The sequence below is a fragment of the Pseudomonas helleri genome, assembly GCF_045830615.1.
GTDB classification, from domain to species: Bacteria; Pseudomonadota; Gammaproteobacteria; order Pseudomonadales; family Pseudomonadaceae; genus Aquipseudomonas; species Aquipseudomonas helleri.
In genome coordinates, this window is record NZ_CP174501.1 from 3,316,970 (window position 1) to 3,374,640 (window position 57,671).

The 57,671-nt window shown below is 60.7% G+C and carries 49 protein-coding genes (2 of these 49 running past the window's edge); 33 read left to right on the forward strand and 16 right to left on the reverse strand.

The window, feature by feature from the left end:
• Positions 1 to 698, reverse strand: partial view of a transcriptional regulator GlcC gene (gene glcC / locus ACJJU9_RS14715; protein ID WP_153330772.1) — the 5' portion only. The gene continues 70 nt to the left of window position 1, outside the view; 698 of the gene's 768 nt are visible here — the first part of the coding sequence; it begins with the start codon at positions 696 to 698; its stop codon lies beyond the left edge, outside the window.
• A gap of 234 nt (positions 699 to 932) precedes the next feature.
• Between glcC and glcD the strand changes: the two genes are divergently transcribed.
• The 9 genes from glcD (at position 933) to ACJJU9_RS14760 (ending at position 11,124) form a co-directional block, all read left to right on the forward strand.
• Entirely contained in the window at positions 933 to 2,432 is a 1,500-nt protein-coding gene (gene glcD, locus ACJJU9_RS14720) for a glycolate oxidase subunit GlcD (protein WP_153428570.1), read from the forward strand.
• Positions 2,432 to 3,496, forward strand: coding sequence for a glycolate oxidase subunit GlcE (gene glcE, locus ACJJU9_RS14725; RefSeq protein WP_407728854.1), 1,065 nt, complete (start codon positions 2,432 to 2,434; stop codon positions 3,494 to 3,496). The genes glcD and glcE overlap by 1 nt, the downstream gene beginning before the upstream one ends.
• Positions 3,497 to 3,499: 3 nt before the next feature.
• Entirely contained in the window at positions 3,500 to 4,717 is a 1,218-nt protein-coding gene (gene glcF / locus ACJJU9_RS14730; protein WP_407728855.1) for a glycolate oxidase subunit GlcF, read from the forward strand.
• Positions 4,718 to 4,741: 24 nt separating this feature from the next.
• Entirely contained in the window at positions 4,742 to 5,143 is a 402-nt protein-coding gene (locus tag ACJJU9_RS14735) for a heme-binding protein (RefSeq protein WP_048386971.1), read from the forward strand.
• A gap of 23 nt (positions 5,144 to 5,166) precedes the next feature.
• Positions 5,167 to 7,347 carry a malate synthase G gene (locus tag ACJJU9_RS14740; RefSeq protein WP_407728856.1) on the forward strand — a complete coding sequence of 727 codons (2,181 nt, stop codon included), beginning with the start codon at positions 5,167 to 5,169 and terminating at the stop codon, positions 7,345 to 7,347.
• A 200-nt stretch (positions 7,348 to 7,547) separates the two neighbouring features.
• Positions 7,548 to 7,940 carry a VOC family protein gene (locus ACJJU9_RS14745; protein ID WP_123751484.1) on the forward strand — a complete coding sequence of 131 codons (393 nt, stop codon included), beginning with the start codon at positions 7,548 to 7,550 and terminating at the stop codon, positions 7,938 to 7,940.
• Between the two features lie 129 nt (positions 7,941 to 8,069).
• Positions 8,070 to 8,627 (forward strand): tat (twin-arginine translocation) pathway signal sequence, encoded by a 558-nt coding sequence (locus ACJJU9_RS14750; RefSeq protein WP_407728857.1) that lies wholly within the window; start codon positions 8,070 to 8,072, stop codon positions 8,625 to 8,627.
• A gap of 12 nt (positions 8,628 to 8,639) precedes the next feature.
• Positions 8,640 to 10,205: a GMC family oxidoreductase gene (locus tag ACJJU9_RS14755; RefSeq protein ID WP_407728858.1), complete on the forward strand. Its 1,566-nt coding sequence runs from the start codon at positions 8,640 to 8,642 to the stop codon at positions 10,203 to 10,205.
• A gap of 130 nt (positions 10,206 to 10,335) precedes the next feature.
• On the forward strand, positions 10,336 to 11,124 hold the full coding sequence (locus ACJJU9_RS14760) for an ABC transporter ATP-binding protein (protein ID WP_048369264.1): 789 nt from the start codon (positions 10,336 to 10,338) through the stop codon (positions 11,122 to 11,124).
• A 3-nt stretch (positions 11,125 to 11,127) separates the two neighbouring features.
• On the opposite strand, the gene ACJJU9_RS14765 is transcribed toward ACJJU9_RS14760, so the two are convergent.
• Entirely contained in the window at positions 11,128 to 11,913 is a 786-nt protein-coding gene (locus ACJJU9_RS14765; RefSeq protein WP_088500249.1) for an IclR family transcriptional regulator, read from the reverse strand.
• A gap of 257 nt (positions 11,914 to 12,170) precedes the next feature.
• Here ACJJU9_RS14765 and ACJJU9_RS14770 point away from each other — a divergent pair, with 257 nt between their 5' ends.
• The 12 genes from ACJJU9_RS14770 to ACJJU9_RS14825 all read left to right on the forward strand — a co-directional run bounded on the left by ACJJU9_RS14770 (position 12,171) and on the right by ACJJU9_RS14825 (position 25,937).
• Entirely contained in the window at positions 12,171 to 14,261 is a 2,091-nt protein-coding gene (locus tag ACJJU9_RS14770) for a TonB-dependent receptor (protein ID WP_407728859.1), read from the forward strand.
• A 66-nt stretch (positions 14,262 to 14,327) separates the two neighbouring features.
• Positions 14,328 to 15,647, forward strand: a complete 1,320-nt coding sequence (locus ACJJU9_RS14775; protein ID WP_407728860.1) for an NtaA/DmoA family FMN-dependent monooxygenase — start codon at positions 14,328 to 14,330, stop codon at positions 15,645 to 15,647.
• Positions 15,640 to 16,536 carry a Fe2+-enterobactin ABC transporter substrate-binding protein gene (gene fepB / locus ACJJU9_RS14780; protein WP_407728861.1) on the forward strand — a complete coding sequence of 299 codons (897 nt, stop codon included), beginning with the start codon at positions 15,640 to 15,642 and terminating at the stop codon, positions 16,534 to 16,536. The genes ACJJU9_RS14775 and fepB overlap by 8 nt, the downstream gene beginning before the upstream one ends.
• Before the next feature lie 96 nt (positions 16,537 to 16,632).
• On the forward strand, positions 16,633 to 17,580 hold the full coding sequence (locus tag ACJJU9_RS14785) for a FecCD family ABC transporter permease (RefSeq protein ID WP_407730999.1): 948 nt from the start codon (positions 16,633 to 16,635) through the stop codon (positions 17,578 to 17,580).
• On the forward strand, positions 17,577 to 18,620 hold the full coding sequence (locus ACJJU9_RS14790; protein WP_407728862.1) for a FecCD family ABC transporter permease: 1,044 nt from the start codon (positions 17,577 to 17,579) through the stop codon (positions 18,618 to 18,620). The genes ACJJU9_RS14785 and ACJJU9_RS14790 overlap by 4 nt, the downstream gene beginning before the upstream one ends.
• Before the next feature lie 190 nt (positions 18,621 to 18,810).
• Positions 18,811 to 19,665 carry a MurR/RpiR family transcriptional regulator gene (locus ACJJU9_RS14795; protein ID WP_407728863.1) on the forward strand — a complete coding sequence of 285 codons (855 nt, stop codon included), beginning with the start codon at positions 18,811 to 18,813 and terminating at the stop codon, positions 19,663 to 19,665.
• Positions 19,666 to 19,702: 37 nt separating this feature from the next.
• Entirely contained in the window at positions 19,703 to 20,254 is a 552-nt protein-coding gene (gene ddpX, locus ACJJU9_RS14800) for a D-alanyl-D-alanine dipeptidase (RefSeq protein ID WP_262123637.1), read from the forward strand.
• Between the two features lie 181 nt (positions 20,255 to 20,435).
• Entirely contained in the window at positions 20,436 to 22,007 is a 1,572-nt protein-coding gene (locus ACJJU9_RS14805) for an ABC transporter substrate-binding protein (RefSeq protein WP_048369392.1), read from the forward strand.
• 76 nt (positions 22,008 to 22,083) lie between these two features.
• Positions 22,084 to 23,100 (forward strand): ABC transporter permease, encoded by a 1,017-nt coding sequence (locus ACJJU9_RS14810; protein ID WP_153333999.1) that lies wholly within the window; start codon positions 22,084 to 22,086, stop codon positions 23,098 to 23,100.
• A 1-nt stretch (position 23,101) separates the two neighbouring features.
• A complete protein-coding gene (ddpC, locus tag ACJJU9_RS14815) occupies positions 23,102 to 23,986 on the forward strand; it encodes a D,D-dipeptide ABC transporter permease (RefSeq protein ID WP_407728864.1) in 885 nt (294 codons plus the stop codon).
• A gap of 2 nt (positions 23,987 to 23,988) precedes the next feature.
• Positions 23,989 to 24,978, forward strand: coding sequence for an ABC transporter ATP-binding protein (locus ACJJU9_RS14820; RefSeq protein ID WP_048386941.1), 990 nt, complete (start codon positions 23,989 to 23,991; stop codon positions 24,976 to 24,978).
• A complete protein-coding gene (locus ACJJU9_RS14825; RefSeq protein WP_407728865.1) occupies positions 24,978 to 25,937 on the forward strand; it encodes an oligopeptide/dipeptide ABC transporter ATP-binding protein in 960 nt (319 codons plus the stop codon). Before ACJJU9_RS14820 ends, ACJJU9_RS14825 begins: the two co-directional genes overlap by 1 nt.
• Before the next feature lie 103 nt (positions 25,938 to 26,040).
• Here ACJJU9_RS14825 and lpdA read toward each other — a convergent pair whose 3' ends face one another.
• The 11 genes from lpdA to ACJJU9_RS14880 all read right to left on the reverse strand — a co-directional run bounded on the left by lpdA (position 26,041) and on the right by ACJJU9_RS14880 (position 38,689).
• Entirely contained in the window at positions 26,041 to 27,432 is a 1,392-nt protein-coding gene (gene lpdA, locus ACJJU9_RS14830) for a dihydrolipoyl dehydrogenase (protein WP_407728866.1), read from the reverse strand.
• 10 nt (positions 27,433 to 27,442) lie between these two features.
• Positions 27,443 to 28,657 (reverse strand): pyruvate dehydrogenase complex dihydrolipoamide acetyltransferase, encoded by a 1,215-nt coding sequence (locus tag ACJJU9_RS14835; RefSeq protein ID WP_407728867.1) that lies wholly within the window; start codon positions 28,655 to 28,657, stop codon positions 27,443 to 27,445.
• Positions 28,657 to 29,142, reverse strand: a complete 486-nt coding sequence (locus tag ACJJU9_RS14840) for a VOC family protein (protein WP_153328603.1) — start codon at positions 29,140 to 29,142, stop codon at positions 28,657 to 28,659. Before ACJJU9_RS14840 ends, ACJJU9_RS14835 begins: the two co-directional genes overlap by 1 nt.
• Positions 29,139 to 31,331: a thiamine pyrophosphate-dependent enzyme gene (locus tag ACJJU9_RS14845; RefSeq protein ID WP_407728868.1), complete on the reverse strand. Its 2,193-nt coding sequence runs from the start codon at positions 31,329 to 31,331 to the stop codon at positions 29,139 to 29,141. Before ACJJU9_RS14845 ends, ACJJU9_RS14840 begins: the two co-directional genes overlap by 4 nt.
• A 63-nt stretch (positions 31,332 to 31,394) precedes the next feature.
• Positions 31,395 to 32,207: an SDR family NAD(P)-dependent oxidoreductase gene (locus ACJJU9_RS14850; RefSeq protein WP_153333741.1), complete on the reverse strand. Its 813-nt coding sequence runs from the start codon at positions 32,205 to 32,207 to the stop codon at positions 31,395 to 31,397.
• Positions 32,208 to 32,333: 126 nt separating this feature from the next.
• A complete protein-coding gene (locus ACJJU9_RS14855) occupies positions 32,334 to 33,575 on the reverse strand; it encodes an OprD family porin (RefSeq protein WP_048386926.1) in 1,242 nt (413 codons plus the stop codon).
• A gap of 119 nt (positions 33,576 to 33,694) precedes the next feature.
• The gene (locus ACJJU9_RS14860; RefSeq protein ID WP_048369282.1) at positions 33,695 to 34,417 is read right to left on the reverse strand and encodes an ABC transporter ATP-binding protein; all 723 of its coding nucleotides are present in this window, start codon (positions 34,415 to 34,417) and stop codon (positions 33,695 to 33,697) included.
• Positions 34,414 to 35,169, reverse strand: coding sequence for an ABC transporter ATP-binding protein (locus ACJJU9_RS14865; RefSeq protein WP_278937658.1), 756 nt, complete (start codon positions 35,167 to 35,169; stop codon positions 34,414 to 34,416). Before ACJJU9_RS14865 ends, ACJJU9_RS14860 begins: the two co-directional genes overlap by 4 nt.
• On the reverse strand, positions 35,166 to 36,443 hold the full coding sequence (locus ACJJU9_RS14870; protein WP_407728869.1) for a branched-chain amino acid ABC transporter permease: 1,278 nt from the start codon (positions 36,441 to 36,443) through the stop codon (positions 35,166 to 35,168). Before ACJJU9_RS14870 ends, ACJJU9_RS14865 begins: the two co-directional genes overlap by 4 nt.
• Positions 36,444 to 36,446: 3 nt before the next feature.
• Positions 36,447 to 37,388 carry a branched-chain amino acid ABC transporter permease gene (locus tag ACJJU9_RS14875; RefSeq protein ID WP_048369285.1) on the reverse strand — a complete coding sequence of 314 codons (942 nt, stop codon included), beginning with the start codon at positions 37,386 to 37,388 and terminating at the stop codon, positions 36,447 to 36,449.
• Between the two features lie 59 nt (positions 37,389 to 37,447).
• Positions 37,448 to 38,689, reverse strand: coding sequence for a branched-chain amino acid ABC transporter substrate-binding protein (locus ACJJU9_RS14880; RefSeq protein WP_088500383.1), 1,242 nt, complete (start codon positions 38,687 to 38,689; stop codon positions 37,448 to 37,450).
• Positions 38,690 to 38,968: 279 nt separating this feature from the next.
• On the opposite strand from ACJJU9_RS14880, the gene ACJJU9_RS14885 reads away from it, so the two are divergent.
• From ACJJU9_RS14885 to ACJJU9_RS14900, 4 genes are all read left to right on the forward strand, one after another.
• Complete coding sequence (locus ACJJU9_RS14885; RefSeq protein WP_153333749.1) at positions 38,969 to 39,682, forward strand: FadR/GntR family transcriptional regulator; 714 nt, start codon at positions 38,969 to 38,971, stop codon at positions 39,680 to 39,682.
• Between the two features lie 88 nt (positions 39,683 to 39,770).
• A complete protein-coding gene (locus tag ACJJU9_RS14890) occupies positions 39,771 to 40,598 on the forward strand; it encodes a shikimate dehydrogenase family protein (RefSeq protein WP_407728870.1) in 828 nt (275 codons plus the stop codon).
• A gap of 27 nt (positions 40,599 to 40,625) precedes the next feature.
• The gene (locus tag ACJJU9_RS14895; protein WP_048369288.1) at positions 40,626 to 41,366 is read left to right on the forward strand and encodes an SDR family NAD(P)-dependent oxidoreductase; all 741 of its coding nucleotides are present in this window, start codon (positions 40,626 to 40,628) and stop codon (positions 41,364 to 41,366) included.
• Positions 41,367 to 42,127: 761 nt separating this feature from the next.
• Positions 42,128 to 42,457: a helix-turn-helix domain-containing protein gene (locus tag ACJJU9_RS14900; RefSeq protein ID WP_273222227.1), complete on the forward strand. Its 330-nt coding sequence runs from the start codon at positions 42,128 to 42,130 to the stop codon at positions 42,455 to 42,457.
• Here the strand turns inward: ACJJU9_RS14900 and ACJJU9_RS14905 are convergent.
• From ACJJU9_RS14905 to ACJJU9_RS14915, 3 genes are all read right to left on the reverse strand, one after another.
• Positions 42,454 to 43,236 carry an SDR family oxidoreductase gene (locus ACJJU9_RS14905; protein ID WP_273222225.1) on the reverse strand — a complete coding sequence of 261 codons (783 nt, stop codon included), beginning with the start codon at positions 43,234 to 43,236 and terminating at the stop codon, positions 42,454 to 42,456. The genes ACJJU9_RS14900 and ACJJU9_RS14905 overlap by 4 nt on opposite strands.
• 409 nt (positions 43,237 to 43,645) lie before the next feature.
• Positions 43,646 to 45,004: an amidase gene (locus ACJJU9_RS14910; protein ID WP_407728871.1), complete on the reverse strand. Its 1,359-nt coding sequence runs from the start codon at positions 45,002 to 45,004 to the stop codon at positions 43,646 to 43,648.
• Between the two features lie 13 nt (positions 45,005 to 45,017).
• A complete protein-coding gene (locus ACJJU9_RS14915) occupies positions 45,018 to 46,346 on the reverse strand; it encodes an MFS transporter (RefSeq protein ID WP_153336296.1) in 1,329 nt (442 codons plus the stop codon).
• Between the two features lie 210 nt (positions 46,347 to 46,556).
• On the opposite strand from ACJJU9_RS14915, the gene ACJJU9_RS14920 reads away from it, so the two are divergent.
• The 8 genes from ACJJU9_RS14920 to ACJJU9_RS14955 form a co-directional block, all read left to right on the forward strand.
• On the forward strand, positions 46,557 to 47,594 hold the full coding sequence (locus ACJJU9_RS14920) for a LacI family DNA-binding transcriptional regulator (protein ID WP_407728872.1): 1,038 nt from the start codon (positions 46,557 to 46,559) through the stop codon (positions 47,592 to 47,594).
• A gap of 775 nt (positions 47,595 to 48,369) precedes the next feature.
• Positions 48,370 to 49,257, forward strand: a complete 888-nt coding sequence (locus tag ACJJU9_RS14925; protein WP_048369293.1) for a nitrilase family protein — start codon at positions 48,370 to 48,372, stop codon at positions 49,255 to 49,257.
• A gap of 13 nt (positions 49,258 to 49,270) precedes the next feature.
• A complete protein-coding gene (locus ACJJU9_RS14930; protein WP_407728873.1) occupies positions 49,271 to 50,458 on the forward strand; it encodes a hypothetical protein in 1,188 nt (395 codons plus the stop codon).
• A 237-nt stretch (positions 50,459 to 50,695) separates the two neighbouring features.
• Entirely contained in the window at positions 50,696 to 52,273 is a 1,578-nt protein-coding gene (locus ACJJU9_RS14935; RefSeq protein WP_407728874.1) for a sugar ABC transporter ATP-binding protein, read from the forward strand.
• Between the two features lies 1 nt (position 52,274).
• Positions 52,275 to 53,291 carry an ABC transporter permease gene (locus ACJJU9_RS14940; RefSeq protein WP_407731000.1) on the forward strand — a complete coding sequence of 339 codons (1,017 nt, stop codon included), beginning with the start codon at positions 52,275 to 52,277 and terminating at the stop codon, positions 53,289 to 53,291.
• A gap of 30 nt (positions 53,292 to 53,321) precedes the next feature.
• Positions 53,322 to 54,377 (forward strand): substrate-binding domain-containing protein, encoded by a 1,056-nt coding sequence (locus tag ACJJU9_RS14945; RefSeq protein ID WP_123751509.1) that lies wholly within the window; start codon positions 53,322 to 53,324, stop codon positions 54,375 to 54,377.
• Between the two features lie 120 nt (positions 54,378 to 54,497).
• Positions 54,498 to 56,882 carry a TonB-dependent receptor gene (locus ACJJU9_RS14950; protein ID WP_353231835.1) on the forward strand — a complete coding sequence of 795 codons (2,385 nt, stop codon included), beginning with the start codon at positions 54,498 to 54,500 and terminating at the stop codon, positions 56,880 to 56,882.
• Between the two features lie 107 nt (positions 56,883 to 56,989).
• A protein-coding gene (locus tag ACJJU9_RS14955; RefSeq protein WP_407728875.1) for an APC family permease crosses the window boundary here: on the forward strand, positions 56,990 to 57,671 show its beginning. It continues 689 nt past the right edge of the window; only the first 682 of its 1,371 coding nucleotides appear in the window; it begins with the start codon at positions 56,990 to 56,992; the stop codon falls past the right edge of the window.

A 57,671-nucleotide genomic window follows, 5' to 3' on the forward strand; every position in this document is an offset into this window, starting at 1 on the left:
CTCTCACTGATGCTCTGAATATGGGCGATCGCCGCCTTGCGCGCCTGCTCCGGCAAGCGACCGGTCACGGCGTTGTACAGCCGCGCGTGCTGGCGGTCGATTTGGCGCTTTTGCGGCTCGCGGTGGTAGAGGTTATTGACCGACGCAAACACCGTGTTCAACAACAGATCGGTGAGTGAACGCAGGGTCTGCACCAGCACCGGATTATGCGACGCCTCACAAATGGCCAGGTGAAAGGCATGGTCCAGACGTGCATGGGCAGACGCATCGAGGGAGCGGTTATGCGCATCGAGCAAGGCGTGATAACTGCGGGTGATCAGCACAAAATCGGCGTCAGTACCGCGCAAGGCGGCCAGTCGTGCAGATTCGCCCTCCAGTAAGCTGCGCACTTCAAACAGGTCATACAGCGTGCGCGGTTGCGAGCTGAACAAGTGCATCAGCGGCGACGCACTCGCCTCGCCGGAAAGATCAGCAACGAAAGAACCCTTGCCCTGCTCGGTCTTGATGATGCCGCGAGCGCGCAACAGTTTCAGGCCTTCACGCAGGGCGGTACGGGACACGCCGAGTTTTTCGGTCAGGCGCCGTTCCGAGGGTAGCAACTGCCCGGTCTTGAGGACGCCATCAACGATCAGGCGTTCGATGCGCTCACACACCACGTCGGCAACTTGCGGGTTACGCGGTGATTCCATTCTGTCCATGAACACTCCAACTGGTACGACCAGTTCGGTCGGCACAATCCTGTCGGTTTGCGCACACACCTAACGCATTGTTTTTGAATTTATTTTTATTTGAAACAAACAAGCGACGCTGAAAAAACTGGTTCGACCAGTTCAACAACGTATGGACAGTAAATCGCCTCGGGCCAATGATGCAAGCCAGCACTCTCCGGCAACGGACCTCTAATAAAAATAAACAGGTGTCGCCCACCGACCATGAATATTCTTTACGACGAAGCCGTCGACGGGGTTCTGCCCGACGTCGACAAAAAAGCGCTGCTGCTGGCCCTGCAAACACAGGTGCCCGACCTGAAAATCCTGCATGAGCCTGAGGAACTGAAGCCCTACGAGTGCGACGGTCTGTCGGCCTATCGCACCACGCCGATGCTGGTGGTCCTGCCCCATCACCTTGAGCAGGTGCAGACCGTGCTGCGGCTCTGCCATGAGCACAAGGTGCCGGTGGTCGCACGCGGCGCGGGCACGGGCTTGTCGGGCGGCGCCTTGCCATTGGAAAAAGGCTTGCTGCTGGTGATGGCGCGCTTCAACAACATCCTCCACATCGACCCCGCCGCCCGCACCGCGCGGGTTCAGCCGGGGGTGCGCAACCTGGCGATTTCCCAGGCTGCCGCGCCCTATGGCTTGTACTACGCGCCGGACCCTTCGTCACAAATCGCCTGTTCGATTGGCGGCAATGTGGCCGAAAACGCCGGTGGCGTGCATTGCCTGAAGTACGGCCTGACCGTGCACAACGTGTTGCAGGTCGAGATCCTCACGGTGGACGGCGAACACCTGACCCTCGGCTCGCAAGCACTCGACTCGCCGGGGCTGGACCTGTTGGCGCTGTTTACGGGGTCCGAGGGCATGCTCGGGGTGATCACCGAAGTCACCGTCAAGCTGCTGCCCAAGCCGCAAACCGCCAAGGTGCTGCTGGCCGCGTTCGATTCGGTCGAGAAAGCCGGGCGCGCGGTGGGCGACATTATTGCGGCGGGGATTATTCCGGGCGGTCTGGAAATGATGGACAACCTGGCGATTCGCGCCGCCGAAGACTTTATCCACGCCGGTTACCCGGTCGACGCCGAAGCCATCCTGTTGTGCGAACTCGATGGCGTAGAGGCCGACGTACACGATGACTGCGAGCGCGTGCGCCAGGTGCTGGAACTTGCGGGGGCCACCGAAGTGCGTCAGGCCCAGGATGAGGCCGAGCGCGTGCGGTTCTGGGCCGGACGCAAAAATGCGTTCCCGGCGGTGGGCCGCCTCTCGCCGGACTATTACTGCATGGACGGCACCATTCCACGCCGCGAGCTGCCCGGCGTGTTGCAAGCAATCGCCGCACTGTCAGCCGAATACGACTTGCGCGTGGCCAACGTGTTTCACGCCGGTGACGGCAATATGCACCCGCTGATCCTGTTTGATGCCAACCAGCCCGGCGAGCTGGATCGCGCCGAAGCGCTGGGCGGCAAGATCCTCGAATTGTGCGTGAAAGTCGGCGGCAGCATTACCGGCGAACACGGTGTGGGCCGCGAAAAAATCAACCAGATGTGCGCGCAGTTCAACAGTGATGAGCTGACCCTGTTCCATGCCGTCAAAGCCGCGTTCGACCCCGGCGGGCTGCTCAACCCCGGCAAGAACATCCCCACCCTGCACCGCTGCGCCGAATTTGGCGCGATGCACGTGCACATGGGCCAGTTGCCCTTCCCTGAACTGGAGCGTTTTTGATGCGCAGTGAACATGATGTCGACAACAGCGCCGCCTTGCTGCAACAGGTCAACCAGGCCCTGCACAGCGCCACGCCCTTGCGCATTCAGGGGGCTGACAGCAAAGCGTTTCTGGGCCGTCCTATGACCGGCGAAGTGCTCGACACCCGCTCCCACCGGGGCATCGTCAGCTACGACCCGACCGAGCTTGTGATCACCGCTCGCTGCGGCACACCATTGAGTGAACTGGCCGCTGCCCTGGACGCGGCGCAACAGATGTTGCCATGCGAACCGCCGTCTTTCGGCAGCCACGCAACCGTGGGCGGCATGGTCGCCAGCGGGCTGTCCGGGCCACGTCGCCCGTGGGCCGGATCGGTGCGTGACTACGTGCTGGGTACCCGCGTGATCACCGGGCACGGCAAGCATTTGCGCTTTGGTGGCGAGGTGATGAAAAACGTCGCCGGTTATGACTTGTCGCGCTTGATGGCCGCCAGTTATGGCGCATTGGGGGTGATCACCGAGGTGTCGCTCAAGGTCCTGCCCAAACCGCGTCAGGCCTTGAGCATCAGCCTGGAGATCGACCCTGACCGGGCCCTGCAACGCCTGGCGCAATGGGGCCAGGAGCCGCTGCCGATCAGCGCCGCGTGCCACGACGGGCAGCGCCTGCACCTTCGCCTTGAAGGCGGCGAAGGGTCGGTGGCGGCTGCCCATGACAGACTGGGTGGCGAGTTGCTGGACGCCGCCTATTGGGCGGATTTGAACGAGCAACGCCTGGATTACTTTGCTCAAGGCCAGCCGCTGTGGCGCTTGTCCTTGCCCAACAACACCGCGCCGCTGGCCCTGCCCGGCCAGCAGTTGATCGACTGGGGCGGCGCCCAGCGCTGGCTTAAATCGGATGCCGAGGCGGCCTTTATCCGCCGTGTGGTTGAAGAAGTGGGCGGGCATGCGACCTGCTACACACACGGCCGGACTGACAGCCCGTTCCAACCGTTGCCGGCAGCCCTGATGCGCTACCACCGCAACCTCAAGCAACAACTCGACCCCAAGGGTATTTTCAACCCCGGGCGCCTGTACGCGGAGCTTTGAGCCATGCAAACCACTTTGAGCCAAGAGGCCCGGCAACTGCCCCGTGCCGAAGAAGCCGAACGCATCCTGCGGTCCTGCGTGCACTGCGGTTTCTGCAATGCCACCTGCCCGACGTATCAATTGCTCGGCGATGAACTGGACGGCCCGCGCGGGCGGATTTACCTGATCAAGCAAGTGCTGGAAGGTAACGACGTCACCCGCAAAACCCAGGCGCATCTGGACCGCTGCCTGTCGTGTCGCAATTGCGAAACCACCTGCCCTTCCGGGGTCGATTACCACAACCTGCTGGACATCGGCCGGGCGGTGGTGGACGCGGCGGTGCAGCGGCCGCTTGGCCAGCGCCTGTTGCGCGAGGGGTTACGCGCCGTGGTGCCCAAACCGGGCCTGCTTAAAGGGTTGCTGGGCAGCGGTCAGGTGTTTCGCGCCGTGTTACCCGCGACCTTGCAAAGCAAGCTGCCACACAACGTCGAGCCTGCCAAAGCACGCCCGACCCTCCGTCATGCCCGTCAGGTATTGATGCTCGAAGGCTGCGTGCAACCCGGCTTGTCGCCCAACACCAACGCGGCCACCGCCCGCGTGCTTGACCGGCTGGGCATCAGCATCACGCCAGGCCGTGAGGCCGGTTGTTGCGGCGCCGTGGATTACCACCTCGACGCACAAGCCGCGGGCCTGAACCGGGCCCGGCGCAACATCGACGCCTGGTGGCCAAGCATTGAACAAGGCGCCGAAGCCATCGTGCAAACCGCCAGCGGCTGCGGGGCTTTTATCAAGGAATACGGGCACTTGCTGAGCACCGATCCGGCGTATGCCGACAAGGCCAAAAAGGTCAGCGCCCTGGCCAAGGACCTGGTTGAGGTGTTGCGCAACGAGCCTCTGGAAACCCTTGCCATCAGCAGCAGCCAGCGGGTGGCCTTCCATTGCCCGTGCACCTTGCAGCACGCACAAAAGCTCGGCGGCGCGGTGGAATCCGTCCTCACCCGTTTGGGTTACAACCTCACTGCGGTGCCAGACAGCCATTTGTGCTGCGGCTCGGCAGGCACTTATTCGCTGACCCAACCCGAATTGTCGCGGCAACTGCGCGATAACAAGTTGAACGCGCTGGAAAGCGGCAAACCCGAGGTCATCATCACCGCCAATATCGGCTGCCAGACCCACCTTAACGGTGCCGGACGCACCCCGGTGCGGCACTGGATCGAGCTGGTCGAAGCGGCATTGCCTTAACCCCCAACTCACTTGAGACCTGTCATGAAAAGCAAAGCCGTATTGAGCCAGACCGAAGTCCAGCAGATTCTCAAGGCTGCCCGCAGCGAGGCGCAGAACAACCAATGGGCCGTGAGCATCGCGATTGTCGATGACGGCGGCCACCCACTGGCCCTGGAGCGGCTCGATGAGTGCGCACCGATCAGCGCTTACATCGCCACCGAAAAAGCCCGCACCTCCGCCCTGGGCCGCCGCGAGTCCAAAGGCTACGAAGACATGGTCAATGGCGGCCGCCATGCGTTTTTGTCCGCGCCGTTGCTGACCTCCCTTGAAGGCGGCGTGCCGATCATCGTCGACGGCCAGGTCATCGGAGCCATTGGCGTGTCCGGGGTCACCTCCGTGCAAGACGCGCAAGTCGCCAAAGCTGGCGCGCACAGCCTCAAATAAACCCAACTGAAGGAGAGATAACAGTGAGCGATTTCATTAACTGCCACGGCCTCAAGGTTGCACCCGTGCTGCACCACTTCATTGAACACGACGTGCTGCCTGGCACCGGGCTGGATGCGCAAGCATTCTGGAGCGGTTTCGCCGGGCTAGTGCACGAACTGGCACCGATCAACCGCGCCCTGTTGGCCGAGCGTGATCGCCTGCAAGGCGAGCTGGACACCTGGCACCGCGCGCATCCCGGCCCGATCACCGACATGGCGGCGTACCGCAACTTCCTCAGCGGCATTGGCTACCTGCAGGCGCAACCGGAGCAGGTCAAGGTCAACACGGCCAACGTCGACAGCGAAATCAGCACACAGGCCGGGCCACAGTTGGTGGTGCCTGCCGCCAATGCGCGCTACGCCCTGAATGCGGCCAATGCCCGCTGGGGTTCGCTGTACGACGCGCTCTATGGCACCGATGTGATCGCCAGCGACGGCGGCGCTGAAGCGGGCCGCGCCTACAACCCGCTGCGCGGGGCCAAAGTGATTGCGTTTGCCCGGGTGTTTCTGGATCAGGCGTTCCCGCTGCAAAAGGGCTCGCACGTGGATGCCACGCGCTACCAGATTGAAGGCAGAACCCTGCTGGTCAGCCTCAAAGATGGCAGCCAGAGCGGTTTGGCCAACGCCGCCCAATACCTTGGTTATCAGGGGGCCCCCGCCGAGCCGACGGCCATTGTGCTCAAGCACAATGACCTGCACGTTGAAATCCAGATCGACCGCCACAGCGTCATCGGCCAGTCGGACGCCGCAGGGGTCAAAGACCTGCTGATGGAGGCCGCACTCTCGACCATCATCGATTGTGAAGACTCGGTAGCGGCGGTCGACGCAGACGACAAGGTGCAGGTCTATCGCAACTGGCTGGGCCTGATGAAGGGCGACCTTAAAGAAGACCTGGTCAAAAACGGCAAAACCATCACCCGACGCCTCAACCCCGACCGCGAATACACCGGCACCGACGGCTCGCCGCTGACGCTGCCGGGGCGCTCGTTGCTGTTTATCCGCAACGTCGGGCACCTGATGACCAACCCGGCGATCCTCGATAACCAGGGCCTGGAAATTCCCGAAGGGATTCTCGACGGCGTCATCACCAGCCTGATCGCCGTGCATGACCTGCAACGCCGGGGAAACTCCCGCGCTGGCAGCGTGTACATCGTCAAACCGAAAATGCATGGCCCGGCCGAAGTGGCCTTCGCCGAGCAGTTATTCAGCCGGATCGAAGACCTTCTGCAGCTCCAACGTCACACCCTGAAAATGGGCATCATGGACGAAGAGCGGCGCACCAGCGTCAACCTCAAGGCCTGCATTGGCGCCGCCGCGTCACGGGTGGCGTTCATCAACACCGGCTTTCTCGACCGCACCGGCGACGAAATCCACAGCGCCATGCAAGCCGGGGCGATGCTGCGCAAGGGCGACATGAAAGGCACGCCGTGGATTGCCGCTTACGAGCGCAACAACGTACTGGTGGGGCTTGATTGCAACTTGCGCGGCCGCGCACAGATCGGCAAAGGCATGTGGGCCATGCCGGACCGAATGGCCGACATGCTGCAACAGAAAATCGCCCACCCCCAAGCCGGTGCCACCACCGCCTGGGTGCCCTCACCCACGGCGGCGACCCTGCATGCGCTGCATTACCACCAGGTGTCGGTACACGACGTGCAAACCACCCTCGAACAGACCCGCTACGCCGACGTCAGCGAGTCCCTGCTTGAAGGGCTGCTGACCGTGCCGGTGGTGAGCAAGGCCGAATGGTCAGCGGACACCATCCGCGAAGAAGTCGAAAATAATGCCCAGGGTTTGCTGGGCTACGTGGTGCGCTGGGTTGAGCAAGGCATAGGTTGCTCCAAAGTGCCCGACATTCACGACGTGGGCCTGATGGAAGATCGCGCGACGTTGCGTATTTCCAGCCAGCACATCGCCAACTGGCTGCTGCATGGCGTGATCAGCCGCGAGCAAACCCTCGAAATCTTGCAGCGCATGGCCCGAGTGGTTGACCAGCAAAACGCCGACGACCCGCAGTACACGCCCATGGCGGCAAATTTTGATCAATCGGTCGCGTTTCAAGCGGCGTGCGCGTTGGTGTTTGAAGGGTGCGCGCAACCCAATGGCTACACCGAGCCGCTGCTGCACACGTTCCGGCTGGCGTATAAACAGTCGCAGGGGTAAACCTTGACGCAGCCTCGCGCTGCTCGGCAGCGACTACGCATCTGTAGTCGCTGCCGAGCAGCGCGAGGCTGCGATCTTTAAATCGATCGCGCCATGCCAAAACGTAGTACCCCTCTATTACCTGCCCTCCTGCAATTGGTCTCATGATCCATTGGAATGTGCTTATAACAAGAACCAGAATTCCAAGGCAGGATGAGGCAATGGCAAAGTTTATTCATTCCATGATTCGCGTAGGCGATCTCGAAAAATCCATGCATTTCTATCAGCAGGCGTTTGGGCTTATCGAGTCGCATCGCCTGGAGTTTGACGATTTCTCACTGGTGTATCTGCGCGACATCGAGAGTGGCGCAGAAATAGAACTCACCTGGAACAAGGGCCAGACCGAGTACACCCACGGCACGGGCTACGGGCACGCCGCCTTCGTGGTTGATGATCTCGATCAGCAGTTCAAGCGCCTCAGCGACTTGCAGTGGTCGCCCGCCCCCATCAAAGAATTTAAAAGAGACGGCGAACTGCTCGCGCGGTTCTTTTTTATTCAGGACCCCGATGGCTACAAGATCGAGGTGCTGCAACGTGGAGGTCACTATCAATAGAAACACCTGATTGCTTTAAACCGGCGTCCGGCTGGACGGGCTTACCGCTGTCACCCGCTCCCGCCTACCCGCGACCTGTGATTTGCCTGTGACACTGTTACTCCTATAAAAATAACAAGGAGACATTTCATGCAAGACCTAAAGGTCAATCGTCGTCGCTTCCTGCAAGGAAGTGGCGGGCTGCTGTTAGGCACCCTCATGTTCAGCTCCGGCCCTATTGCGCTGCTGGCTCCCAGCCAGTCCTGGGCCATGCAAATGAACACACTCCCCAGTGATGCAGCGTCGCAATTGTTGCTCGTGGTGCGGCGCATTTATCCCCATGACCGTATGGAAGACGCTGTCTACGCCTTTGCTGTGAAGGCGCTGGATGAGCGCGCATCGGCCGATCCTTCAATTCTGCCGCAGCTGGAAAAAGGCCTCGCCGAGCTGGACACGCTGGCGGGCGGCAAGTGGGCGAGCCTGGATGAACACCAGCAAGTGGCCCTGCTTGAAAAAATCCAGAACAGCGACTTTTTCAAGCTGGTGCGCGGCACGTCGGTCAACTCGCTGTACAGCAATGAACTGGCCTACGAGCACTTCGGCTACGAAGGCGCCTCCTTCCCTAAAGGCGGCTACCTGATGCGCGGCTTCAATGACCTGAAGTGGCTACCCGCCGCGCCAGCCGATGCCAGTCCCAGTGCGTTTTGAGGAGCAGCGAACATGACGACTTACAGTTTTGACGACGATTCGGTAGTGATCATCATCGGCTCCGGCGCAGGCGGCGGCACGCTGGCCAACGAGTTGTGCCAAAAAGGCATCCCGGTGGTGTTGCTGGAGGCTGGTGCACGGCAATCCCCGGCAACGTTTATCAACGACGAATGGCCTTCGTTTGCACAATTATCCTGGGGCGACACCCGCACCACGTCGGGCTCGTGGCAGATCGCCAAAGACTTCCCCAACCTGCCCGCCTGGATCTGCAAAACCGTGGGCGGCACCACCACCCACTGGGCCGGTGCCAGTATTCGCCTGCAAGAACACGAATTTCGCGCGCGCCAGATGTATGGCGATGTCAAAGACGCCAACCTGCTGGACTGGCCCTTGACCCTGGCTGAACTGGAGCCCTTTTACGAACGCGCCGAAAACAAAATGGGCGTGACCCGCACCCACGACATCCCCGGTTTACCGGGCAACAACAATTTTCAGGTGATGTACAACGGCGCCAAAAAGCTCGGCTACAAGGAGTGTTCAACCGGGCACATGGCAATCAACAGCCGTGGCCGTGACGGGCGCGCACAATGCATGCAGCTCGGGTTCTGTTTCCAGGGCTGCAAGATGGGCGCGAAGTGGTCCACGCTGTATACCGAAATCCCGGCCGCCGAAGCCACCGGCAAGCTCGACTTGCGCACCCAGGCCCATGCCGTGCGCATCGAACATGACGCCAAGGGCCGCGCCAATGCCGTGGTCTATGCCGATGCCCAAGGCCAGTTGCACCGGCAAAAAGGCCGTATCGTGGCGATTGCCGGCAATGCGATTGAAACACCGAGACTGTTGCTCAACTCGTCCAGCGCGATGTTTCCCCACGGTCTGGGCAATGGCTCGGGGATGGTCGGCAAGCACTACATGCGCCACACCACAGGTTCGGTGTTCGCCGAGTTCAACGACCCGGTGCATTTCTATCGGGGCACGATCATGGCGGGGCTGATCAGTGACGAGTCGCGCTTCAACCCGGATCGCGGGTTTGTCGGCGGCTATGAAATGGAGACCATTTCTCTCGGCCCATCGTTTATGGCGGCGTTTTTTAATCCGGGCGCCTGGGGCCGGGATTTCACCCGTGTGATGGACAACTACACGCATCTGGCGGGCATGTGGCTGGTGGGTGAAGACATGCCCCGCGAGACCAACCGCATCACCTTGAGTGACACCAAGGACCACTTGGGCATCCCCGTGGCCAACGTGCACTACGACGATCACCCCAATGATCTGGCCATGCGCGAGCACGCCTTCAAACAAGGCAGCGCGGTGTACGAAGCGGTGGGCGCGCTGAAAACCCACCGCGTGCCGCCCTACCCTTCAACCCACAACCTGGGCACTTGCCGCATGAGCCTGAAAGAGGCTGACGGGGTGTGCAACAAACACGGCCAGAGCCACGAGGTGCCTAACCTGTTTATCTCGGACGGAAGCCAGTTCACCACCAGCGCGGCCGAAAACCCCACGCTGACGATTGTCAGCCTGGCCATCCGGCAAGCGGATTACATTGCCGAGGCCCTTAAAACCAAGGCCGCGTAACGTTCACATCAAAAGATCGCGGGCCTCGCGATCTTTTGATCTTGATATCGCCCCGCACTTTCCGTATTGCGGAACAAATTCCGCATCTGTGATACTGGCCGCCCTTCTGACTGGCCAGGAACTCTTCTCCATGACCCATCGCTTGCGTGCCGATGCCGTGACGCTGCGTTACGAGCAACGGACGATTTCGACCGATCTTTCGGTCAGCATTATCGATGGCTCGTTCACCGTGATCGTCGGCCCCAACGCCTGTGGCAAGTCGACCTTGTTACGCGCCTTGTCCCGTTTGCTGACCCCGGCCAGCGGCCAGGTGTTGCTCGATCAGCAGGTCATCACGCAGTTGCCGGCCAAGGAAGTTGCCCGCACCCTCGGTTTGTTGCCGCAAACGGCGGTGGCCCCCGATGGCATCACCGTGGCCGATCTGGTCGCCCGTGGGCGTTATCCGCATCAGTCTTTTTTGCGCCAATGGTCGCAGGCCGACGAGCAGGCCGTCAGCGCGGCAATGGCGGCAGCGCAGGTCACGGAACTGGCCGGCCGCTTGCTGGACGAACTGTCCGGCGGCCAGCGCCAGCGTGTGTGGATTGCCATGGTGCTGGCGCAGGAAACACCGATCCTGCTGCTGGATGAACCCACCACGTTTCTCGATATTGCCCACCAGATCGAGTTGCTCGAACTGCTTGCCCGCCTCAACCGCGAGGGCCGCACGATTGTCGCCGTGCTGCACGATCTGAATCAGGCCTGCCGTTACGCTTCACACATCATTGCGATGAAGGACGGTGCGATTGTCGACCAGGGCGCTCCCAGTGAAATATTCACCGAAGCGCTGGTCGAGCAAGTGTTCGGCCTGGCATCGGTGATCATTCCTGACCCGATCACCGGCACCCCGCTGGTGGTGCCCAAGGCCCGGGCCATTGACTAAGGCTTACTCGCCACCCTGCCAGGGCAAACCGCCGGTGGACTGATTGACCCGATTGGCCGCATGGAACAGCGCACGGCGATCTTCTGGCGATTTCAACTGGCCCAGATCGGCCACGGTGGTCATCACACAGACCAGCTCACCCTGGGCGTCAAACACTGGAGCGGCCTGCCCGGTCACGTTCGACAGCAGGTGGCTGGTGAGCTCGGACCAGCAGGCACTGCGCACGTCTTCAAGCACCGCCTTGGTTGGCGGCGTGCCGCGAAAATGCGCGGGCTGTTGCTTGCGCGCTGCATCAATCGTGGTCTTCGGCAAAAAGGCCTGAAACACCAGCCCGCAGGCGGTGTTGTCCAGCGGCAAGATATCGCCCAGGGCCAAAGGGCTGATGGAGAAGTAGGCGCTGCGATACCAGCGCACCAGCGTCGGCCCGCGGTCGGTCCAGATCGCCACACCGCCACTGGCGGCATGCTGGTAGGCCAGGGCTTTCATTTGCGCGGCGGCGATTTCTACCGCGTCCACACGTTTGAGGGCGCCAATGCCAATGCTCAGTGCCGCCGGGCCGAGGTCATACAGGCCGGTGGCCGGGTCCTGTTTGGCCAGGCCTTCCTTGACCAGGCTTTGCAGGTAGCGATGGGTCGTGGAACCGCCGGTACTGGTGCGCCGGGCGACTTCACCCAAGGCCAGTTCGCGCTCAGCGCTGGCCAGCACATTCAAAAACCGTGCAGCAATGGCCACCGACTGAATCGTGCCCGAGCGCTTTTCGTTCGGGGTCTCGGGGGCCTCGTCGTCCACGCTGGCCTTCAACTTCTTCAAATAACCTCTCCTCGCCACTGTCTCGCAGCAGTCTCTCAATAGGCATCCATCGACGACGCGATGACGCAACGGCGATGCGCATGATACCGGCTTTAGCGTCCCTTACTGCGGACAAAAAAAGCAGCGTAGTACACACCAACAAATACCGCATAGAGGAATGAATTCCTTATTGAGGAACGTAATGGCTACATGCTAGGATCGCCATTAACGAGGATCATTCTCATTTGGAGCATCTCTTGAAGGCCTATCCATCCCGCAAGCTGAGCCGTGGTTTCAGCGTTTTAACCTTGTATACCCTGCTCGGCGCGTCCTGTGCGCTGGCAGAAGAGAGCGTGGTCAGCGAGAAGAAAACATCGCTGGTGTTCGAGCCGATTACCGTCACTGGCGAGAAACTTGAGCGTGAGTTAAAGAACACCGCCTCGTCGGTCACGGTCATCAGCGGTCGCGAAATCGACCAGCAAAAAACCGGTGACTCGACGGTTCACGAAGTGCTCCAGGGCGTACCCAACGTGATCTACACCGACACCGTGGGCGCTCCGGTCATTCGCGGGATGGACAGCCAGGGGCCGAACAACGGGCAGAACGTGTTCTGGGGCGGCACCGTGCCCCGCGCGACGATCAACCTCGACGGCCATTACCTGAATTACAACGAGATGTTCTTTGGCGCGACGTCGGTCTGGGACCTGGACAGCATCGAAGTGTTCCGCGGGCCGCAAACCACCTCGCAAGGGGCCAACGCGATTGCCGGGGCGATCATCGTCAACACCAAAAACCCGACCTTCACCCCCGAGGCGCTGTACCAGGCCGAAATCGGCAACTACAACCACAAACGCACCTCGATTGCCCTCTCCGGCCCGCTGATGGGCGAAGACCTGGCGGGCCGTCTGGCGGTGGATTACTCGGCCCGCGACACGTTTATTGACTACACCAGCCCCAACTTCCAGAAGGGCAAGACCGATCAGGACTTCAGCGCGCTGAACGCCCGCGCCAAACTGCTCTGGCTACCCAGCTCGATCACCGGACTGGAAGCCAAGCTGACACTGGTCCATAACGACAGCAACCGCCCCAGCCAGGAAGCGGCCTCCGAGCCTTTCCACAAGCTCGACCACACCACCACGACCATGCCGTCGTGGGAGCAGACCACCAACACCGGGATCCTCGATGTCAGCTATGACTTCGACAACGGCCTCAAACTGTTCAACCAGGCCCAGTACTCGCACTCCAGTGTCAAACGCTACACCGGCATTCGCGGCCAGGGCGACGCCGACGTCAAGCAGAACAACCTGTCCAACGAAACGCGCCTGACCTTTGGTGACCAGCACAGCGAATTCAGCGGCGTCGGCGGCGTGTATGTGGCCCGCACCAAATCCGATGAATCCCTGCTGCTGTCGGGGCTGTCGAGCTTTGATGACACCAAGGAAAACTACGGTGTCTTCGGTGAATTGAATTACCGCCTGAACGACCGCTGGACCCTCAGCAGCGGCCTGCGTTATCAGGAAGACCGCATTGACCGCCAGGGCACCTCGGTGCTCGCCCCCGGCCCGCTGGACTACCAGAAAACCTTTTCGGCGTTTCTGCCCAAAGTGTCGCTGGCCTTTGCCGCCACCCCGGACTGGACCGTCGGCGCGATGGTCAGCCGTGGCTACAACCCGGGCGGCATGTCGCTTAACCTGAGCACCCGCCAGTGGCAGGATTTCAAGGAAGAATCGGTGTGGAACTATGAACTGTTCACCCGCGCCAACCTGCTCAATGACCGGCTGATCCTCAGCGCCAACCTGTTCTACATGGACTTCAAGGACGCGCAGTACAACATCCCGGTGGTGATCTCGCCCGGCGTCGCCCAGTCGTACACCATCAATGCCGAAAAAGCCCATGGCTACGGGCTTGAGCTGGGTGCGGACTACCAAGTGCTGGACACCCTCAAACTGCGCGGCAGCGTTGGCACCTTGCGCACCCGCATCGACAAGATCTCCAGCAACGAATCGTATGAAGCCAATGAATTTGCCCGTTCCCCCGGCTACAGCCTGAGCTTTGGCCCGAGCTGGGACATCACCGATAAAGCCAATCTGTCGGTGCAAGTGCGGCATTTCGACGGCTACTACTCCGACACCGCCAACACCAAGAGCCTGAGCATCGACTCGTACACCCTGACCGATGCGCGCATGAGTTATCGCTTCAGTGAAGCGGTCGAGCTGTATGGCTACGTGAAGAACGTCTTCGACGACCGCTCCGCTATTTACATGCAGCAAAACCGTGGCATCGGCGGCCTTGAAGCGAGCATGACCACACCCCGGATGTTCGGCATCGGGGTCAAGGGCGCGTTCTAATCCCACGCCTCCTGTAGGAGCGAGCTTGTCTCGCGATCTTTTTATTCAGGTCACAAAGGTTTGATCATGAGTCGCAAAAAATACCTGCACATCGGACTGTCCCTGGCGCCCACCTGGTTGAGCGGCGACGGCTGGAGACGCGAAAACAGCAACATCGAAGGGATTTTCACCGCTGATTACGCCATTGACCTGGCCCGCCGCGCCGAAGCCGCACACCTGGACTTTGTGTTCCGCCCGGACGTCAGCAGCATGCCCACCGAAATGCTTGCCAGCGGCTCCGGCTTTGCCAGCCTCGACCCCACCGTGCTGCTGGCGGCCGTCGCCCGGGAAACCACGCATATCGGCCTGGTCTCAACCGTCTCGACCACCTTTTTTCCGCCGTACGTGGTTGCCCGTCAGTTGCAATCGCTGAACTGGGTGAGCCGTGGCCGCGCGGGCTGGAACATCGTCACCGCCCTGCAAGGCCACGAAAATTTTGGCCTGGAACACATGCCCGGCGCCGAAGAGCGCTATGAGCGCGCCGCCGAATTCACCCAGGTGGTGCAGGCGCTGTGGGCCAGCTTCCCCAGTGAAGCCTTGCAGATTGACCGCGCCAGCGGCCGTTATGCGGACGTGGCCCAGGTCAATCCGATCAACCATGACGGCAAGCACCTCAAGGTCAAAGGCCCGCTCAATTTGCCCGCCTTCCCCGACACCCGCATCCCGCTGATTCAAGCCGGCGCGTCAGACTCCGGGCGCGATTTTGCGGCCTCGGTGGCCGACCTGGTGTTCGCCCCGACGCCCGACATAGAGGCCGCCCAAGACCTGCGGCGCGACCTGTCTGAACGTGCCCTGCGCCACGGTCGCAACCCGGCGGATATTCGTTTGTTGCCCGGCCTCAGCCTGTACCTGGCCGCCACCCGCGAAGAAGCCCGCGCCCTGTTTATGCAAACCCATGCCCGCCTCGACCGCACGCGCAAACTGGCGTCGATCAAAGACATGATCGGCCTCGACCTGAGCAACTGGGCAGCCGATCGCCTGGTGACCAGGGCCGATCTGCCTGAAGTACCGCCCAGTGCCGGGAGCCGTACCCACAACAGCCTGCTGCGACGCCTGATCGAACGCGAATCACTGACCATTGACCAACTGCTGCTGCGCCCGGAAGTGATTTCGGCGGCGCACTGGCAAGTGGTGGGCACCGTCGACGATGCCGTGGAGCAGATCCTTGAATGGGCCGACTCGGGTGCCATCGACGGCTTTATCGCGGCGCCGGGAGGGGCTGTCGAGTCCGTGCATTTATTTCTGCAGCAGGTGATGCCGCGTCTGGTACAAGCCGGACGTTTCCGCGAGCAATACAGCGGCTCGACCTTTGCCCATCACCTCAACGAGCCATGCACCGATGATTAAACTGCGCGCCCTGCCCTTGTTGTCGCTGGCGGCCTTGCTGCTGGCCAGTGTCGCCCACGCCGCCGACACACCCCGGCGCATCGTTTCGACCACTCCCAGCGTGACCGGCATCTTGCTGGCCATGAACGCGCCCTTGATCGCCACCGCCGCGACCACCCCCAGCCGGCTGTCTGACGCCAAGGGCTTTTTCACGCAATGGGCTGAGGTGGCCGACCAACGCGGGGTGCAGGTGCTGTACAGCAATTTGCTGTTCGACATCGAAGCGGTGATCGGCCAGGACCCGGACCTGCTGGTGCTGTCTGCCACCGGGGCCGACAGCGTGATTCAGCATCAGGGTGAGCTGCAAGCCCAGGGCATCAACACCACCGTGGTCAACTACTCGAACCAGAGCTGGCAGCAAATGGCAGTTGAACTGGGCAAGGTGACGGGCCTGGAACAGCAGGCACAGGACGCGATCAAGCGCTTCGACGACTACACCGCGCAGGTTGCCGCGACCCTGACACCGCCAGCCGAACCGGTGAGCGTGGTCGGCTATAACATTGCCGGGAGTTACTCGGTCGGCCTGCCGAGCAGCCCGCAGGCGCGCCTGTTGTCGGCGCTGGGTTTCAAGGTCGCGGGTTTGCCCGAGGCGCTGGACGCGCAAGTGCGACGCAGCTCGGACGTGGGATTTATTTCACGTGAAAACCTGTCCAGGGCGATTGTCGGTGACAGCGTGTTTTTACTCGGCGGCAATGACGCCGACGTGCAAGCGTTTCTCGCGGATCCGGTGCTGGCCAACCTGCCTGCGGTGATCAATAAACGGGTCTACCCGCTGGGAGTCAGCTCGTTTCGCATCGACTATTACTCGGGGCGGCAAATGATCGACACCGTGGCACGGAGTTTTCACTGAGTGAGGCCATTGTCTTTGCAATACACCGCACGCGGTGATGCCCGCCAACGCAAGCGTTACCGGGGGCTGATCGGCGGCGTGGCGCTGCTGCTGTTGATGAGTGTGCTGAGCTTGACGCTGGGCTCACGCTCGATTGATCTGGCGCAGGTGCTGGACGCGCTCAGGCATTACGACCGGCATAACGACTTGCACCTGATCGTGCGCGAAATGCGCGTGCCGCGCACGCTGGTGGCGATCCTCGCCGGGCTGGCCCTGGGCTTGGCGGGGGCGATCATGCAAGCCGTGACGCGCAACCCGCTGGCCGAACCGGGCCTGCTGGGGATCAACGCCGGTGCCGCGTTGGCGGTGATCATCGGCGCGGTGGCGTTCCAGGTGGTCACGCCACTGGCCTATGTCTGGTTTGCCTTTATCGGCGCCGGGCTGGCCGGGATAGCGGTGTTCATCATCGGCCAGGCCCACTCCAGCGGGAACAACCCGGTACGGCTGGTACTGGCTGGGGCCGGGTTGTCGATCATGCTGACCTCGATCACCGGAATCTTCATTCTCAATGCCCCCACCGAGGTGTTCGATCAGTTTCGCCATTGGGCTTCTGGATCACTTGAGCGCAGCGGGCTGGAGGCAGCCGCCGTCTTGGCCGTGGCGGTCAGCCTCGGCTGCACGGTGGCCCTGCTGATTGTCAGCAACTTGAACATTTTGGCGTTGGGCAAGGACCTGGGCCTGGCACTCGGCGCCAGCCCGCGCTCGACCTGGCTGCTGGCGTGCCTGGCGGTCATGCTGCTGGCCGGGGCAGCCACGGCCGGGGCCGGGCCGATTGCCTTTGTCGGGCTGGTGGCACCGCACATTGCCCGCTTGCTGGTGGGCCCGGATTATCGCTGGATCCTGCCCTACTCCGGGCTCTACGCGGCCATTCTGTTGCTGGGCGCCGACGTGCTGGGCCGGGTGGTGGTCGCCCCGTCTGAAATCGCTGCCGGGATCGTCGCCCTGTTACTCGGCGGGCCCTTCTTTATTGCTGTGGTGCGCAAGTACCGACTGAGCCAACTATGAAAAACAGCCTGCCCGCCGTGGTTCGTTTCGCCCACTGCTCGTTTGTCTGGCGCCCACGGGCGGCATTGATCGGCGCCGGTTTAATGCTCTTGGCGCTGCTGCTGGCCGTGCTGTTGCTGGGCATCGGCACCTTGCACCTGAGCCCAGGTCAAGTGCTCGTCAGCCTGTTCGGCCTGGGTGACAATCCGACGGCCGAGCGGATCATTCAGCGGGTGCGTTTGCCCCGCGTGCTCACCGCCGTGTTCGTCGGCGCCGCGTTGGGCATGGCAGGGTCGGTGTTTCAGTCGATCTCGCGCAATGCGCTGGGCTCGCCGGACATCATTGGCTTTACCACCGGCGCAGCCAGTGGCGCCATTGTGCAAATCATCCTGTTCAATGCCGGGCCATTGGGCACCTCGCTGGCGGCCGTACTCTCAGGCGTCTGCACAGCCGCCGTGGTGTTTGTCCTGTCGCTGAAAGGCCGCACCACGGGCGGCTACCGTCTGGTGCTGGTGGGGATTGGCGTCGGCGCCATGCTCACCGGCCTCAACACTGTCTTGCTGGTGACCGGCGACCTCGATCAGGCCATGACCGCGCAACTGTGGTTGTCGGGTTCGCTGAACACCCGCACCTGGTCCCACGTGGTGCCGGCTGCAATAGGCTTTGTGCTGATCGTGCCGATTGCGATCTACCATGCGCGGCAATTGAACATTCTCGAGATGGGTGACGACACCGCTTGCCAACTGGGCGTCCCGGTTGAGCGCTCGCGACTGATGATGGTCATGGCCGCCGTGGGCTTGACCTCGATCGCCACGGCAGCGGCCGGGCCGATCAGCTTTATCGCCCTGGCAGCGCCGCAACTGGCCAGACGCCTGACCGGCTCACCGGACATCCCGCTGGTGTCCGGCGCCATTATGGGCGCCCTGCTGTTACTCAGCGCCGATCTGGCGAGCCAGCGCTTCCCCTTGAACCTCAACCTGCCCATCGGCCTGACCACCGGGCTGTTGGGCGGGTTTTACCTGCTGTGGCTACTGACCCGAAGTCGCAAGCCAATCGGCTAACCCTCCCTGTAGGAGCGAGCTTGCATCGCGATCTTTTGCTCTTAAACAACGCATTCCCACGCAAAAATTAATTCCTCTGTAATCCGCAGAAAAGCCGTTGTGTCCGCTCGAAGACTGATGTTATGTTGATAACACAAAGAGTGAAAATGACACTCATATAACACTCACCTGTCGGCGCGCGTTGATCTTTATGGAAAAAAACAATTTTTTTCAGTTGCTGGAACATGAGTTTTCCAGCATGACGCCGACCGGCAAGCGCATTGCCAGTTACTTGCTCGGCAACCCGCAACAACTCCCTTTCGAGTCCGCGGACAGCATTGCGCTGCAAGCCTCAACCACCGGAATTTCGGTCGGGCGGTTCTTGCGCTCGTTGGGTTATCAGAACCTCGACGACGTCAAACAGAGCTTGCGCGGTGAAGTGCCTGCGTCCTGGTTGATCACCGACCGGATTGCAGCCTTTCGCGCTGAAAGCAACGGCGGTGACGCGCTCGACCGTTCGATGCAACGTGAAATCGAAGCGATCCAGTACGTCTATGAAGTGGCGCGCAGCGAAGCCTTTGCCCAGATCGTCAAACGCATCCACGAAGCCGATGCCGTGTTTATTATCGGCATCCAGTCCACCCGCGGGATTCTCACGGCCTTTCACAGCCACCTTGAGTACATCCGCCCCAAGGTTTTCTACGTAGACGGCCTGTCCGGTATTTATGCCGAAACCTTGAACTCAGGCTTCGACAACCCCTACGCGATCATTGCCGACTTTCGCGCGTATTCCAGTGTGACCCAGACCTTCTGCCAGGCGGCCCTTGAAAACGCATTGCCGCTGGCCCTGATTACCGACCTGCAATGCCCGTGGGCCCGTGACTACGCGCTGGATCTGTTGCAGATCAAAACCGATGTTGGCCAATTCTGGGATTCCCCGGCGCCGCTGGCATGCCTGTTGAATCTCATGGTTTCAGCTGTTGCGCAGCAATATGGCGAGCATCTGGACGAACGTTTGGCCAAGAACCGTCAACTGCAAAAAGCCTTCGGCCAGTTCGAAGGTTAAGTGCAGTGCCCCAACCGATTTCACCCTGAGTGAGTGTGTGAATCAGAGCGTTACCAGTCCCAGCCCGCTGATTGAGATTGATGCCCGGCAGTTTCAGGTGCAGATCAACATGATCTACGCCACTGCCGACAATCTGGCCGGCAAAGTGATCTACCCGACAACCCGTTGCCTGCTGCATCGCGATGCCGCTGCCTGCCTGCGCAAGGCCAGCGAACTGGCGCGACTGGCCGGTTACAGCCTGCTGATTTATGACGCCTACCGGCCGCCTGCTGCGCAGTTCCTGTTGTGGGAAGCCCTGCCCAACGGCGACTACGTGCGCGATCCGCACCTGGGTTCACACCACAGTCGCGGTGTCGCGGTTGACCTGACACTGGTGGACGGCGACGGTGTAGCGCTGGATATGGGCACGGGTTTCGACACCATGGAGGAGCCCTCGCACCAGTTCTACCCACACTTGCCCGTGCAGGTGCAACGCAATCGCTTGCTGCTGTTAGGAGTGATGCTCGGAGCCGGCTTTCAGCCGATCGCCAGTGAATGGTGGCATTACGAATTACCCAACGCCGACGATTACCCGTTGATCCACGAGTAACACCTGTTTGAGCCGTAAAGGTCGATGAAACCAAAGAGTTTCAGGGCCAACGCACTGCCAGAAAAGAACAACAAAAACGCTGCAAACATGCTTCAACTGCTACTGCCCGGTTATAGATTCCAAAAAAAAACCTGACCCACTTCCAGACATCGAATGTTGAAGGAAACCGGCAATGACCGTCATGAACCCCGTGAACCGCCACACCCCTCCCCGTGCCCGCAGATTGGCGCTGAGTTTTTTGTGTGCCGCCTTGAGCCTCGGCGCCTGGCAGGCTGCTACCGCCGCCGTGGCGCAGGACACGCTGATTATCGGCAAACCCGCCGACCCGCAAACCCTCGACCCCGCCGTGACGTTTGATAACAACGACTGGACCATTACCTACCCGTCCTATCAGCGTTTGGTGGGCTACAAGACCGACGGTGACAAGAGCAGCACCGAAGTCGAGGGCGACCTGGCCGAAAGCTGGACCGTGTCCCCCGACAACCTGGTATGGGAATTCAAGCTCAAGCCGGGCAACAAGTTCGATGACGGCAGCGCCGTAGACGCCGCAGCAGTGAAATTCTCGTTCGACCGTTTGATGACCCTCAAGCAAGGGCCGTCCGGTGCATTCCCGGAAGACATGGTGGTCACTGTGGTTGACCCGCAGACCATCCGCTTCACCCTGAAAACACCTTTTGCGCCGTTCCTGTACACCCTGGCCCACAACGGCGCCTCGGTGATCAACCCGCTGGTGGCGAACAAAGGCGCAGACACCAACGCCTGGCTGTCCAGCCACACCGCAGGTTCGGGCCCTTATCGTCTGGCCAACTGGCAAAAAGGCCAGTCGCTGACCCTGGAGCCAAACCCTCACTACGCCGGCCCCGCGCCTGCGTTGAAAACCGTGGTGTTGAAAATCATCGCCGAGCCTTCGGTACGTCGCTTGCAACTGGAACGTGGCGACCTCGACATTATTGAAGACATGCCCGAAGACCAGTTGGGGGCGCTGGCCAGCAAGCCAGGCATTGCAGTCAAAGAGTACCCGTCCCTGCGGGTGACCTACCTGTACCTCAACAACAAAAAAGGCCCGCTGACCAACGTTGACGCCCGCCGTGCGATCACCGAAGCGGTGGACTACAAGGGCATCGTCAGCGGCATTCTCAAGGACAAGGCCGAGCTGCTGAACGGGCCGATCCCCAAAGGCATGTGGGCGTATGACAGCTCGCTGCCGAACATGAAGCAGGACATGACGGCAGCAGCCGACAGCCTGGCCAAAGTGCCGAAAAAGATCACCAACCTGAGTTACATGTACTCGGACAAGGACGCCAACTGGGAACCGATTGGCCTGACCCTGCAAGCGGCCCTGATGCCACTGGGCATTAACCTCAAGATGGAAAAAACTGCCAACGCCACCCTGCGCGAACGTGTTGGCCAGGCCGACTATGACATCGCCGTCGGCACCTGGAGCCCTGACTTCGCCGACCCGTACATGTTCATGAACTTCTGGTTCGACTCCAAAATGCAGGGCCTGCAAGGCAACCGCTCGTTCTACAGCAACCCGCAGGTCGACACGCTGATTCGTGAAGCGGCCACCACCAGCGATCAGGCCAAGCGCGTCGAGTTGTATCAGGACGCGCAAAAGCTGGCGCTCAACGACAGTGCTTACGTGTACCTCTACCAAAAGAGCTACACCTTGCCGATGCGTGATTCGGTCAAAGGCTATGTGTTCAACCCCATGCTCGAACAGGTCTTCAACCTGGGCAGCATGAGCAAGTGAACCAGCGCTTTCGTGCACGCCGCTAAAGGCGTGCACGGTTTTCTGATATCTGTCGTTTGAGTAACAGAGGTGCCTTATGGCCTTCCTGACGTTGTTGCGCAAGCGCCTGCTTGGCCTGTTGCTGGTCGTGTTCGGTGTTTCGCTGATTACTTTTGCCATTTCCCATCTGATTCCTGGCGACCCCGCCCGACTGATTGCCGGTGACCGTGCCAGCGATGAGCTGGTAGCCGGCATCCGCCATCAACTGGGGCTGGATTTGCCGCTGTACCAACAATATGGCCGTTACTTGCTGGACCTGGTGCAGGGCGACCTCGGCACGTCGATCCGCACCAATCGCCCGGTGCTCGAAGACCTGCAGGCGTTCTTCCCGGCGACCCTGGAACTGGCGGTAGTCGCGTTGTTCCTGGCGATTGTGGTGGGCGTACCGCTGGGTGTGTTGTCGGCCGTCTATCACAACCGCGCCATCGACCAGATTGCACGGACCCTGGCGGTCACCGGGATTTCAACCCCGGCTTTCTGGCTGGGGTTGGGCGCCATCGTGCTGTTTTATGGCCATCTGGGCTGGCTGCCCGGTGGCGGGCGTCTGTCCGAAGGGCTTGCCCCGCCAACCACGATCACCGGGTTCTACCTGATTGACGCCCTGCTGGCCGGAAACTTCAGCCTGTTTATGGACGCGCTCAAACACCTCATCCTGCCCGCCGCCACACTGGGTTTCGTGACGCTGGGGGTGATCGCCCGGCAAATTCGCTCCGCCATGCTCGACCAGCTCGGCGAGGACTATATCCGCACGGCCCGCGCCTATGGCCTGTCGCGCTGGACCGTGATCCTGCGCCACGCCCTGCCCAATGCGTTGATCCCTTCGGTCACGGTGCTCGGCCTGACCCTGGGCGACCTGCTCTACGGCGCAGTGCTCACCGAGACCGTCTTCGCCTGGCCCGGCATGGGCGCCTACGTCGTCAAGTCGATCCAGTCGCTGGATTTCCCGGCGGTAATGGGTTTCGCCATTTTGGTGTCGTTTATCTATGTGTTGCTGAACATGGCCATCGATCTTCTGTATCGCGTGATCGACCCGCGTATCGGCGAGGTGAATTGAAATGTCCGTTCCTCTGACTTCCACCGCCCCCACCCCGCGCTGGCGCGAGCAAACCGCCTACTTGATCCATCAGATCCGCCGCAGCCCGCTGACCATGGCCGGTTTGGCCATCACCCTGATGGTGGTGCTGTGCATGATCTTCGCGCCGTGGCTGGCCAGCCATGACCCTAACGCCCTGAACCTCTCGGCGCGTTTGGCCGCGCCGTCTTCCGAGCACTGGTTCGGAACCGATGAAGTAGGCCGTGACCTGTTCAGCCGGGTACTGTTCGGCAGCCGTCAATCGGTCGGCGTCGGTTTGTTCGTGGCCTTTTCCGCATGCTTTATCGGCGGGCTGCTGGGCTGTTTTTCCGGGGTGATTGGCGGGCGTTTCGACGCCGTGACCATGCGCATGATGGACATCATGCTGTCGGTGCCGTCATTGGTGCTGATCATGGCCCTGGCGGCCGCTCTGGGCGCCAGCCTGTTCAATGCCATGCTGGCGATTACTCTGGTGCGGATCCCTTCTTATGTGCGATTGGCCCGCGGCCAGTCTTTGAGCATTCGCCAGATGGGCTACGTCAAGGCCGCCGAAACCTTCGGTGCCGAGCGCTGGCACATGGTCCACTGGCACGTTGCGCGCAACGCCATGCCGCCTCTGCTGGTGCAACTGAGTCTGGACATCGGCAGCGCCATTCTCATGGCCTCGGCCCTGGGCTTTATCGGCCTGGGTGCGCAACAGCCCACCGCTGAGTGGGGGGCAATGGTCGCCACCGGGCGCAATTACATTCTGGATAACTGGTGGTACTCCACCTTCCCGGGGCTGGCCATTCTGATCACGGCGACGGGCTTCAATTTGTTGGGCGATGGCGTACGCGATCTGCTCGATCCACGCCAGCAGGGGAAATAAGCATGTCTACTTGCAATCCAGTGTTGGCCATCGACAACTTGAGCCTTGAGTTCCCGGCCTACAAGAGCAGCGTCAAGGCCCTCAATGGCGTGTCGTTGCACGTCAACCCCGGCGAAATTGTGGGCGTGGTCGGCGAATCCGGGTCGGGTAAATCCGTCACCGCGATGCTCAGCATGCGCTTGCTGCCCGAGCGCAGTTACCGGATCACCTCCGGCAGCCTGAGCATGCTCAATCGCGACATGCTCAACACCCCTGAAAAAGAGCTTTTGAAGATTCGCGGCCGTGATGCGGCGATGATCTTCCAGGAGCCGATGACCGCACTCAACCCGACGCGGCGGATCGGTCGGCAAATGCTCGACGTGATCATCCATCACCAAAAAATCAGCACACAACAGGCCCGGGCCAAGGCCATCGAGCTGCTGCGTGACATGCACATCGCCAGCCCCGAGCAGGTTCTGGACAGCTACCCGTTCGAACTGTCGGGCGGCATGCGCCAGCGGGTCATGATTGCCTTGGCGTTCTCATGTGAGCCGCAGTTGCTGATCGCCGATGAACCCACCACCGCACTCGACGTCACGGTGCAACGCCAGGTGCTGCTGTTACTGCAAGAAAAGGCCCGGCAAAAAGGTACTGCCATTCTGTTGATCACCCACGACATGGCCCTGGTGTCGCAGTTCTGTGACCGGGTGTACGTGATGTACACCGGCGCGGTGGTTGAGCAAGGGCTTACCGCGGATGTGATGCGCCATCCGCGCCATCCCTACACCCGGGGATTGCTCAGCGGCTTGCCGGAAATGGTCGAGCCGGGGCAGCCCTTGATGACCATTCCCGGGCAAGTGCCGAATCTCTCGCGCCTGCCCGTCGGCTGCACGTTCGCGGAGCGATGCCAGCATGCGTTGCCGATATGCAGCGAGCGGCCGGTGTTGACCGCCATCAACCACGATGAACAACGTAAAAGCGCTTGCTGGCTACCGCATAAGGAGCTTTCGTGATGAACAGTGCAGTGTCTGAATCGGTGGCCGTGGTGCCTCACGAGATCCTTCAATTGACCGACGTGCGGGTGCGCTTCCCCGTCAGCAATGACTGGCTGGGTCGGCCCCGCGGCTATGCCCATGCCCTCAATGGCATCGACCTTCAGGTCAGGGCCGGAGAAACCCTGGGCATCGTCGGAGAGTCCGGCTGTGGCAAAAGTACCCTGGCGCAAGTGCTGATGGGCCTGGTTGCCCCCAGCAGTGGCGCGTTGAGCTGGGCCAACGGCAAAAAAGGCCAGGGCAGCAGCAATGTGCAAATTGTCTTTCAGGACCCGCAATCATCACTGAACCCGAGGTTGCCGATCTGGCGCATCATCACCGAGCCGCTTTATGCGCGCGGCATGCGCTCACGCGAACAGATGCGCGACATTGCCTCGAAAGTGGCAGCCCAGGTCGGTATCCGTCCGGAATACCTCGACCGTTTTGCCCACCAGTTCTCCGGCGGCCAGCGCCAGCGGATCGCCATTGCCAGAGCCTTGTCGTCGGACCCGGACATCATCGTGCTGGACGAGCCCACCTCTGCGCTGGACATCTCGGTGCAGGCGCAGATCCTCAACCTGCTGGCCGAGTTGCAACGGGCGCGCAATCTGACCTACATCCTGATTTCCCATAACGTCTCGGTGGTACGGCACATGTCTGACCGGGTGGCCGTGATGTACTTGGGGCAGATCGTCGAGCTGGGCAGCGCGGCGCAAGTTCTTGACCAGCCGCGCCACCCGTACACCCGCTTGCTCTTCGAAGCTGTTCCCCGCCTGGGCGTGCCATTGCGGGCCGAACAGGTGGCAGCGCCCACCGAATTGCCGGGCAACCGAAACCTTCCCCAGGGGTGTTTCTTCCGCGAACGCTGCAGCCTGAGCACCGACGGCTGCCAACAGCCGCAAGCGCTTGAGACGGGTGTCCGGTGTCATGTGCAGCAGTGAATAAAGCGCTGTAGCCAGCGTGCTCGCGGTCTTTTGATCGGGTGTTTTGAAGATCAAAAGATCGCGAGACAAGCTCGCTCCTACAGGCGAGGTGAAAGGGTTGTCAGCTGTGTAGTGCCCGCTCGTAGGCGGCCAGCACAGCTTCGTGCATGGCTTCGGACATGGTCGGGTGCGGCAGGATGCTGTCGATCAGTTCCGCTTCGGTGGTCTCAAGCCCGCGGGCGATGACGTAGCTCTGGATCATTTCGGTGACTTCTTCACCCACCATGTGTGCGCCCAACAGTTCGCCGCTGTCGGCGTCAAAGATGACTTTGACGAAACCTTCGGTGGCGCCCATGGCGATGGCCTTGCCGTTGGCTACAAAGGGGAATTTACCGACGTTAAGCGCTTTGCCGGCCGCGCGTGCCTGGGCTTCGGTATAGCCCACGCTGGCCACTTGCGGGTGGCTGTAGGTGCACGCGGGCACGCTGAGCGGGTTCAACGGATGCGGGGTTTTCCCGGCGATTTTCTCTACGCAGATCACCGCTTCGTGGCTGGCCTTGTGCGCCAGCCACGGTGCCCCGGCAAGGTCGCCAATGGCGTACACGCCCGGTTCGTCGGTGCGGCAGTATTCATCAACCTGCACATGGCTGCGCTCGACCTTGACCCGAGTCCCTTCGAGCCCAAGGTCTTCAACGTTGCCCACAATCCCGGCTGCCACCAGCACCACATCGGCCTGTAACGCCTCTTGGCGCTTGCCTTGCAGTTGCACCTGGACGCTGCCCTGCTGGACGTGGCTGCTTTTGACTGCACAACCGGTATACAGGTGGATGCCTTCACGGGTCAGCGACTGAGCCACGTGGGCGCTGATGTCCTGGTCTTCGACCGGCAGGATGCGCTCGGCCATCTCCACCACGCTGACGTGGGCACCCAGGGCGTGGTAGAAGCTGGCGAACTCGATGCCGATGGCGCCGCCACCAATGATCACCAAACGCTTGGGTATGCTTTTTGGCACCAGCGCTTCGCGGTAGGTCCAGAAGTGTTGGTCGTCTGGCTCCATGCCCGGTAGCACGCGGGCCCGTGCGCCGGTGGCAAGGATGATGTGCGCCGCACTCAGCTGTTGTTCGCCCTGCTCGCCTGTCACGCTCAGCCGCTGCGGGCCATTAAGCCGTCCATGACCGTTGAAGACCTGGACACGGTGTTTTTTCATCAGCCCGCTGACGCCGCGCTGCAACTGCGCCGCCACGTCGCGGGAACGTTTGACGATGGCCTCCAGGTCCGGTTTGGCCTGGCCCACGTCAATGCCAAAGCCTTTGGCATTGCGGATCAGGCGCAAGACGTCGGCGCTGCGCAACAAGGCTTTGGTGGGGATGCAGCCCCAGTTCAGGCAGATCCCGCCCAAGTGGGCCTTTTCGACCAGCGCCGTGCGCAGGCCCAACTGGCTGGCCCGGATCGCCGCGACGTAACCGCCGGGGCCGCCGCCCACCACGATCACGTCAAAAGTGTTATTGCTCATGGGGACTCCCTCAAATCAGCATGCCCAGCGGGTTTTCCATCAGGCCCTTGAACACGGCCAGCCATTGCGCCGCCAGCGCGCCATCCACGGCGCGGTGGTCCACCGACAAGGTGCAACGCATGACCGCGCCGGCTTTCAGCTCGCCGTCTTCAACCACCGGCTTCTGCTGGGTCGCGCCCACGGCCAGAATCGCTGCATGAGGCGGGTTGATAATGGCGCTGAATTGCTCGACACCGAACATGCCCAGGTTGCTGATGGTGAAACTGCCGCCCTGATATTCCTCGGGCCGCAGGCGTCCGTCACGGGCACGCCCGGCCAGTTCGGCGACATCGGCGCTGATCTGCGACAAGGCTTTGCCGCCCGCGTTGCGCACTACCGGGGTAATCAGCCCGGTGTCCGTGGACACCGCCACGCACACATCGACCTCGTGGTACTGGCGCAGCGCAGTGTCGGTCCAGGTCACGTTCATGGCCGGTACCTGGCGCAAGGCCACGGCCACGGCCTTGACGATAAAGTCGTTGATCGAGATTTTGCGCGGCGCGCTCTGGTTGACTTGCTCACGCAAGGCCAGCAAGCGCTCCATGCGAATCTCGACGTCCAGGTAAAAATGCGGGACCGTGGCCTTGCTCTCTACCAGGCGCCGGGCAATGGTTTTGCGCATGCCGCTGTGGGGGATTTCATCAAAGCCCGGGCCGCTGACCGCTGCTGCAACCACCGGCGCAGGTGCTACGGGGGCGGCGCTGGCGGCTTCGACGTCGCGCTTGACGATACGGCCGTTGGGGCCGCTGCCTTTAAGGCTCGCCAGGTCCAACCCTTTGGCGGCCGCCAGACGGCGCGCCAAGGGGCTGGCAAAGACCCGACCCGTTTGCGCTGGCTGCGCAGCGACAGGCGCAGGTACGACAGGCGCCTCATCGGCTACCGGCGCGGGTGCAGCCTGTGGCGCGCCCGCCTTGGCCAGCAACGCGGCAATGTCGACGTTGTTTTCACCCTTGGCAAACAACACACCGATGGGCGAGCCCACTTCCACTTCGCGGCCCGCCTCGACGAGGATTTTACCCAGCACGCCCTCTTCTTCAGCGGCCAGTTCTACCAGGGCTTTTTCAGTTTCGATCTCGGCAATGCAATCGCCCACGGCAATTGTTTCGCCTTCTTTGATGGCCCAATTCTGGATGGCGGCGTGGGTCGCGTTGGCCGACACCTCGGGCATGTGCAAGAGCTTGGCCATCAGGCACTCCGGTGGTTGAAAAGGTCAGGACGGTAGGCGGCGATGTCGGCGTACTCGACCAACTCCAGCACGTTGCCTTCCGGATCGCGGCAAAACAGCGCTTTCACCTCGGGACGCAGCTGGATCGCCTCGTCACCGGCGAAAAAGCTCGCACCGGCGCGCTTCAAGTCAGCGACCAGACTGGCGATGTCTTCGACGATAAAGGTCAGGTAACTGGCGTTCTGGCGGTCGAGGATCAACCCGTCGACATGCCGGGTGGGCGTGCGCTCCGGGGCAAGCAATTTGATCCGCTCGCCGTAAGGCGTCTGCAAGCGCACCACGCTGTAACCGCCCTCGCTCAGCCCCACGCGTTGCGCAGCGGCGGCGGGCATTTGCACCTGGGCGACAAAGGTAAAGCCCAGCACGTCCTGATAAAACCGGCTGAGGGCCGGCAAGTCGACGCAGCAAATACCGACTTCCATTGGAACCAGCATGTTGACGCTCATGGACGTGCTCCTTTTTCGCGGATGACCTGTTGCAGGCCTTCAACCACTTCTTCGGTGCGGGCACTGGCGGCACGCTCCAGAACTTTGGAAATACTCGGCGAGCCTTCGCCACCGGTGACCCGCTGAATCGGCTGGTCGAGCCAGTCGAAGCAACGACGTTGCAGTTCGTCTGCCAGCCAACCACCGTAGGAAGTGCCACGGGCGCCCTGCTCGACAATCAGCACGTTGTTGGTCTTGCGGATACTCGCCTCTACCGTGGCCCAGTCAAAACTGGCGCGGTCGAGAAACCGCAGGTCGATGACTTCGGCGTCGATGCCGGTCTGCTCGACGGCTTCCAGGGAATGCCCGACCATGCTCAGGTAGGTCAGGATGGTCAGCTCGCGGCCTTCGCGGCGAATGGCGGCGGTACCAAACGGGATCTGGTAGTCCAGGTCGTCAGTCGGCACTTCACCGGTCTGGCTGTACAAGTCGACATGTTCGATCACCAGCACCGGGTCTTTGCAGGCCAGCGCGGTGTTCATCAGGCCGATGTAGTCAAACGGCGTCGACGCGGCGACGATGCGCCAGCCGGGGCTGGTCACGTAAATGCCTGCCGGGTCCATGGAGTGCTGCGAGCCGTAGCCGGTGCCCATGGCGATTTTGGTGCGCAGTACCAAGGGCACGTCGCTTTGCCCGCCGAACATGTGCCGGGCCTTGCCGATCTGGTTGAACACCTGGTCGGCGGCCACCCACATAAAGTCCGGGTACATGAACTCCACCACGGGTTTAAAGCGACCATCGAGGGCCATCCCGCCGCCGAGGCCGCAGAAGGCGTTTTCGCTGATGGGCGTGCCGAGAATCCGCTCCGGGAAACGCTCTTTCAAGCCACGGGTGGCGCCGTTGGTGCCGCCCTTGAGGCGATGTACGTCTTCGCCCATGACCACGATGCTGTCGTCGGTTTCCATGCGCCGGTTCATCACATCGGCAATCGCGTCGATGAATTTGCGTTTTTCCAGGGTGCCGCTGTAGCTCGCTTGCTCGCAGGTGCGGGCATCGGACAGCTCGCTGAGGTCGCCACGAATGCCCACGTCACGAAAGTCCGCTGCTGGCCACAGCTCGGGGCGAATCCGCCGTTTGCCCGGCTTGCCGGACGGGTCCGCTTCAAGCAACTGGGCCGCGGCTTCAGCCATGGCCGCCTTGATGGTTTCACGCAGCGCGGTCAGACCGGCATCGTCGATCAGCGCGCGTTTTTTCATTTCAGTGGCCAGGCGGTCCAGCGGGTCACGGGCACGCCAGTGTTGCTCTTCCTCTTTGCTGCGATAACCGAAGGCGCTACCGGGGAACGGACCATTCTGGTGGAAGAAACGGTACACGTCGGCTTCGATCACGGTCGGGCCATTGCCGGCACGCATGTGCGCCAGCGCTTGTTGCATGGCCAGGTACACCGCCAGCGGGTCCATGCCGTCGACTTTCCAGCTCGGGATATTAAAGCCCAGGCCGCGGGCCGAAAGGCGCGGTTCGGCGGTGGCTTCGTCTACCGTGGTCGACACGGCGTAGAGGTTGTTCTCGATAAAGAAGCACAGCGGCAATTTCCAGGCCGCCGCCAGGTTCATGGTTTCCAGCACCGAACCGATGTTGACCGCGCCGTCACCGAAATAGGTGACCGCCACGGTGTCGGTCTGCGCATGCCGGTGGGCCCAGGCCGCGCCCGCCGCCAACGGTACACCGCCGCCAACGATCGCGTTGGTGCCCAGGGCGCCCGCCTCGGCCCATTGCAGGTGCATGGAGCCGCCCCGACCTTTGCAGAAGCCTTGGGCCAGGCCGAGGATTTCTGCCAGGGTGCGTTGCAGCAAATTCTGGATCGACGGGTTGATCGGCGCTTTCGGGTCAATGCCCTCGGGCATCAGGTACACCAGCGCCTTGGCCAGAAACTGGTGGTGGCCACGGTGTGAACCGTTGACTTCATCTGCTGCGCCCAGCGGCACGATCGAACCGACCGCGCCGCCTTCCTGGCCGATGCTGGAGTGCGCCGGACCGTGCACCAGGCCTTCTCCAGCCAATTCCAGTACGGTTTCTTCAAAAGCCCGGATCAGGTGCAACTGGCTGAGCATGGTGCCCAGCAGCGCGGGGTCGGCCTGCTTCCAGTCGGCGTCGGTGGTACTCAGCTCGACCCACGGCGATGCCGGCGACAAGGCAACACTATTCGGCATGTTTACTTCTCCACAAAGAACTCAAAGCGACCGGCCCCTGCGGGCCGGCACAACGAAGGAAAGCTAGAAACCGTTAGCGGTCCAGCCGCCGTCCGAGACGTAGATTTGCCCGGTAATGAAGGTCGCGCTGCCAGAGGCCAGAAACAGCGCCAGCTCGGCCATTTCGCCCGGTTCACCCAGGCGGTGCAGCGGCGTGCGCTTGCTCAGGGCGTCAACGTCCAGACGGCCTGCGCGTTGCAGCTCATCGACCAGCGGAGTGCGGGTGTAACCAGGCCCGATGGCGTTGACGCGGATACCGTGGCGCGCCCACTCGACGGCCAGGCATTTGGTCATGGACACCACCGCCGCTTTGGTCGAGCAGTACGCGGTGCGCTCTGCGGAGTGCGACACGCCCCACATCGACGAGGTATTGATGATCACGCCCGCTTGCTGCTCGATCATGTGCCGGGCAGCCGCCTGGGCGCAGATGAACACGCTGCTGAAGTTGATCTCTACGGCCCGGCGCCATTCGACCGGGGTGATGTCGAGGGACGGCTTGTTGATGGAAACACCGGCGTTGTTGAGCAGCACGTCAATGCGCCCGAAGCACGCCTTGGCGTGAGCAAAGGCTGCGTCAATGGCGTCTTCGTCAGTTACCGACGCCTCAAAGCATTCAACCCGGGTCTCAGGGAATTCTTGCTGGAGCTCGCCCTTGGCATCGGCCATGGCCTGAGCGTTGATATCGATCAGCAGCAAATGTGCGCCGTTGCGCGCAAAGCCTTTGGCGAGGGCCAGACCAATGCCGCTGCCGCCGCCGGTGACCACCACCACTTTGTCCTGGATGCCGGCATAGGCGCTGTGCTGGAAAACAGGTGCAGAACTATCTGAATGGGACATGAGGTTCTCACTTATTTTTATAGCTGGTCATACATTTAAATTAACTTGTCAGACCAGTGACGAAAAACTAACCCGCAGTAAGGGCTCTGTCAAAGGAAATTGTTACCGGATCAGTCAACTTGCCGATCAAAACAGCGCGAGGCTGTAGCTGACGATCAGGCGGTTATCGTCCACTGACGGGCCGAAACTGGAGCGCACCATGGCGTTTCTCCAGCGCAGGCCAAGGTTTTTCAGAGGGCCGCTCTGGATCACGTACGACACGTCAAAATCGCGCTCCCATTCCTTGCCGGTGTTGCTGCCCGCCACCAGCACATTGTCGCCACTGACGTAACGCACAAAGGTGGTCAGCCCCGGGATGCCCATGGCGACAAAGTTGTAGTCGTAACGCAGTTGCCAGGCTTTTTCCTGGGCGGAGGCGAAATTGCGCACCTGAACATCGCTGGGCAACACAGTGGTGGTCGGGCTGAGCCAGATGGTCCCGTCGTCGCCATACATGCGCTGCCAGGCAGCCATCACCGTGTGCCCGCCATGGGCGGCGCTGAGGGTGGTGAAGAACGAGCGGTTGTCGATTTTGCCGGCCTTGGCATCGCCCTGCTCTTCTGAGTCGAGCAAGCCGATATTGGTGCCCAGGGTCCAGTCGCCCACGGGTTGTTTGTGGGTGAACTGGATAAAGCGCTGCCGGTAAATGTCCTCCAGCTCAGCGCCCCACAGGCCAACCATGGTGCGCTCCTGGTTGAAGCGGTATTCACCGCCCAAATAGTTGTAACGGTCAGAGGTGGCGAAGGCGCGGCCATCGATAAACATGTCTTCGCGGTTGCTGGAATTACGCTGGGTGAAGGAGCGCATCTGCCCGGCATTCAGGGTCAGGCCGGTGATTTCTTTGGAGGTCAGCATCGCCCCCTGAAACGTCTGCGGCAGCAGGCGCGCGTCGTTGTATTGGAGGATCGGCAGGCTGGGCAGCAATTCACCGACTTTCAGTTCGGTCTTCGACATCTTTAATTTCAGCGCCGCGCCCAGGCTGGAAAAGTCATCCGCCGAGCCTTTGCCGTCGGCAGGCAGCAACAGCGTGCCCGCACGCCCACCACCACTGTCGAGCTTGACCCCGAGGCGGCCGATCAGGTCTACGCCTACCCCCACAAACCCTTGGGTGTAGCCAGACTGCGCATTGAGCAGAAAGCCCTGCGCCCATTCCTCGCTCTTGGCTTGGCTGGCGTTGCTGTCACGAAAGTCGCGATTGAAGTAGAAGTTGCGCATCAGCACGTTGGCCGTGGCGTCCTCGATAAAGCCATGCTCCTGCGCCAGAACCAGGCCCGGCAAGGTGCTCAGCAACAGCAGGGGTTGTGCGGCGATGTATTTATTCAGGTTCATTTTTATTGTTTTTCCTGTTGGATTTAAGACGCAGAAACCCCTGGCGAACGCGTGTCTCGCCATACCGTCGGGGGGAATTGGCAGGCGAACCTGCCGGGTTGAATGTTGCGGCTGGCGCTCTAGACCGCCAGCCACTCCTTCATCAAATCGGGGTCGTCGGTCAGCGCTTGCGGCGTGCCTTCAAAAACAATCTGCCCGTGGCCCATCACGCAAACCCGCGAGGACACCTTCAGGGCGATGGTCAGCTTTTGTTCCACCAGCAGGATCGACACCCCGCGGTGGTGGATGTCGCGAATGGCCTCTGCCACCACCGCCACGATCTTCGGCGCCAGGCCTTCAGTGGGCTCATCGATCAGCAGCACTTTCGGGCAACCCAGCAGCGAACGGCACAAGGTAAGCATTTGCTGCTCGCCGCCCGAGAGGTTGCCCGCGCCGGTGTTGCGGCGCTCCCGCAGCCTCGGGAAAAACTCGAACATCTGCTCGACCGTCCAGGCCGTGGCGCCCGGCGTCGGCTCTTGCTGGCCCATGCGCAGGTTTTCTTCGACGCTGAGGTTGGCAAACACTTCGCGCTCTTCCGGGACAAAACCGACCCCGGCCCGGCTGACCCGATACGGCCTGAGCCCGGTCAATTCACGGCCTGCCAGCTGGATGCTGCCCGCGCTGGCAGGCACCAGGCCCATCACCGCTTTCATGGTGGTGGAGCGCCCGGCGCCATTGCGCCCCAGCAAGCTGACCACTTCGTTGTGGCCGATGTTGAGGTTGACCCCGTGCAGCACGTGGCTCTTGCCGTAATGCACATGCAGGTCGCTGATCGACAGCAGGTTTTGCGGGGTCGCACTCATGCGCATTGCTCCTCACCCAGATAGGCTTCCTGTACCCGGCGATCTGCACGGATTTCATCCGGCGTACCGGTGGCGATGACCTGGCCGTACACCAGCACGCTGATGCGGTCGCACAGCGAAAACACCACGTCCATGTCGTGCTCGACAATCAGCAAAGATCGGCCTTGGGTCACCTCACGAATCAACTGCAAGGCGTAGTCGGTTTCTTCGTGAGACATGCCTGCCATGGGCTCGTCGAGCAGGATCACCCGCGGGTCACTGGCCAGGGTCATGCCGATTTCCAGTGCACGCTGCTCGGAGTAAGACAGCTGCGCCGCGCACACGCTTTGCTTGTCTTGCAGGCGCACTTGCTCCAGCAGCTTTTCGGTCTGCTCGCGCACCTCGGGGTAACGCTGGACCGAGCGCCAGAAGTGGTACTGCATGTGGTGCTTGCGCATGACCGCAATGCGCAGGTTTTCGAACACCGTCAGCCCCGGAAAAATGTTGGTGATCTGAAACGAGCGCGACAGACCCAAATGGTTGATGTGCTCCGGCGAGCGCCCCTGAATCGGCGTATCGCCCAGCACGATCTTGCCGCTGGTGGGCTGCAACTGCCCGGAGATCAAGTGGAACAACGTCGACTTGCCCGCGCCGTTGGGACCAATCACCGCATGCCGCTCGCCGTCGCGCAGTTCAAGCTCTGCGCCGCGAATGATGTGGGCCTCGCCAAAGGATTTGTGCACGTCGTGTAACTGCAAAATCGCGCGGCTCATGGGGCATCTCCTTCGGCTTGCAGCGTGAGTGCGGCAGGTTTGGACCCGCGTTCATCGTCTAGCAGGCGCAGCCATTGGCGCCGTGCCAGTTTGAGCATCAACAGCCCGGCCAGGCACAGCAGCAGCGGCATGGCCCAGGTCAGTGGCGAACCAGGTAACCAGTCGCGGCCAAACAGGCTGATGGCGGGCCACGGCTGACCGGCAATCAGCAGCGCCTGGTAATCCTGGCTGAACACCCGTTGCAAGGTTTCGATGGCAAACACCACGGCCAGGCTCACCAGCGCAGCCGTCAGCAACGCCGTCACGGCAGCCGGGATCACCGCCAGCCAGCCGTTGCGCCGGATCTGCGCACTCCAGGCCAGCACCAGCCCGGCCAGACCGCTGGGCATAAACATCATCACCAGCACGAACAACAGCCCCTGATACAGCAACCAGGATTGGGTGAGGTCGGAGGCGGCGTTGCCAAAAAAGGTCATCAAGGCCGCGCCCAGAACCGGTCCGAGGAACACGTTGACCCCGCCGATGTAGGTGTTGAGGACCACCTCGGCGGAATAGTGCATATCGAACAGCACGTAGTTGGCCGACTCCAGGTTCAGGGCCTGCAAGCCGCCGGCGATCCCGGAAAACATCGCTGACAGAGCAAACACCAGCACCCGCAAACGGTGCACGTTGTAGCCGAGAAATTGCAGCCGGTGGCCGTTCTCGCGCAGGGCGAAAGTCAGGCGGCCCATGGGCGTCAGGGTGAAGGCGTAGAGCAAGGCAATCGACATCACCACCCACACCAGGGTCAGGTAATAGACTTGGGTCGCATCGCCAAAATCCAGGCCCCACGCCGGGCTGCGCATGGACGAAATACCCGCTTCACCGCCAAACAGCGCGCTCAGGTGCGGAGCCAGCGAGTGCAGCAACTCGGCCAGCGCCAGGGTGATCATCGAGAAGTACACACCAGCACGTTTGGTCGCGAACCAGCCCGCGCACACCCCGCAGATAAAACCACCCAGGGCGCCGATCAGCGGCAGCAAAGGTGTTGGCAGCAGGCCATGACCATTTAGCGCGTTCATCGCGTGCAGCGTGGCAAACGAGCCGACGCCAAAGTACGCCGCGTGGCCAAACGAAAGCATGCCGCCCTGCCCGCACAGCAGGTTAAAGGCACAGGCAAACAAGGCCGCGATCAGCATTTGAATGGCCGCGTTGACCATCGACGCCGGTACAACAGCGGGCACCACAACGAGTGCCAGCAGCAAGACCAGCAGCAGGATTTTTGTGAGTTTCATGGTCTACCCCTTCTCGCCCATTAACCCGGATGGCCGGATCAGCAAAATCAGCAGCATCAGCGCAAATGGAATGGTGGCCGCAACGCTGGACACCTTGAGGGTCATCAAACCGCCCATTTGCTGCGCCCATTCACCGGCACCAAACAGACCGAACACTGACGCCAGGCTGAGGTCCACGCCCACGGCGAAGGATGAAATCAGGCCGATCAACAGCGAGGCCACCATCGCCCCGGCCATTGAGCCCAAACCGCCGACCACCACCACGACAAACACAATCACCCCAAGCTCCAGCGCCATGTTCGGGTTGGTGGTGTAGAAGGCGCCCGCCAGTGCACCGGCCAGCCCGGCAAGGGCCGCGCCGATGCCGAACACCGCCATGAACACCAGCGGCACGTTATGCCCCAGGGCCTCGGCCATTTGTGGACGATGGATTGCTGCGCGCACCACGATGCCGACCCGGGTGCGGGTCAGCAGCAGATAGATCAGGGCAAATACCAGCAGCGAGACAATGCCCATCAGCAGCCGGTAAAACGGATAGTCGGTGCTGAACACCTGGAACGCGGCGAAGTTGAGGAACTCCGGCACCCGGTATTCCACCGAGAAGTTGCCGTAGAACAACTTGATCAGCTCAACAATGATGAACGTCAGGCCAAAGGTCAGCAGCAGTTCGTGGGCGTGCCCGTACTTGTGTACGCGGCGCAGGAAGAAGCGCTCGACAATCACCCCGATCAGCCCCACCAGCACGGTCGAAAGCAGCACCGCGCCGACAAAGCCGACGTATTTTTGCAGGGTGTAGGCCAGGTAGGCGCCCACCATATAAAAGGAGGCATGGGCGAAATTGAGCACGCCCATCATGCCAAAGATCAGCGTCAGGCCAGCAGAAACCATGAACAGCAGCAGGCCGTAGATCACGCCGTTAAGCAGTGAAACTGTGAGGAATTCCATAGGCGACTCCAGCGTTCGCGATGGACAAAAAGGCGTGCCGGGTGGCACGCCAGGCGGCGTCAGTCGGGCCGTTGCATGCGGCAGTCAGCTTGCACCGGCGCTGCGGCTTCATCGGCGCTGAACGACTTGATCGGGACAAAGCCCATGTCGGTGCCGTCAACCTTGTAGCGCGCGTCTTTGGAGACCACCGACACCACGAATGGCATCAGCAGTTGGTGGTCTTCGGCACGCATGCGCACGGCCCCCAGCGGGTTGCTGTCGCTGGCTTTTTCCAGGGCCAGGGCGAAGCTGCGGGTGTTGAGGCGGCCGTCTTCTGCCGGCAAGGTTTTCAGCACATTGCCCACCATCTGCAAGGCGAACACGGTTTGCGGCTCGATATAGGCTGGCAGGTGCCCGGTCTTGGCTTGGTACTCGGTGGCGAACTTCTCGCCCTGCTCGCCTGCGGCTTCAATGTTGAACGGGTGCGAAACGTAATGCCCCAACGCAACATCACCGGCGTTCGCCAGGTTGCCTGGCTGATCGAGGAAGGCGGTGCCAAAGCGCAATTTGAGGCCCGCCGCACGGCTGGCTTTCATCAGCAAGAGCAAGTCGTTGCCCCAGTTACCGGTGAGCACGGTTTCAGCGCCAGAGGCCTGGATACGGGCGATGTAAGGGGCGAAATCCTGGACTTTCTGGGTGTCGTGCAGGCTTTTGCCCACCAACTGATACCCCCCCGCCGCGGCGTTGTCGGTGATGGCTTTTTCCATGTCCTGGCCCCAGCTGTAGTTCTGGTTCATGGAATAGACTTTAGTGCCCAGGGTGCCGGCTTCTTTCATGGCTGCCACCAAGGTTTTGACCCGGATTGGCGCATTGCCGTTGAAGCGGAAGTGGTAGAAGTGGCATTTGCTGCCGGTGAGTTCCAGGGCCTCACCGCCGACGTTGAGGAACACGACTTCCTTGCCCTTGTTGCGCAGGTTGTACTTGCGCACATCTTCTGTGATTTGCCCGGCCGCCACTGACGAGGCGCCCTGAACGATCATTTGTGCGCCGCTGCCAATTGCAGCCTTGAGTTTTTCAGAAGCGCCGGCCGGGGTGCCCTGGCTATCGAATTCGAGCAACTGGATGGGTTCGCCATTCCAGCCACCTTCAGCGTTCAGGCGGTCGATCTGGAAGCGCGTGGCAGCCCGGAACATTTGCCCGGTGGCAGCGGAGGGTCCCGACAGGGTCTCAACCAACGCTACTTTCAAAGGATCAGCGCAGGCGATACCGGCGAGCAGGGTCGTGCCGAAGGTGAGCAGACGCAGCGTGGTCTTTGTGTGCATGGAAGCCTCGTTTTTTATTTTTATGTACGATCTGGTCGAACATCATCATCGACATGTCAGACCAGTTGACGAAAATTACGACAACGCTGCGCCGAAGTCAAAGCACCCACGGGCAAAAAAGTGCATTTATTTCTGATTGATTCACTCAAACACCTTGAAATGTGCAGGCTTGAGCCGATAAAAAATTTCTAAACTTGTAAGACCACAGCCCATTCCTTCACTATTCTCAGCCAATCACTTATGCCCGTACCCGCGCTGCCTCGCGGCAGAGGACTCACAATGAAAAGCGTTAACGTACAAAGCAACCAGCCCTTGCCAATGGAAATCGTCAACTGGCTCAGTGGCGAAATCCACTCCGGGCGGCTGGCCACCGGCGATCAACTGCCCAGCGAACGACAGTTGTGCGAACAGTTTTCGGTCAGCCGGGCGGTGGTGCGCGAAGCCTTGTCGCAACTCAAGTTCGAAGAACTGATCACCACCCAGCAAGGCAAAGGCGCCTTCGTGGCCAAGCGCGGCGAGCGTCACGCCTTCCGCCTCAATGAAGTGTCGCTCAACGAAGAAGACTCCCTGCTGCACATCCTCGAGTTCCTGATCACCATCGAAGTGGGCGCCACGCGCCTTGCAGCGTTGCGCCATACCCCGGAAGACTTGAAGAAAATTCGCCAGGCGTTAGTCGGCATGGAATACGCCATGGTCAACGACCAACTGGGTGATGAAGAGGACTATGCCTTCCACCAGGCGATTGTCGCGGCCACCCATAACCCGCATTTCAAATCGCTGAATGAATACCTCGATCACAGTGTCCGGCGCCTGATTCGCGAGGCCCGCAGCAACACGGCGGCGATCTACAACGAGCTGATCCAGGCGGTGCAGGACGAACACCAGGCCATCTTCCAGGCCATTCAGGCGCGCGATCCGGTGCGGGCGGGCGAAGCCGCCGAACGTCATCTGCGCAATGCTGCCAAACGCATGGACATGTACCTGCAGGACTGATCCTCCTGCAGCACCCTTGACACTGAAAAGGGAAGCCTCCTACCATCCTGTCAGACAACAAAAACAAATGTCAGACAGGTTAATCCTCATGATCACTGGCCAAACGCGTTTGATCGGCATCGTTGCTGATCCGATCGCCCATGTAAAAACCCCGCAAGTCATCAATCAGAGTACGGCCAACCAAGGTTTGGATGTGGTCTGCGTACCCCTGCACGTGCACGCCGAAAACCTGCAAAAGGTGCTGGGTGGCGTTGGCGGCTTCGCCAACCTGCAAGGCCTGGTCGTTACCATCCCGTACAAGGAAAGCATCCTTGAATACTGCGACGACCTGACCGACATCGCCCGCCAGGTCGGTTCGGTGAATGCCATCCGCATCGACCCTGACACCGGGCGCCTCACGGGCGGCAATTTTGATGGCGAAGGCATGCTGGCCGGTCTGCACCAACAGGGGCATACGGTTGCTGGCAAACGCGTGTTGCTGGTGGGCACGGGAGGCGCGGGCAAGTCCATTGCCTGGTCCCTCGCCCAGCAGAAACCTGCACGACTGGCCCTCTACAACCGTTCACCGGCCCGTGCGCAAGCGTTGCTGGAGCGTCTGCAAAAACAGTTTCCCGAGCTCGATCTGGTTATCAGTGACGGCAATGCGCAGGACTACGACGTGGTCATCAACGCCACCTCGCTGGGCCTCAAGGACGATGATCCCCTGCCCCTCGATCCGAACACCTTGCGAGCGGGCGCTTTGGTCTGCGAAGCGGTGATGCGCGCGGACGGCACCGCGCTGCTGGCGGCGGCACGCGAGCGCGGCTGCCGCACTCACCCCGGACAGCACATGATTTACGGGCAGGTGGTGCAGATCTGCCGCTTCCTCGGTGTTGACCTGCAGCCTGAACACGTTGCGCGCATTCTCGGCCACTGACCCCTGCCCTCTCTGGAGACACTGCTCATGTATGACTTCAACAACCGCGTCTTGCTGCTGACCGGCGCCAACGGCGGTATCGGCCGCGAAGTGGCGAAGCTGTTTTATCAATACGGCGCGTCGATGGTGCTGACGGATCTGGACGGTGAAGGGTTGGCTGACTTCGCCCGTACGCTGGACCCACAGGGTGAGCGTGTGGCCACCTTGCGCATGAACGCTGGCGATCCGGATGACTCGGCAAAAGCGGTGCAACTGGCGGTCGAGCGCTTTGGCGGGATTGATTTTCTGGTGCCGTCTGCCGGGCTGTACCAATCACAACCGATTCGCGAAATGACCGACGAGCAATGGCGCCAGACTTTGGGCATCAACCTCGACGGCGTGTTTTACCTGTGCAGCCGCGCCATCCCTGCCCTGCGCGCCAACAGCGCCATCGTTAACCTGACCTCCGTGGCGGCGCACCGAGGCGCGTATTCCAACGCCCACTACGGCAGTTCCAAAGGCGGCCTGTTGAGCCTGACTCGCGCACTGGCCCGTGAATTGGGGCCACAGACGCGGGTGAATGCGGTGTCGCCGGGCATTATCGAAACCCCGATGACACAAAGCCTGATCGCCACCCGTGGCAGCGATTCGGTGGAACAAACCCCGCTCAAACGCCTTGGCCAGCCGAGTGAAATCGCCTCTGTCATCGCCTTTTTGTGCAGTGACGGATCGAGCTTCATGACCGGGGAAGTGCTGCATGTGAATGGCGGGTTGTATATCGCGGGGTGAGGCAATTCTGTTGAACCACAACCCGGCAGGAGTTGCCGCCCCGTCTACGACGCCGCGCTGTCGCGCAGCAAACAGGACAGCGAATATCTTTAGCATCCCCCAATCGGTTCCCTCTCCTTCGGGAGAGGCGTGGTGAGGGGGCTCTTGACTTGAGTACATATCCGTTGCTGCGGCAACGGCCACTTAGGGTTCCGGCCTTACGCCGCGTCACTTTGCAAAAGCGGCAAAGTAACCAAAACGCTTTTGCCCCTACCCCTCGGTGCCTCGCTTTGGCTCGGCATGCCCTCACCACAGGCCTTGCTCCGTAGGCCCGCCGCGATCGGCCATCCATGGCCGTGTCGCGGCTAACCCGGCGTCCTGCCGGGTTACCCACTGCGCAAAACCTGCGTTCGGCCAGCGTGGTTTAATGGGGCCTTTTAGATCAAGATCAAAAGCAAGATCTAGATCAAAAGATCGCGAGCAAGCTCGCTCCTACAAAGCCTTTAAAATCAATCACTTATTTTATGCTTGATAAGAGCGAGCTTGCCTCGCGATCTTTTGATCTTGAAAGGCCTTGCGTCGGCGCACGGCCTCTCGAAGGGGCAGGTAGATCAAGACCAAAAACCCAGTCACAAGCCGGATTAAGATACCGACGAAAACTCCCATCTACCGGTCAGACTGCGGGCCTGGGAGATGTTCCGTACAATGCTGCAAAAACTAGCCAGGACTGGTCAGCGATAAACGTTAATGGCCATTTTTGCGCAACGATCAGGAAGTAAGCGATGAGCAAAATCTACACCGCAGTCACTGCAGCGGCCGACGTTGAAACCACACTCAACTGGCTCGGCGGCCGCTGGAAATTGATCATTCTGTTCCATCTGTTTGGCGGGCAAGTGCAGCGCTATTCAGACCTTGAACGTCTGATTCCGGACATTTCGCAAAAGATGCTGGCCCAACAACTACGGCAACTCGAAGCTGATGGCCTGGTGCATCGTACGGTTTATCCGGTAGTGCCACCCAAGGTCGAATACCGATTGACGGAATGGGGCCAGAGCCTCTGCCCAGTATTGGACGGCCTGCTCAAATGGCAGACCGCCAAACCAGCGACCTAAACAGTCGGCACAGTGCCGCCATCTATCACGTATTCAGTTCCACTGATCGACGCCGCCCGAGGCGAGACTAAAAAGGTAATCAAGTCAGCGACCTCCGCTGGTTTGGCGGGCCGCCCGAGAGGAATACCGCCGAGTGCCTGCATGATGATCTGCTTTCCACCTTCATAATCTGTACCTGCCTGTTGCGCCAGACGCTGCGCCAACGCCACGGCAGCATCCGTCTCAACCCAGCCTGGGGAGACCCGCACGACCCGAACCCCCTTGGGCGTTACCTCTTTCGACAGACTTTTGCTGTAGGTCGCCAATGCTGCCTTGGCGGCGGCATACGCCGTGGTCGATTCTGGCAATGGCAACTCCCGCTGGATCGACGTGACATGAATGATAACCCCGGCCCCGCGTTCAAGCATTCCCGGCAATAGTGCGCGATCTACCCGCACCGCAGCCATCAGGTTAAGGCCCAGGGCATCCTCCCACTGCTCATCGTCAAGCACTGCAAAACCACCCCCTGGCGCGCTTGAGCCGCCTAGAACATTGACGATGATATCAACGCCGCCGAACCGTTTTTTAACCTCATCGGTAGCACTCGCGCAACCTGGCGCGGTGCCCAAGTCGGCAGCGATAAAATGCACGCCGTCCGGAATCGAACGCCCTGACGAACGTGCGACCGAAATCACCTGTACACCTTGTTCGAGCAATGCCGACACTACGGCAGCACCGATGCCTTGGGTGCCGCCAGTCACCACTGCGCGAAGACCTTCAAGTCCAAGATCAAAGCTCATACCAAAATCTCCAGCGAAGCCGACTGGGTGCAGGTACAACCTTCGTCGTTCATCACGACGGCGGCGGCCAAGTAACGGGTGATGGGTTGGGGGAACATAAGGGGCATGAACGTATTCCTGAGGGACGGTTGTGGCCCCCAAGATAGGAGTGCTGCAGACAGGCCACAAGAACGCACAAAAAGGTAATGGACTAACCAAAAAGTCAGGGTGCGGATTCAGAGGGCTACAGGCCTGGGCAAGCAACTGTCGAAATCCACAAAACAGGTTTAGGCGGGTGCGGATGTCCGCAAAGGATCGCCAATAGAGCAGGACAGACTTCCGAAAAAAGCACTCCACCTGTGGTTACACAGCGTTATCACGTCAGCCCCCGCAAGGCATATGACTGACGGGGACTGAGAGGGTTAAAGACCTAATTGCGTACGAACAGCTTGGCCATATCCTGCAATAAACGCTCATCTTCACCCGCCGCTGCAATCACTTGCAGGCCCACGGGCAGGCCTCTCACCTGCCCTGCTGGCAGGCTGATTGCGGGCAGGCCGGTGAGGTTCCAGGGGCTGGTGTAGCTGAGCACGGCGGCGCGGACGTCGATGAGTTGCTCGCCCACGGGTGTCTCCCGTGCGTTCACTGGCGGGGCGATGATCGGTACGCAGGGCGAAACCAGCAGGTCATAGTCTTCGAATAACCGCGCCATATGCGCTTGATACTGCTGCTGGGCCCGCTGCGCGCGAATGTATTGCCAGCCGCGAACTTCTTGCGACAGTTCAAGGCGCTCGCGCACTTCTTGGTCGAACAATTGCGGCGCCTCTTGCATGCGCTCGGCATGCACGTCGTAGGCCTCGGCGCGTTGCAGTATCAGCAGGGTTTCTTTCATGCCGGCAGCCATGGCGGCCAATTCCGTCACTTCGTGCAATGTATCGCCAAACACCTGCTTGGCCGCCTGGTAAACCTGTTGATCCACTTCGGCGTCGACCGGGCCGAAGCTGCCCGAGCGGATCCAGCCAACCCGTACTGCACGTGGTTCAGTGGCTGTCGCGGCGCATGCCTTGCCCGATAACACTTCGAACAGCAGGCGCGCGTCTTCAACCGAGTTGGCAATCGGCCCGGCGTGGTCGAGGCTGGACGACAGCGGGAATACGCCTTCCAGTGGCACGGCAGCATAGGACGGTTTGAAGCCGACCACACCGCACAACGCCGCCGGAATCCGGATCGAGCCGCCGGTGTCCGTGCCCAAGGCCAGCGGCACCATGCCGCTGGCCACGGCCGCCGCGCTGCCCGCGCTGGAGCCGCCCGTGATGCAATCCGGGGCCCACGGGTTGCGGGCCGCGCCCTGTAGCGAGCGGTCGCCCGTCGGGCCGTAGGCGAATTCATGGGTCAAGGTTTTGCCGACAATCACTGCACCCGCCTCGCGCAAACGCTGCACACACACGGCATCACGGCGCGGCCTGAAGCCTTCGAAATGCGCCGAGCCATAAGTGCTGACGTAGTCCAACGTGTCGATGTTGTCTTTGACCGCCACGGGTATGCCGTGCAGCGGCCCCAAGTCCTGGCCTTGGGCCAACAGGTCATCGGCCTTGCGCGCCTGGGCCAGAGCAACCGGTGCATCCACTTGAACGAAGGCGTTCAGGGTCGGGTTCAGCCGCTCGATGCTGTCGAGAGCGGCCTGGGTCAGTTCAACGCTGGTCAAACTGCCGTCGCGCAGGCGTTCAGCCAGCTCGACGACCGATCGACCGAAAAAATAGCCAGCATGGGCAGGTAGTACCGGGCTCATACAAACACCTCAATCAAACAGCAGCAGGAAGGGGGGAAGCAGCCGGACGGCCGCCTGGGCGCACCATCAACATGGCGCTCATGCCCAACGCGGTCGCCACGGCGGCGGCCACGAACATCGACGAATAGCCGTAGCGAACGGTCAGGTAGCCGGTCAGCATCGGGGCAATGAACGAAGCGGTGTTGGCAATAAAGTGGGTCATGCCACTGTAGGCACCGACGCGGTTGGAGGGCGCAGTGTCGATGACCACGGCCCAGTACACCGAGTTAGGCAGCGCATTGAGGGCGTTGGCCAGGGTCATCAGGGCAATCACGCCCCAGACGGTTTGGGCCTGCGAAACCATGATGAAGCACAGTGTGGTCAACAGCAGGCAAGTCGCGGCCAGCCAGCTGCGGGCGACTTTCAGGTTGCCGGTACGGCGCAGCAGCAGGTCGGATATTTTGCCGCCCAGCAGCACGGTAAAGCAGGCACCGGTCCACGGGATCATGCCCATGTACCACAGCGAGGACAGGTTGTAGTGGAACTCGTCCTGGAGGTATTTGGGGGTCCAGGTCAGCAGCAGGAAGGTTACGTAGACAAACGAGAAGTAGCCGACCGCGTTGAGCAGCAGGTCCTTGTTTTTGAAGAAGTGCCAGACCGGTGTCAGCGTGGTGGTTGGCGTCGAGGCATTGACCGCTTCGGCGCGCTCTTTGCGCAGGTAGTCCAGTTCCGCCTTGGACACTCGCGGGTTTTCATCGGGGGTGTTGGTGAAGCGCGTCATGAAGAAAATCAACAGCGCCAGGCTGATCACACCCAAGATCACGAACATGCTGCGCCAGTCGCCGGTCAGGGTTTGCAGGCCTACCGCAATCGGCGCGGTCAACAGAGCGCCCAGCGGCGTGCTGAGTAAACCCACCGACACCACAAAACCGCGCTCTTTAGGGGTCGCCCAGTTCGCCACGCTCTTGTTGATGACCGAGTACGCCGGGCCTTCAGCGAAACCGAACATCACCCGGATGGTGGCGAAACCGGCCATTGCCGAGCCGCCCAGAAATGCCAGACCGAAGTCACCGGCAAAAGCGGTTGCGATTTCAAAGATCGACCAGGTGGCACCGGCGATCAGCCAGATACGCTTGGCGCCAAAACGGTCAGCCAGAATGCCGCCGATCAACGCCCCCAAAATGTAACCGTAACCGAAGTAACCCAGCACCTTGCCCCAGTCGGCTTTGTCGAAACCGTACTCGGGAAGGATGCTCGCCGATGCGTAGGCAATGGCGCCGCGGTCAATGTAATTGAGCAACGCCATCAGCATGATCAAGAAGAAAATCTGATAGCGGAAGGAAGGGATAGCTGGGTTGTTCATAGGTATCTGACTCTTCAAATGATGGCAGAAGTCAAAAAGTCGGCCGCTTCCGGCGTATTTTTATTTTTTTACCCAAACGTTTGGGTTGACGAAATGTAGAGCGAGTAAAAATTTTAGTCAAACGTTTGGGTAAAAATTTTGTCCGGCCGAAAATCGCCCGTTCAGGTAGAATTCGCGCGCTCATAACAGACAGCAGGAAACCCCTCGAACATGCCGAACCCAGCCCGCCCCGCCACCCTCAAGTCCATGGCGACTGCACTTGGCGTGCATGTGTCCACCGTGTCCAGGGTGCTCAACGGCGACCCGGCGGGCGTCGAACGGGCAGCATCGGCCGAGGTGATTGAGCGTATTCGCGCATTGGCAAAAGAGCTGGATTATCGACCGAACACGCAGGCATCTAACCTGAAATTGCGTAAAAGTGAGGAAATCTGCGTACTGATGCCGCGCATCACCGACCTGGTGATGGCGACCATTTACGACAGCATCGACAGCAGCGCTGAACAGGCGGGCTACCTCACGTTCGTGTCCAACACCGACGACCAGCCCCTGCGCCAGATGCAACGTGCCGAACACGCCTTGCGCCGCTCGGTGGCCGGGCTGATCGTGGCTGACTCCCACGTGGGAGAAACCCAGCCACTGTTTGAGTTATTAACCCGCAAACACATCCCCTACGTGCTGGTCAGCCGCCAGATAGCCGGGCAAGTCGCGTCGTGCAGTAATGATGAGCTGGGCGGCTGGTTGGCGGCGGAGCATTTGTACACCCTGGGCTGGCGCGACGTCGCGATTCTGGCAGGCGAACGCCACGCCTCAACCGGCGCCGATCGCACGCGCGGCTTCACCCGCTACTTTCGCGAACAGGGCATCACCTTGCGCCCGGAATGGACCCTCAACGGCCCCTTTGACAGCCTGACCGGGCACCAGCAAGGTGAGCATCTGCTGGGGCTGAACCCGCGCCCTCAAGCGTTTTTCGCGGTCAACGACTTCCTCGCCATCGGCCTGATGGGCGCTGCACGGGACAAAGGCCTGCTGCCGGGCAAAGACATCGCCGTGGTCGGTTTCAACGACATCGCCCTCGCCCACGAACTCACCGTGCCACTGACCAGCGTGCGCTTACCACTGGCCGAAATGGGCCAGCAGGCGGTGGAGTTATTGCTGAAACGGATCAAGGGCGAAGCCGTTGAATCGATTGTGCTGACCCCACAACTGCAAGTGCGGGCCAGTTCTACAGTGTTGCCCAAGCCGCTGTAATCCGTTCAGTCCCCCCTCGGTAGGAGGGGCCGCCCCGTCTTCGACGCCGCGCTGTCGCGCAGCAAACAGGCCGCCGAGTATCTTCAGCATCCCCCAATCGGTTCCCTCTCCTTCGGGAGAGGCGTGGTGAGGGGGCTCTTGACTTGAGTACATATCCGTTGCTGCGGCAACGGCCACTTAGGGTTCCGGCCTTACGCCGCGTCACTTTGCAAAAGCGGCAAAGTAACCAAAACGCTTTTGCCCCTACCCCTCGTGCCTCGCTTTGGCTCGGCATGCCCTCACCACAGGCCTTGCTCCGTAGGCCCGCCGCGATCGGCCATCCATGGCCGTGTCGCGGCTAACCCGGCGTCCTGCCGGGTTAACCACTGCGCAAAACCTGCGTTCGGCCAGCGTGGTTTAATGGGGCCTTTTAGATCAAGATCAAAAGCAAGATCTAGATCAAAAGATCGCGAGCAAGCTCGCTACTACAAAGCCTTTAAAATCAATCACTTATATTATGTTTGATAAGAGCTGCCGCAGGCTGCGATCTTTTGATTTTTTAAAAGATCGCAGCCTGCGGCAGCTCCTACGAAAGGGGGCAGATCATGTAGTAACTACGCATGTCGAAAGCCAGTTTAATTCCCCTCTTATGTAGTCCCGTTTGATATGTAACAACCTAGACAAGGCAACGGACTACACACCAAGCGGACACAACCGACATACACCCACACTGATAAATCCTCTTACTAAAGACCCGCAAACCAGCGGGTCATAACAATAAAAAGAGGTGTCAGCCATGAACGAAGCGGTCAGTGCGGTGCGCGTTGCGGTTGTGCAATTCGATCCGCAGGTGGGCATTCAACATAGCCAGGCCAATCTGGAGCACAGCCTTGAATTGGCCCGCGAGGCGGCCATTAACGGGGCAAATCTTATTGTGCTGCCGGAGTTGGCCAACACCGGGTATTTGTTCGGCACTCGCCAGGAAGCCTTCCTGCATGCCGAGTTGATTCCCGAGGGTCCGAGCATGCAGGCCTGGCTCGATTTTGCCCGAAAGCATCAGGTGTATCTGGCCGCAGGACTGGCGGAACGGGACGGTGTGCAGTTGTTCGACAGCGCGGTGCTGGTGGGCCCGGGCGGTTTTATTGGCAAGTACCGCAAGGCCCATTTATGGAACCGCGAGAAGCTCTGGTTTACTCCCGGCAATCTGGGGTTTCCGGTGTTTGACACACCCATTGGCCGCATCGGCCTGCTGATTTGCTGGGACATCTGGTTTCCCGAAGTACCGCGCCTGTTGAGCCTGCAAGGCGCCGACATTATCTGCAGTCTGAACAACTGGATCTGGACGCCACCGCCTCTGTTCGATGACAGCGGAAAATGCATGGCCTCGTACCTGACGATGACCGCTGCTCATGCCAACAACGTGTTTATTGCCGCCGCCAACCGCATCGGTGAGGAACAAGGCGAACGCTATCTGGGCTGCTCGCTGATTACCGGGACCAATGGCTGGCCCATCGGCAAGGTGGCCTCAGCAGATGAGCAGACCATTCTCTATGCCGATATTGATCTGACCAGCGCACGCAGCGCGCCGATCTGGAACAGTTTGAACGACCTGCATCGCGACCGCCGGGTCGATGTGTATGAGTCGATGCTCGGCTATACCGACCACCCTCTCCTTCCACGCTGATGAGGACGCCATCATGTCGTCTTTATCACCAAGAGCGTCTTCCACTGCGTCAGTGCGTTACCTGGTTTTACTTGTAGCCAGCGCGCTGCTAATCATTATTTTGATGGGGGGTTTATCGTGGTTCTACTCAGCATCGGCAACCGGTTACTGGCCCGGATATGCCGATATGATGGGCGACTGGCCTTCACCGCTGGCCTGGCTGCGTTGGGTGATCGGCGATATCAGCGAAGTCGCTTTTTACAAGCACGAGTTCGCCTCGTTGGGGTTATTGCTTGGGGGTGCCCTGGGGTATTGGGCCAGTCGGTACGCCAAAACGTGGCAAGGGTTTAGCATCAGCTATGGCACGGGACTGTGGCCCTGGCTGGTCACCAGTTCACTGCTGGGGTTGGCGCTGAGCAATGCATTGTGGGGCTGGACGTTGACTGCCGACACCTGGCAGCCAACGTTTGCCGCCTTTGTGTCCCTGCCCGCCGCGATGGTGTTGCTGTTTGGTGGCGGCTGGAAAGTCACCCTCAACGGAGCGGTTCTCGGGGCCCTGCTGGTCACACCTTGTTGCCTGCTGATGGTTAACTTCGTCTGCCTGCCGTTGGGGTTGCCCGTCGTGATTGGCAATGTACTGGGGATGGCGCTGGGCAGTGCGCTGGCTTTTGGCTTGTGCCGGTGTGTGCCCGTACTGGTCAAAAGCCAGGTCGAACCCATCGTTGAGAAGCCCGCCGCCAGGCCCAAGCCTGACTACGGGGTAATCTGGACGTTACGCCGGGTATTGGCAGACTTTTCCGAAGCGCCTTTTTTTGGCAATGAATGGGCCAGCCTGGGAATGTTGGCTGGCGTTTTACTGGCCTATGCATTGAACCCGCTGAGCCCTGCTTATGGTTCAGGCTTGCTGCTGCATTTGGTTACAGCACAGGCATTCACCTCGTTAGTGGGCGTGATTATTTGGCGCAGCCAATGGCAGAAACTCGGCTGGTACCCCACGTATGTGCCGCTGGTGTCAGTGGTTCCGGCGGCGGTGCTGACCTACGGCGCCAGCGCGACGGTGATGATCGCCAGCGCTGTGCTGGGGGCTCTGGTCGCCCCGCCTTTGGCCCACGCCATTGCCCGGCGGTTGCCCCAGTACATGCACCCTTACATTGGCAATGTGTTGTCGATGGCGATCAGCACGCTGCTGATTGTGCCGGTGATTGGTTATTTCATCCCGTAGGAGAGGCCGCGATCTCTTAGATCAAAAGCCAGATAAAGATCAAAAGATCGCGAGCAAGCTCGCTCCTACACAGTGAACTCCCTCCCCTCTGCGCCCATCCGGGCGCATCCTCATATAACTAAAAGATATTTCATATTCGATACATATATTGGATTGTTCCTAGGGAAATGCTTTTAATCGCGGCCCCAACGTCTTGTGTTTGCTGATGTTTCAGCGACTTCTGTTTCGGTACTTTTTATGAACGCGTCTGCCGCTGTGGCGCCTGATCCGCTGATTCGTGTGCGCGCTTTGAGTAAATCGTTCGGGGCCAACCGTGCCCTGGACCATGTGGACTTGCAGATTTACCCCGCCGAAGTCGTGGCGTTGTTGGGTGCCAATGGCGCGGGCAAATCGACGCTGGTGAAGATCCTCGCCGGTAGTCAGTCCCATGATGCGGGCGAGCTGTTGGTTGACGGGCAGTTGCAGCGTTTCAATTCGCCACTGGCGGCGCGTGAGGTCGGGATTGTGGCGGTGCATCAGCACGTCAATGACGCGATTGCGCCGGGTTTGAGCGTGGCGGAAAACCTGCTGCTGGATGAGTTGTGCCAGCCCGGTGCCGGTTTCTGGCTGGGGCGCAAACGCGTGTTGCAACGTGCCTCGGTAATCGCTGCCGGGCTGGGGCTAGATCTACCGCTGGAGCAGCCGATTGAACACCTCGGCCAGGCGGAACGCCAATTGGTGGTGTTGGCCCGGGCTTTTGCCTTGCAGCCCCGTTTGTTGATTCTGGATGAGCCGACTGCCGCCCTTTCGGACACCGAAGCGCAACGTTTATTTGCCCTGGTCGATACCTTGCGCGAGCGCGGGGTGGCGATTGTTTATATCTCCCATCGCTTGTCCGATTTGCAGCGTCTGGCGGATCGCGCCGTGGTGTTGCGTGACGGCAGGCTGGCCGGTGAATTTGCTGCCGATCAACTCACCGAGGCGGTGTACGCCATGCTCGGTGAAGCGCCGGACACCCGGCCTTTTGAGCCGCGTGAGGCGGGCCGCAAGGTGTTGAGTTTGCGCGCAGCGAAGGTCACGGCGAACTCCGCTGAGTTTGATTTAAACCTGCACGAAGGTCAGGTGGTGGCGCTCACCGGGCTATTGGGTGCGGGCAAAAGTGAAATTGCCGAGGTGCTGTTCGGTTTGCGTCGCCCGGCTGCCGGAACGCTGCACGTGGAAGGTGTTGCCGGGCTGTTCAATTCGCCAGAGCACGCAGTTAAAGCCGGGGTGTTTTACGCCGCCGAAGACCGCGCCAGCCATTCGTTGATTCCTGGCTTTTCGTTGCGCAAAACCCTGACCCTGCCCTTTTTGCAGCGTTTCACCCGCTACGGATTTATCAACACCCGGCTGGAGGCGCAGGCGGTAGAAGACGCCGTGACCGCGCTGGGTGTGAAGACCGCCGGGATCGAATTGCCCATGGAGACGCTGTCTGGCGGTAACCAGCAGAAAGTCGTGCTGGGCCGCTGGCTGCTGGGCAACGGCCGTGTGCTGATGCTCGATGAACCGTTCCAGGGTGTGGATGTGCGCGCCCGTCGCGAGATTGGCCATTTGCTGCGTAACAGCTGCGAAGGCCGGGCCACGCTGGTGATTTGCACTGACGTTGACGAGGCCCTGGAGATCGCCGACAGAATTTTGGTGGTGCGTGATTTTGCCGTGGTCGCTGACTACGCCCGAGCCGGGCTGAACCGCGCCATGCTGGTGGCGCAATTGGTGGGCAGTGACGTTCCATCCCCTATCCCTTGCTCTTCCCCTTTAAACCGTACCGCAACGCCCGGGAGTAGTGCGCGTGGCTGATTTGATTTCCTCTTTGCCGGGCAGTGCCCCCAAGCCCAAGCGCGTGCTGGATGCGTTGATCCGTTATGGCCTGCTGCTGGTGCTGGCCGCCGTGGTGGTGTTTTTCAGCATTGCCGAACCGGCCTTTTTGCGGGTCAACAACCTGTTCATCATTTTGCAGTCGGTGTCCATCGTCGCCTTGCTGGCCCTTGGCGTGACCTTGACCATGGCCGTGGGCGGCCTCGATTTGTCCATCGGCGCGGTGGCGGCGATGAGCCTGATGATCGCCAGCTACGTGATGGTGGTGCTGGGCTGGGGCGCCGTACCGGCGGTGTTGATCAGCCTGTCGGGCGGGGCTTTGGTCGGTCTTTTTAACGGCTGGCTGATCGTCAAAATGCGCGTGCCGGACATTCTCGCCACCTTGGGCAGCATGTTTTTGGTGATCGGTGTGCAACTGATTCCCACCGGCGGGCGCTCGATTGCGGTAGGCATGACGCTACCCAACGGAGAAGAAACCGAAGGCGTGTTCAGTGCGGCTTTTCTGGCGCTGGGGCGCGGTCGGTTGTGGGACACGGTGCCGGTTCCGGTGCTGGTAACCGCTGTCGCAGCGCTGGCCGTGTGGCTGTTTCTGGAGCGGGCGCGCATCGGCCGGTTGTTTTATGCCATCGGCGGCAACGAGCAAGCGGCGCACCTGGCGGGCGCTCCGGTGCATCGCTACAAACTGCTGGCGTACGTGCTGTCGTCCTTGCTGGCGTCAGTGGGCGGTTTGCTGCTGGCGGCGCGGCTGGGGCGCGGCGATGTCAGCTCCGGCAACGGGCTGGTGCTGGATGCACTGGGCGCGGCGCTGATTGGTTTTGCCGTGCTGGGCGCGAAGAAACCCAACGCGTTTGGCACGTTGATAGGCGCCTTACTGGTGGCCACCTTGCTCAATGGATTGACGATGCTCAACGCACCCTATTACGCCCAAGATTTCGTCAAAGGACTGGTGTTGGTGCTGGCGCTGATTTTCACCTTTGGTGTCGGACAGCGCGTGCGCTGATCTGGACGCCCTTACTTGCAAGGATCACCTATGTACACATCCATCAAAAGCGCCATTCGCCATGCTCTGGCCGGTGCGCTGCTGTCAGGCGCGGCTTTGGGCGTACAGGCAGCCGGCTTGCCGGGCGCCCCCGCGCCCTTCGACAAAGGCAATGTGCAGATTGCCATGGTCGGTTATCTGTTTTCCGGCGACTTCCCCGAGGCGTATCTGCAAGGCGTCGAGAAACAGACCAAAGCTCTGGGTGCGACGTTGCGGATTTTCGATGCGCGGCAACAGGCAGCCAGTCAGCGCGAGATGATCGAGCAGGCGATTGATCTGGGGGTCGACGGCATCATCGTGCAATTGGGCCTGGCCGAAACCCTCAAGGACTCGATCGACAAAGCCGTGGCCAAAGGCATCAAGGTGGTGACCTTTGACGTCGACCTGAACAACCCGAACGTGACTCAGGTCGAGCAGGACCACCACGCACTGGCGCGTTTGGCGCTGGAGCAGGCAGTCAAAGACAACGGCACGAAGTTCGATGCCGGGTATGTGTACATCAGCGGCTTTACCCCGATGGAGTTGCGCAACGAGATCTGGACTCAGGTCAAGGCGGCCAATCCGGGCATCGTCGAGAAGGCCCGTTTTGGCACGCTCAACCCGCCAATTGCCAACTCGGTCGCCGACCAGGCCAGTGCCGTGTTGCGTGCCAATCCGGGCATCAGCGTGATTTTCGCGCCATTTGACGAGTTCGCCAAAGGCGCAAAAATTGCCGTTGACGAGGCGGGCCTGAGTTCCAAGGTGAAAATCTACAGCGCCGACATTTCCACGGCTGACATACAGATCATGAAAGAACCTGACAGCGCCTGGGTGGCGACCGCAGCGGTCAACCCGCAAGTGGCCGGGGCAATCAGTGTTCGTAGCCTGGCAATGCTGATTGCCGGCGAGAATCCGGGGCAAAAAGTATTGGTCCCGCCAACGCTGATTACCCGTCAGCAGTTGCTGGACCTTGATGTGAAGAACGTTCGCGATCTGGCGCAGAAACTACCTGCGTTTGGGGACACATCAGGGATTGCCACGGCGTCCTGGATACCGCTGGCCAAGTAACACGTTTCGCACTCAACCAACACTCAATAACAACGATAGAGCAGTACTGCCGCGACGCTAATGCCGAAAACGCAAGTTCTCGGCAACGGGCGAGTATTAGCTGCAGTTCAGGAGTTGCATATGCATAACCGTTCACTTTCTTTACTGGCTGCAGTGATTTCAACCTTTACCTTGTTGCCCGCCTACGCCGACGATCCGGCACCCGGCGCCGACAGCAGCGAGCGTCTGGACACGGTGCTGGTCACCGGTACACGCGGCAAGGCCCGCACCGTGCTGGACTCGCCGGTCCCGGTGGATGTGCTGACCGCTGCCGATCTCAAGTCGGCCGGTGCCAACAGCGGCGAGCTGGGCCAGGCGCTACAGACCTTGCTGCCCTCGTTCAACTTTCCGCGCCAGTCCAACTCTGGCGGTGCTGACCACGTGCGGGCCGCGCAATTGCGTGGCATGAGCCCCGATCAGGTGCTGGTGCTGGTCAACGGCAAACGTCGGCACACTTCGGCGGTGGTTAACGACTCGTCGAAGATCGGTCGCGGTACGGCGCCGGTGGACTTCAACTCGATCCCGATCAGCGCCATCAAACGTATTGAAGTGCTGCGCGACGGCGCGGGCGCCCAATACGGTTCCGACGCGATTGCCGGGGTGATCAACATCATTCTCGATGACGCCCCGGAAGGCGGTGAAGTGTCCACCACGTATGGCGTTTATCACACCCGTGAAAACGCCATCGGCAAGCGCATCACAGACGGCCAGAGCAGCCAGACTTCGGCCAAGATCGGCACCCGCCTGGGTGAAGACGGCGGGTTTATCCGCGTGGGCACCGAATACAAGGACCGCAATCCGACCAACCGCGCCGGTTATGACGGTTTCGCTGACACACCGGGGCAACGCAACTTCGCCATGGGCGATGGTCTGGCGCGGGATGTGAACGTGTGGTTCAACTCGGAACTGCCTGTTGGCGACAGCAAGGCCTACTCATTCGGCACCTACAACGAGCGCCATACCACCGGCTCGGATTTTTACCGCGAAGCCTATGAACACCCGGAGTTTTACCCCAACGGCTACCTCCCCCAGTCCCTTGGCGACAACAAAGACTTGTCTTTGACCGCAGGTTTTAAAGGCATGCTCGATGACGACTGGGACTACGACAGCAGCCTCACCCACGGGCGCAATCGCTTCGATGGCTCAACCCAGCGCACCTTCAACCCCAGCCTCGGAGCTGATTCGCCAACCCGCTTTAACACCGGCGACTATGAGTTCCGCCAGACCACCGCCAACCTGGACTTGAGTCGCGAGGTGCGCTTTGCCGATCGCTCGTTCGTGCTGGCCGTGGGCGGTGAATACCGTTACGAAAACTACCTGACGTTTGCCGGTGACCAGGCCTCTTACTTCGGTAACGGTGCCGACGGCGCCAACGGCCTGCGCCCAAGCGAAGAGGTGAACCTGGACCGCAATGTGTTCGGTACGTACGCCGAGTTGTCCGGCGACCTCACCGACCGTTTGTTTGTCGACGTGGCCACACGTTTTGAGCATTACGACGACGCGGGCAGCAAACTCACCGGCAAGCTGAGTGGGCGCTATCGCCTGACAGACCAACTGGCTTTGCGAGGTGCGGTGTCGAACAACTTCCGCGCGCCGTCGCTGGCACAGGTCGGGTTCCAGAACACCACCACTAACTACGGTGACAACGGCGTGCTGACCGACATCCGCACGTTGCCGGTCAACAGCCCGATCGCCCGCGCCCTGGGTGCCCAGAAGCTCGACCCGGAAACCTCGAAAAACTTCAGCCTCGGCCTCACCGCTCAGCTCAACGACCGCTTTGATGCGTCGCTGGACGTGTTCCATATCGCCGTCAAAGACCGCATCACCCTGTCTCAACGGATTGGCAGTGACGCGCTGGAGCAGTACATCAACGACAACTTTGGTGTGCCGGGCGTGCATGACGTGAGCTTCTTCACCAACGCCGCCGACACCAGCACCAACGGTGCCGAGTTGGTGCTCAACTACCACCAGCCGCTGTTCGACGGCGTGTGGGGCGTAACCGGTGCCTACACCTACAACCACACCAAAGTCACCAAAACCCGTGGCACACCTTCGCAGTTGTCGGGGCTGGGCATCGGCAGCGATGCGCTGGTGGGTGTCGAGGAACGCAACACCTTGACCGACGCGGCGCCCAAGGACCGCATCGTGCTGTCGACCAACTGGGCCAACCAGCACTGGGGCCTGATGAGCCGCCTGACGCGTCAGGGCAAAACCACCCGCGTGTTCGATTTTGGCGACTCCTGGCCGACGCAAACCTACGGGGCGGTTTGGCAACTGGATGCTGAAGCGCAATACAAATTCACCCCGGCGTTCGACATCGCGGTGGGTGGCACCAACCTGACCGACAAATACCCGGACCGCTCCAACTCGCAAATCAACTACGGGGGCAACCTGCCGTATGACGTGCTGTCGCCGATCGGCACCAACGGCGCGTACTACTACACCCGCCTTACTTACGCGTTTTAAATGTTCTGTGTAGGAGCGAGCTTGCCTCGCGATCTTTTAAAACGTCAAAAGATCGCGAGACGAGCTCGCTCCTACAGGGGGGATTCGGGTTTTTGGGGAACACTTTTATGAGCGAAGACGTATCTGCCATTGCCGGTATTCAGCGCCATTTGCCGGTTTTCCAGGCATTGCTGGTCACCCTCGGCATGGTGATTACCACCGATATTTTGAAAACCGCCCCTACGGTCGCGCTCAATGTGGGCAGCGACCATTTTTATTGGGTGTGGATACTCGGCGGGCTGCTGTCGATGGCGGGCGCCTTGTGCTTTGCAGAGATGGCCACGGCGTTTCCGCACCCCGGCGGCGACTACCATTTTTTGCGTCTGGCCTATGGCGAGCGTGTGGGGATGCTGTTTGCCTGGTCGCGTTTTTCGGTCATGCACACCGGCTGGATCGCGCTTTCAGCCTTTATGTTTGCCGATTACGTCAACGCGGTTCTGCCGCTCGGGCCTTATGGTTCCGGGCTGTTTGCCGCCGGGGTGATCATCGCCCTGGTGCTGTTGAATCTGCTCGGCCGTGAGATCGGCTTTCTGACCCAGACAGCCTTGGTGGTGTTGCTCGCCCTGGGGTTTCTGAGCATTGCGGCAGCAGGTGGCTGGCTGGCCTGGCAAGATTTTGTACCCGAGGTGCCGCAAGTGCTGGCGGTGCCTGAGCAAACCGGTTTTGCCGGTTTTTCTGCGGCAATGATTTTTGTTTTTCTGGCCTTTGGTGGCTGGAGCGATGCGGCCACGTTGTCGGCTGAGGTGCGTG

Bases quoted from the DNA above. Each gene is read 5' to 3' on its own strand.
- glcD (WP_153428570.1), top strand. From the start codon at position 933: ATGAATATTCTTTACGACGAAGCCGTCGACGGGGTTCTGCCCGACGTC.
- glcE (WP_407728854.1), top strand. From the start codon at position 2,432: ATGCGCAGTGAACATGATGTCGACAACAGCGCCGCCTTGCTGCAACAG.
- glcF (WP_407728855.1), top strand. From the start codon at position 3,500: ATGCAAACCACTTTGAGCCAAGAGGCCCGGCAACTGCCCCGTGCCGAA.
- ACJJU9_RS14735 (WP_048386971.1), top strand. From the start codon at position 4,742: ATGAAAAGCAAAGCCGTATTGAGCCAGACCGAAGTCCAGCAGATTCTC.
- ACJJU9_RS14745 (WP_123751484.1), top strand. From the start codon at position 7,548: ATGGCAAAGTTTATTCATTCCATGATTCGCGTAGGCGATCTCGAAAAA.
- ACJJU9_RS14750 (WP_407728857.1), top strand. From the start codon at position 8,070: ATGCAAGACCTAAAGGTCAATCGTCGTCGCTTCCTGCAAGGAAGTGGC.
- ACJJU9_RS14755 (WP_407728858.1), top strand. From the start codon at position 8,640: ATGACGACTTACAGTTTTGACGACGATTCGGTAGTGATCATCATCGGC.
- ACJJU9_RS14760 (WP_048369264.1), top strand. From the start codon at position 10,336: ATGACCCATCGCTTGCGTGCCGATGCCGTGACGCTGCGTTACGAGCAA.
- ACJJU9_RS14775 (WP_407728860.1), top strand. From the start codon at position 14,328: ATGAGTCGCAAAAAATACCTGCACATCGGACTGTCCCTGGCGCCCACC.
- fepB (WP_407728861.1), top strand. From the start codon at position 15,640: ATGATTAAACTGCGCGCCCTGCCCTTGTTGTCGCTGGCGGCCTTGCTG.
- ACJJU9_RS14785 (WP_407730999.1), top strand. From the start codon at position 16,633: ATGAGTGTGCTGAGCTTGACGCTGGGCTCACGCTCGATTGATCTGGCG.
- ACJJU9_RS14790 (WP_407728862.1), top strand. From the start codon at position 17,577: ATGAAAAACAGCCTGCCCGCCGTGGTTCGTTTCGCCCACTGCTCGTTT.
- ACJJU9_RS14795 (WP_407728863.1), top strand. From the start codon at position 18,811: ATGGAAAAAAACAATTTTTTTCAGTTGCTGGAACATGAGTTTTCCAGC.
- ACJJU9_RS14805 (WP_048369392.1), top strand. From the start codon at position 20,436: ATGAACCCCGTGAACCGCCACACCCCTCCCCGTGCCCGCAGATTGGCG.
- ACJJU9_RS14810 (WP_153333999.1), top strand. From the start codon at position 22,084: ATGGCCTTCCTGACGTTGTTGCGCAAGCGCCTGCTTGGCCTGTTGCTG.
- ddpC (WP_407728864.1), top strand. From the start codon at position 23,102: ATGTCCGTTCCTCTGACTTCCACCGCCCCCACCCCGCGCTGGCGCGAG.
- ACJJU9_RS14820 (WP_048386941.1), top strand. From the start codon at position 23,989: ATGTCTACTTGCAATCCAGTGTTGGCCATCGACAACTTGAGCCTTGAG.
- ACJJU9_RS14825 (WP_407728865.1), top strand. From the start codon at position 24,978: ATGAACAGTGCAGTGTCTGAATCGGTGGCCGTGGTGCCTCACGAGATC.
- lpdA (WP_407728866.1), bottom strand. From the start codon at position 27,432: ATGAGCAATAACACTTTTGACGTGATCGTGGTGGGCGGCGGCCCCGGC.
- ACJJU9_RS14835 (WP_407728867.1), bottom strand. From the start codon at position 28,657: ATGGCCAAGCTCTTGCACATGCCCGAGGTGTCGGCCAACGCGACCCAC.
- ACJJU9_RS14840 (WP_153328603.1), bottom strand. From the start codon at position 29,142: ATGAGCGTCAACATGCTGGTTCCAATGGAAGTCGGTATTTGCTGCGTC.
- ACJJU9_RS14845 (WP_407728868.1), bottom strand. From the start codon at position 31,331: ATGCCGAATAGTGTTGCCTTGTCGCCGGCATCGCCGTGGGTCGAGCTG.
- ACJJU9_RS14850 (WP_153333741.1), bottom strand. From the start codon at position 32,207: ATGTCCCATTCAGATAGTTCTGCACCTGTTTTCCAGCACAGCGCCTAT.
- ACJJU9_RS14855 (WP_048386926.1), bottom strand. From the start codon at position 33,575: ATGAACCTGAATAAATACATCGCCGCACAACCCCTGCTGTTGCTGAGC.
- ACJJU9_RS14860 (WP_048369282.1), bottom strand. From the start codon at position 34,417: ATGAGTGCGACCCCGCAAAACCTGCTGTCGATCAGCGACCTGCATGTG.
- ACJJU9_RS14865 (WP_278937658.1), bottom strand. From the start codon at position 35,169: ATGAGCCGCGCGATTTTGCAGTTACACGACGTGCACAAATCCTTTGGC.
- ACJJU9_RS14870 (WP_407728869.1), bottom strand. From the start codon at position 36,443: ATGAAACTCACAAAAATCCTGCTGCTGGTCTTGCTGCTGGCACTCGTT.
- ACJJU9_RS14875 (WP_048369285.1), bottom strand. From the start codon at position 37,388: ATGGAATTCCTCACAGTTTCACTGCTTAACGGCGTGATCTACGGCCTG.
- ACJJU9_RS14880 (WP_088500383.1), bottom strand. From the start codon at position 38,689: ATGCACACAAAGACCACGCTGCGTCTGCTCACCTTCGGCACGACCCTG.
- ACJJU9_RS14885 (WP_153333749.1), top strand. From the start codon at position 38,969: ATGAAAAGCGTTAACGTACAAAGCAACCAGCCCTTGCCAATGGAAATC.
- ACJJU9_RS14890 (WP_407728870.1), top strand. From the start codon at position 39,771: ATGATCACTGGCCAAACGCGTTTGATCGGCATCGTTGCTGATCCGATC.
- ACJJU9_RS14895 (WP_048369288.1), top strand. From the start codon at position 40,626: ATGTATGACTTCAACAACCGCGTCTTGCTGCTGACCGGCGCCAACGGC.
- ACJJU9_RS14900 (WP_273222227.1), top strand. From the start codon at position 42,128: ATGAGCAAAATCTACACCGCAGTCACTGCAGCGGCCGACGTTGAAACC.
- ACJJU9_RS14905 (WP_273222225.1), bottom strand. From the start codon at position 43,236: ATGAGCTTTGATCTTGGACTTGAAGGTCTTCGCGCAGTGGTGACTGGC.
- ACJJU9_RS14910 (WP_407728871.1), bottom strand. From the start codon at position 45,004: ATGAGCCCGGTACTACCTGCCCATGCTGGCTATTTTTTCGGTCGATCG.
- ACJJU9_RS14915 (WP_153336296.1), bottom strand. From the start codon at position 46,346: ATGAACAACCCAGCTATCCCTTCCTTCCGCTATCAGATTTTCTTCTTG.
- ACJJU9_RS14920 (WP_407728872.1), top strand. From the start codon at position 46,557: ATGCCGAACCCAGCCCGCCCCGCCACCCTCAAGTCCATGGCGACTGCA.
- ACJJU9_RS14925 (WP_048369293.1), top strand. From the start codon at position 48,370: ATGAACGAAGCGGTCAGTGCGGTGCGCGTTGCGGTTGTGCAATTCGAT.
- ACJJU9_RS14930 (WP_407728873.1), top strand. From the start codon at position 49,271: ATGTCGTCTTTATCACCAAGAGCGTCTTCCACTGCGTCAGTGCGTTAC.
- ACJJU9_RS14935 (WP_407728874.1), top strand. From the start codon at position 50,696: ATGAACGCGTCTGCCGCTGTGGCGCCTGATCCGCTGATTCGTGTGCGC.
- ACJJU9_RS14945 (WP_123751509.1), top strand. From the start codon at position 53,322: ATGTACACATCCATCAAAAGCGCCATTCGCCATGCTCTGGCCGGTGCG.
- ACJJU9_RS14950 (WP_353231835.1), top strand. From the start codon at position 54,498: ATGCATAACCGTTCACTTTCTTTACTGGCTGCAGTGATTTCAACCTTT.